We start from the raw sequence: 41,209 nt of genomic DNA on the forward strand, positions 1-41,209 counted from the left end.
TGCGCTGCGCGGACAGGCCGAAGTGGCATTCCCTTATCGCACCGAGGCCTATTCGACGACTGCCTTGGCTTGAGTCGTGCCGTGGCGCGGGGTGATCGGCTAGACTGCGCGCCCTCACTTCGCGTCATGGGCGCCACATGCAGCCGCTCCGTTATCTTCAGGCTTACCCACAGCAGCTTCAGGACCAGGTCCGCCAGTTGATCGCCGAGAATCGCCTGGGGGAGTACCTGCAACGCCGCTATCCGGGGCGCCATGAGGTGCAGAGCGACAAGGCCCTGTACGCCTACGCCATGCAGTTGAAGCAGGAGCATATGCGCAATGCGCCGGCCGTCGACAAGGTGCTCTACGACAGCAAGCTGGATGTAGTGCAGCGTGCCTTGGGGCTGAACACCGCGATCTCGCGGGTGCAGGGCGGCAAGCTCAAGGCGAAGAAGGAAATCCGCGTCGCCGCCTTGTTCAAGGACGCCGCGCCGGAGTTCCTCAAGATGATTCTGGTGCACGAACTGGCCCACCTGCGCGAGCGCGACCACAGCAAAGCCTTCTACCAGCTCTGCGAGTACATGTTGCCGGCGTATCACCAGCTCGAGTTCGACCTGCGCGTCTATCTGACTTGGCGTGAGCTGGATTGACCCGACGGTGCCTTGCGCACCTGAATGAAGGGTTGCCGCGGGAAGCTCCTGTCGATCGGATGGGGTCGATCGTGCAGGAACCACTTTCCCCGCCGCAAATCGCAGAGTAATCAATGGATTGGCATATTGCCATCGCTTATTTGCGCGGTATTCCTGCGGGCAGAAAAAACCCCTCTTGCGAGGGGTTTTTCAGATCAGAAGAGATCCATGGGCGCGCTTTCGTCCGAGGGCAGCGGCGTACCCGGCGAACTGCCCGGGGCCAGCTCGCTCATGGGCGGCGGCGTATCTTCGCTCTTGAACAGTTCGAAGTAGGCGCCCGGCGTGCCCGGTGCGGCGGCGCGCCCGGTGACCGGGTCGATGCGCAGGCTGACCAGCCCCGGTGGCTCCGGCAGCATGTGCGACGGCTTGTCCTTCAGCGCCGTGCCCATGTAGCGCATCCAGATCGGCAGGGCGACGTTGCCGCCGAACTCCATGCGGCCGAGGCTTTCCGGTTGGTCGAAGCCGACCCAGACGGTGGTCATGTAGTCGGCGTTGAAGCCGGAGAACCAGGTGTCCTTCGAGTCGTTGGTGGTACCGGTCTTGCCGGCCAGGTCGTCACGCTTGAGCGCCATGGCGCGGCGGCCGGTGCCTCGCTTGATCACGTCCTGCAGCATGCTGGTCATGATGTAGGCGGTGCGCGCATCGATGATGCGCTCGGCCGGCGTCGGCTCGATGGTGGTCTTGGCGTGGGCCGGATCGTTGTCTTCCTGCGCCGCCGGGGTCGCTTGCGCGGCATCCTTGCTGGCGACCGGTGCGGCATCTTCTACGGGCACGCGCGGCGGGTTGGCCTGGTACAGCACCTGACCTTCGCGGCTCTCGATGCGTTGCACCACGTAGGGGCTGATCTTGTAGCCACCGTTGGCGAAGGTGCTCCAGGCGCCGGCGATTTCCAGCGGGGTCAGGGTTGCGGTGCCCAGGGCCATGGACAGGTTCGGCGGCAGCTCCTGGACATCGAAACCGAAGCGGCTGATGTAGTTGCGCGCACGTTCGACGCCCAATCCCTGCAGGACGCGGATCGATACCATGTTGCGCGACTTGTAAAGGGCTTCGCGCAGCGGAATCGGACCAAGGAAGGTGTTGGTGTCGTTCTTCGGTCGCCAGACCTTGTCCAGGTACTCGTCGACGAACACGATGGGCGCGTCGTTGACCAGGCTGGCGGCGGTGTAGCCATTGTCCAGCGCGCAGCTGTAGATGAACGGCTTGAAGCTGGAGCCCGGCTGGCGCTTGGCCTGCACCGCGCGGTTGTAGCTGCTCTGCTCGAAGGAGAAACCACCGGTCAGCGCCATGATCGCGCCATCCTGCGGGTTCAGCGAAACCAGCGCGCTTTGGGCCGCCGGCACCTGGCTCAGGCGCAGCGCACCATCGTCACGGCGCTGTACGCGGATCACATCGCCAGCCTGCACCACATCGCTGGGCTGGCGCGGCGCCGGTCCCATGCTGTTGCTGCTCAGGTAGGGACGTGCCCACTTCATATTGTCCCAACTGATGGTCTCTTCCTTACCGTCACGACCCATGACCATGATCCCGCTCTTGGTCACCTGGGTAACGATGGCCGGTTCCAGGCCGCCAAGGGGACGTTGCTGGGCGATGGCCTGGCGCCAGGCGTCCAGGGTCTTGCCCGGCAGGCGGGTTTCCGGGCCGCGGTAGCCGTGGCGCTGGTCGTATTCCTGGAGGCCTTCGCGCAAGGCATTGTTGGCGGCTTCCTGAAGGTCGCTGCGCACGGTGGTATAGACCCGATAGCCTTCGGTGTAGGCATTGCCGCCGTAGCGGCCGACCAGTTCTGCGCGGGCCATCTCGGCAATGTAGGGAGCCACCAGCTCGGGGCTCGGCACGTGGTAAGAGGCACCCACCGGCTCATTGACGGCGGCCTGGAAGCGCGCCTGGTCGATGAAGCCCAGCTTGTTCATCCGCTCGAGGATCCAGTTGCGCCGCTCCATGCTGCGCGCCGCGTTGGCCAGCGGGTTGTAGCGCGAAGGCGCCTTGGGCAGGCCGGCGATCATGGCCATCTGCGCCAGGCTCAGCTCTTTGATCGACTTGCCGTAGTAGACCTGCGCGGCGGCTTCGATACCGTAGGCGCGGTTGCCCAGGTAGATCTTGTTGACGTAGAGCTCAAGGATCTCGTCCTTGGTCAGTTCGCGTTCGATCTGCAGCGCGAGGAGAATTTCGGTGATTTTCCGCGAAAAGCTCCGTTCGTTGGTGAGGAAATAGTTCTTCGCGACTTGCATGGTGATGGTGCTGCCGCCGGTCTGGATATGTCCGGTCGACAATAATTGCGCGGCAGCACGCATCAGGCTTTTTACGTCCACGCCATAATGATTGGCGAAGTTATCGTCTTCGGCGGACAGCAGGGCGTGGATGAAATCTGGGGGAATGTCCGCGAAGCGAATCGGTGCGCGGCGCATCTCACCAAACTCTGCTATCAATTTGTTATCACTGCTGTACACCCGCAGCGGAATCTGCAGCTGCACGTTCCGCAGGGCGTCGACCGAAGGCAGGCTAGGGCTGAGATACAGGTAAGCGCCACTTAAACTGAGCAGCACTCCACAAAAAATGGCGACGCAGGTCCACCACAGAAACTTCAGCAGGCGCATTGGAAGGTCTTGGATTTCCAGAGAAAAGAAAGAGTTAAGCGAAAGACGCGGCGAAAAGGGAAAAGCTGATCACATTATAAGCAGTTTTTTTGCTGGCGAGCTATTTGCGCAGGTGTCAAGTCTGGTATCTAATGTCAAAAAACATAAATCGTCCGTAAGTCTCGGATGCTGATAGGAAATCAGTCGTGCTAGGGCTCTTCACTAAGAAAGCGAACACACTGTTGGGGATCGACATCAGTTCGACTTCGGTCAAACTTTTGGAGTTGAGCCGTTCAGGGGGCCGCTACAAGGTAGAGGCCTACGCTGTTGAGCCGCTTCCGCCCAACGCCGTGGTTGAAAAGAACATCGCCGAACTGGAGGGGGTAGGCCAGGCGTTGTCACGAGTGGTCGCCAAGGCGCGCACCGGCGTGAAAACGGCTGCGGTCGCCGTCGCCGGATCGGCGGTCATCACTAAAACAGTCGAGATGGACGGTGGGCTTTCCGACGATGAGCTGGAAAACCAGCTGAAGATCGAAGCCGATCAGTACATTCCCTATCCCCTGGAGGAGGTCGCCATCGACTTCGAAGTCCAGGGTGTGTCCGCGCGCAATTCCGAGCGTGTCGATGTGCTCCTGGCGGCATGCCGCAAGGAAAACGTCGAGGTGCGTGAGGCGGCGCTGGCACTGGCGGGACTGACTGCCAAAGTGGTGGATGTCGAGGCTTACGCCTTGGAGCGTGCCTTCGGCCTGCTTGGTGACCAGCTCGGCGGCAACGCCGATGAGCTGACCGTTGCAGTGGTCGATATCGGTGCGACCATGACCACCCTCAGCGTCCTGCACCATGGCCGCACCATCTATACCCGCGAGCAGCTCTTCGGTGGGCGCCAGCTCACCGAAGAGATCCAGCGTCGCTACGGGCTGTCGGTGGAAGAAGCTGGCCTGGCCAAGAAGCAGGGTGGTCTTCCGGATGACTACGACAGCGAGGTATTGCAACCGTTCAAGGATGCAGTGGTGCAGCAGGTTTCCCGCTCGCTGCAATTCTTCTTCGCTGCCGGACAGTTCAACGATGTCGACTACATTCTGCTGGCCGGGGGCACTGCATCCCTTCCCGATCTGGATCGGCTGATCCAGCAGAAGATCGGCACTCCGACTCTCGTGGCCAATCCCTTCGCTGATATGGCGCTTAGCAGCAAGGTAAACGCGGGTGCGCTGGCCAGTGATGCGCCGGCGTTGATGATTGCCTGCGGTCTGGCGATGAGGAGTTTCGACTGATGGCACGCATCAACCTTCTGCCATGGCGCGAGCAACTGCGTGAAGAACGCAAGCAGCGCTTCCTCGTGGCCCTCGGTGGTGTTCTGTTGGTTTCCGCGGGCCTGGTGTTCCTTGGCGATCAGTACTACAGCTCTGCGATCGAGAATCAGGGGGCGCGCAATGATTTCCTGCGCAAGGAAATCGCGGTGCTGGACGCGCGGATCAAGGAGATCAGCGAGCTCAAGACCCGTCGTCAGCAACTCCTGGAGCGTATGAAGATCATTCAGGATCTGCAGGGCAACCGGCCGATCATCGGGCGTATTTTCGATCAGTTGGTGCGTACCTTGCCGGACGGCGTCTACTTCACCGGCCTGAAAATGTCCGGCAAGAGCATTGCCATTGCCGGTGCCGCCGAGTCGAACAACCGGGTTTCCAACCTGATGCGCAATCTGGATGCGTCCGAGTGGCTGACGTCGCCCAACCTCACCGAGGTCAAGGCTGTGACCCAGGGGGCGGTGGATCAGGCGAATACCTTCCAGCTCACCGTCCAGCAGACCCAGCCCGGTGAGAAAGGCAAGGAGCAGGACAAGAAAGCCGTCGCGCAAGGAGCCAAGAAATGAGTCTGGCCGATTCCCTGGAAAGCTTGCGCAAGATCGATATCAACGACCTCGACATCAACAACCTCGGATCCTGGCCGGCAGCGGTCAAGGTGATCGCCGGTGTCCTGCTGATGGCCGTGGTGTTGGCGCTTGGTTACAACTTCCACCTCAAGGACATGCAGGGGCAGCTCGACCAGCGTCGTGCGGAGGAGGACACGCTCAAGCAGCAGTTCGCCACCAAGGCGTTCCAGGCCGCCAACCTGGAGGCCTACAAGACGCAAATGAAGGAAATGGAAGAGTCCTTCGGTGCACTGTTGCGGCAACTGCCGAGTGACACCGAGGTACCGGGGCTGCTCGAGGACATCACTCGGACCGGCCTGGGCAGTGGCCTGGAGTTCGAGGAAATCAAACTCCTGCCGGAGGTCACCCAGCAGTTCTACATCGAGTTGCCGATACAGATCAGCGTGGTGGGTGGCTATCACGATCTGGCCACCTTCGTCAGTGGCGTTTCGAGTCTGCCGCGCATCGTTACCCTGCATGATTTCGAGATCAAGCCCGTGAGTGCGGACAGTACCTCCAAGCTGCGCATGAGCATCCTGGCGAAGACCTACCGTTATAACGACAAGGGCTTGCAGGCCAAGCCGGCAGCTACCGCGGGGGCGCAGAAGAAATGAAGAGCCGCCTGATGCTTTGTGGTCTGCTGTTGCTGAGTTTGAATGGTTGCGGCTCCGGGAGCGATTTCGCCGATCTTCAAGCCTACATGGATGAAGTGCGCGCGCGCCCGAAAGGCTCCATCGAGCCGATGCCGAAGTTCCAGCAGTACGAGGCCTTTACCTATAACGCCTCGGCCATGCGTAGTCCCTTCCAGCCGCCAGTGAAGATCGACCTGGCGGTCAAACAGAAGGGCTCCAAGGTGATCAAGCCCGACGAAACCCGGGTCAAGCAATTCCTTGAAGGCTTCAATATCGAGACCTTCGAAATGGTGGGGACCTTGTCCAACGACCAGGGCATGTTCGCGCTGGTGCGCGGTGCGGGAGGGGTGCACCGCGTGAGAGTCGGAGATTACCTGGGACGCAATGATGGAAAGATCGTTTCCATCAGCGAAGGCAAGATCGACGTGATCGAGATCGTTCCTGATGGTGAGGGGGGCTGGCTGGAACGGCCGCGCAGCCTAACTCTCAAGGAGCGCTCCTAAGGGCGGGGATGAGCATGGATAACAAACAGCTGTCTGCACGACGGATTCAGACGACGATGAACAGAACTATTACCCGCTTGGGCTTCGCCCTGTTGGCCGGAATCTTCGCGCCCAGCTTGCTCGCGGCCAACCTGCAGAGTGTCGATGTCGCCGCGCTGCCGGGTGACCGTGTCGAACTCAAGCTGGGCTTCGACGAGCCCGTGGCGACCCCGCGTGGCTACACCATCGAGCAGCCGGCGCGTATTGCCCTGGATCTGCCCGGCGTGCAGAACAAGCTGGGTAGCAAGAACCGCGAGCTGGGCGTCGGCAATGCGCGCAGCCTGACGGTGGTTGAGGCGAAAGACCGCACCCGCCTGATCATCAGTCTGTCTAGCCTGGTGCCTTATTCCACTCGCGTGCAGGGCAACAATCTGTTCATCGTGGTGGGGCAGGGTGGTGGTGCTCCGGCGGCGGCTCCGGTGGCCGTGGCCAGTGCCGCACCCAGCTACGCCGCTGCGCCGCGGCCGGCCCAGTCCAAGCCTTACGCCCCGGTCGGCAAGGCCATTCGCAACATCGACTTCCAGCGTGGCGAACAGGGCGAAGGCAATGTCGTCATCGATCTCTCCGATCCGAGCGTCAACCCTGATATCCAGGAGCAGGGTGGGAAGATTCGCCTCGAGTTCCCCAAGACTCAGTTGCCTGACAGTCTGCGTGTGCGTCTGGACGTGAAGGATTTCGCCACGCCGGTGCAGTTCGTCAATGCGTCGGCTGCCGGCGACAAGGCCAGCATTACCATCGAGCCGAGCGGCCTGTTCGATTACCTGGTCTATCAGACCGACAATCGCATGACCGTCAGCATCAAGCCGCTGTCCGCGGGCGATGCCGAGAAGCGTAAGAAGGACACCTTCGCTTATACCGGCGAGAAGCTGTCGTTGAACTTCCAGGACATCGATGTGCGCTCGGTGCTGCAGTTGATCGCCGATTTCACCGATCTCAACCTGGTCGCCTCGGATACCGTGCAGGGCAATATCACCCTGCGCCTGCAGAACGTGCCGTGGGATCAGGCGCTGGACCTGGTGCTGAAAACCAAGGGCCTGGACAAGCGCAAGGTCGGCAACGTGCTGCTGGTGGCGCCGGCTGAAGAGATCGCTGCCCGCGAGCGCCAGGAGCTGGAATCGCAGAAGCAGATCGCCGAACTGGCTCCCCTGCGTCGCGAACTGATCCAGGTGAACTACGCCAAGGCTTCCGACATCGCCAAGCTGTTCCAGTCGGTCACCGGCACCGCCAGCGGTCCTGGTGCGGCAGCGGCGGCAGCGGCGAATACGGATAATCGCGGCTCCATCACAGTCGACGATCGCACCAACTCGATCATCGCCTACCAGACCCAGGAGCGCCTGGACGAACTGCGTCGCATCGTTTCGCAGCTGGATATCCCGGTGCGCCAGGTGATGATCGAGGCGCGCATCGTCGAAGCCAGCGTCGATTACACCAAGGAACTCGGGGTGAACTGGAGCGGTTCCCTGTCCAACCGTGGCAACTTCACGGTGTCGGGAGCCACCAGCGGCACCGGGACGACCTTCGTCGATCTGGGTGTGAGCACGGCGACCCCGACCTCCGGTATCGGCATTGGCTTCGTCACCAACAACACGGTGCTCGATCTGCAGCTCAACGCGATGGAGAAGACCGGTAACGGTGAGGTGGTCTCCCAGCCGAAGGTGGTTACCTCGGACAAGGAAACCGCGAAGATCCTCAAAGGTACCGAGGTGCCGTACCAGGAAGCGAGTTCCAGCGGCGCTACCTCGGTTTCCTTCAAAGAGGCCGCGCTGTCCCTGGAAGTGACTCCGCAGATTACCCCGGACAACCGCATCATCATGCAGGTCAAGGTGAACAAGGATGAGCCTGACTATGCGAATGCCCTGAATGGCGTACCGCCGATCAAGAAGAACGAGGTGAATGCCAAGGTTCTGGTCAACGACGGTGAAACCATCGTCATCGGTGGGGTGTTCTCCAATACCCAGACCAAGACCACTGCCAAGGTGCCGTTCCTCGGGGATGTTCCGGTGGTCGGACGCTTGTTCAAGAATGACTATGTGACCGACACGAAGAACGAGTTGCTGGTTTTCCTCACCCCCCGGATCATGAATAATCAGGCCATTGCTATCGATCGTTGATCAATGCCGTGTCCAATTTGATTCTGGTAGGCCCGATGGGGGCTGGTAAAAGCACCATCGGGCGTCTTCTTGCTAAAGAGCTTCATCTCGATTTCAAGGATTCCGACAAGGAAATCGAGCAGCGCTGCGGCGCCAACATCCCCTGGATCTTCGATGTCGAAGGCGAGGTGGGTTTCCGTGAGCGTGAGCAGGCGATGATCGCCGAGCTCTGCGCCACCGATGGGGCGGTGATCGCTACCGGAGGGGGTGTGGTGATGCGCGAGGCGAATCGCGCGGCGCTCAAGGCTGGCGGCAAGGTGGTCTATCTGCACGCTTCGGTCGACCAGCAGATCGCCCGCACCGCCCGCGACAAAGGTCGGCCGTTGCTGCAGAAGCCCAACCCGGGGCAGATCCTGCGCGACCTCATGACCCTGCGCGATCCGCTCTACCGGGAAGTCGCCGATGTGGTGGTGGAGACCGACGAGCGGCCGCCGCGCCTGGTGGTGATGGAGATACTGGACCGCCTGCGCAGACTGGAGCGGCATTAAAGGCCGCTACTTTCTGCGTTATCCTAGTGCCCTTTCTTGCCTGGGGGCTTCATGCGCACACTCAATGTCGATCTCGGCGACCGCAGTTATCCGATCCACATCGGTGAGGGACTGCTCGACGACCCGCGCTTTTTCGCGCCGCACATCCGTGGCCGGCAGGTGGCGATCGTCACCAATGAGACTATCGCGCCGCTGTACCTTGAGCGTCTGCAGAAGACGCTGGCCGACTATGCGCAGATCGCCGTGGTCTTGCCTGATGGGGAAGCCTTCAAACAGTGGGAAACCCTGCAATTGATCTTCGATGCCCTGCTGCAGGCGCGGCATGACCGCAAGACCACGCTGATTGCGTTGGGGGGCGGGGTGGTCGGCGACATGACCGGCTTCGCGGCTGCTTGCTATCAGCGCGGTGTCGACTTCATTCAGGTGCCGACCACGCTGCTCTCCCAGGTGGACTCCTCGGTCGGTGGCAAGACCGGCATCAACCACCCGCTGGGCAAGAATATGGTCGGCGCCTTCTACCAGCCTCAGGCCGTCGTGATCGATGCTGCCTCGTTGCGCACGCTGCCGGCGCGCGAGCTGTCCGCCGGGCTGGCCGAGGTGATCAAGTACGGCCTGATCTGCGACGAGCCTTTCCTGGCCTGGCTGGAAGCGCATGTCGAACAATTGCTGGCGTTGGATTCCGCGGCCCTGGCCGAAGCCATCGAGCGCTCCTGCGCGGCCAAGGCTCGGGTGGTCGGTGCCGACGAGCGCGAGTCGGGGGTGCGTGCGACCCTTAACCTGGGGCATACCTTCGGCCATGCCATCGAAACCCACATGGGTTATGGCGTCTGGCTGCATGGCGAGGCCGTGGCGGCAGGAACCGTGATGGCCCTGCAGATGTCGCATCTTCTGGGCTGGCTGACGGCCGCCGAGCGTGATCGGGGTATGCGTCTGTTGCGCCGGGCGGGATTGCCGATAGTGCCGCCGAAGGAAATGACCGCCGAGCATTTCCTCGAGCACATGGCTGTAGACAAGAAGGTACTCGACGGTCGCTTGCGTCTGGTATTGCTCCAAGGGCTGGGGGCGGCGGTGGTCACGGCCGATTTCCCCCGTGAGATTCTGGAAGAAACTCTGCGTACTGATTTTCAGGCCCTGGCCGATCAGTTAGGAGAACATTGAGGTCCCATGTCCAGCTTGCATGCCGATGAGGCCTTCCTGGCCCACTATCAGTTCAGTCACGACCCCTTCGCCCCGCGCGTGCCCGGCTTCAAGTTCTTCCCGGCGCAGCGCAAGCCGGTACTGGGTCAATTGCATCACCTCGCGCGTTATAGCCACCTGTTGCTTGCGGTTACCGGTCCGCTGGGTAGCGGCAAGACCCTGTTGCGTCAGGCGCTGGTCGCCAGCACCAACAAGGATGCCGTTTCCAGTGTGGTGATCTCCGGTCGCTCGGCCGCGGACGAGGCCACGCTGATGCGCCAGTTGGCTCAGGGGGTGGGGATCACCCAGGTGAGCATCGAGGCGATCCTGGCCAAGGTCGCCCAGTTGGCGATCACCGGGCAGGATGTCTACCTGCTGGTGGACGACGCTGAGCAACTCCGCGACGGCGCGCTGGAGGTGCTCCTGCTGCTGGCGGCGGGCAACAGCGAGGCGCGCCTGCATGTTTTCCTGTTCGGTGAGCCCTCTCTGCTGCCGCGCCTGGAACTGCTCTCCGAGGGTGAGGAGCGATTCCATGCCATCGAGTTGCAGCCCTACAGCGAGGAAGAGACGCGCGAATACTTGGCGCAGCGCCTGGAAGGGGCTGGCCAGGGCAGTGAGCTGATCTCCGACGATTTGCTCGCCGATATTCACGAGCAGTCCGGTGGTTGGCCGGGATCGATCAATCAGGTTGCTCGCGATGCACTGATCGAGGCGATGCTGGCGGATCGGGGTGGTGCGCGAAAGGCTGCCGCCAGTCCCGGCGTGCGTTTGCCGAAGAAGCACCTGTTGGTGCTGGGCGTGGTTGCCATCGGCGTGATTGCTGCCTGGTTCATGCAGGGCCGTACGAGCAAGCCGGAGAACGCTGCCGCTCCCGTATCCGCTCAATTGCCGCTGGGTGGTGCCGGAGCTCCGGCGCAGCCGGCTGCGGCGCCGGCTGCCGCGAGCAATGGCGCCGGGCCGGCGGTGGAGTTCGCCGGCTCCAGCCAGCCGGTTCCGCTGCCGCTGGTAGGGCAGTCGCAGCCGGTCATCCGTGAACCGATGGCCCAGGCTGGTGGGCAGGAAGACGCCGACGAAGGCGCCATCCCTTCGGCGGCCGTGCCGCCTACCGTTTCCACCTCCGCGCCGCCCGTCACGCCCCTGGCTGGCAAGACTGCTCCGCAGCCGCTGAATCCGGTGCCTGCGGCTCCGGCCACGGCAGTGGCGCCTGTCCAGCCGGCCGTGCCGACTCCCGCTCCGGCGCCCAAGCCGGCTCCGGTCGTCAAGCCAGCCCCCGTGGCCAAGGCTGAGCCAGTCAAGCCTGCCGCCACCAAGCCCACGGCCAAGCCGGTCGAGCACAAAGCGGTCGAGCACAAGCCTGTCGAGCCCAAAACTGTCGCTAAAGCGACGCCTCCGGCTCCGGCCAAGGCGGCAGCGCCCGCCGCCGGTGGCGCGGGCAGCCAGTGGTATCGCTCGCAGCCGGCGGCGCATTATGCTGTCCAGGTTCTCGGTACTGGCTCCGAGGCCAGCGCCCAGGCCTTCATTCACCAGCAGGGAGGCGGTGAGTACCGTTATTTCCGCAAGACCTTGCAGGGCAAGCCGTTCTACGTCGTTACTTACGGCAGCTTCCCCAGCCGCGCCGCCGCTGAGGCTGCCGTGAAGGGGTTGTCGGCCAAGGTTCAGGCTTCCAAGCCCTGGCCGCGCACCTTCTCCAGCATCCAGCAGGACATCGCTGGCGCTCACTGAAGCGTGTCGCATCGATGAAAACCCGCCATCCGCTACCACGGATGGCGGGTTTTTTCTTTCAGAATTGCGACATCACCTTTCAGTCGCTCGCCGCAAAATTTGTGGGTGGCCACGTACCTATGTACAATGGCCTCCCTTTGCCTGTAGGAAACTCGCCGCTTGAGCGGGTAAGCAGGTGAAGTCGCTGAATTAAAAAAGTTTTGCCGGTGAGAGTTCCCTATGAAAGCAGGTCTGTACCATCCTGAGACGTTCAAGGATAACTGCGGATTCGGCTTGATCGCCCATATGCAGGGCGAGGCAAGTCACGAACTTCTGCAAACCGCCATCGAAGCACTGACCTGCATGACCCACCGAGGTGGGATCAACGCGGACGGGAAGACGGGTGACGGCTGCGGGCTGCTGATCCAGAAGCCCGACCAGTTCCTGCGCGCTGTGGCCAAGGACGAATTCGCGACCGAATTGCCTGACCAGTACGCGGTCGGCATGGTCTTCTTCAATCAGGACCCGGTGAAGGCCGAGGCCGCTCGCGAGAACATGAATCGCGAGATCATCGACGCCGGCCTGACGCTGATCGGTTGGCGCAAGGTGCCGATCGACACCAGCGTCCTCGGTCGCCTGGCCCTGGAGCGCCTGCCGCAGATCGAGCAGGTGTTCGTTGGTGGCGAAGGCCTCTCCGACCAGGAGTTCGCGGTCAAGCTGTTCACCTCGCGGCGGCGTTCCTCGGTGGCCAATGCCGCCGATGCGGACCATTACGTCTGCAGCTTCTCGCACAAGACCATCATCTATAAGGGTCTGATGATGCCGGCCGACCTGGCCGCCTTCTACCCGGACCTGGGTGATCCGCGCCTGAAGACCGCGATCTGCGTCTTCCACCAGCGCTTCTCCACCAACACCCTGCCGAAGTGGCCGCTGGCCCAGCCGTTCCGCCTGCTGGCGCACAACGGTGAGATCAACACCATCACCGGTAACCGCAACTGGGCCCAGGCACGTCGCAGCAAGTTCACCAATGAGTGGATGCCGGACCTCGACGAGCTCGGCCCGCTGGTGAACCGCGTCGGTTCCGACTCCTCGAGCATGGACAACATGCTCGAACTGATGGTCACCGGCGGCATGGACATGTTCCGTGGCCTGCGCATGATCATTCCGCCGGCCTGGCAGAACGTCGAGACCATGGACGCCGATCTGCGCGCGTTCTACGAGTTCAACTCGCTGCACATGGAGCCGTGGGACGGCCCCGCCGGCGTGGTGCTGACCGACGGCCGCTACGCCGTCTGCCTGCTCGACCGCAACGGCCTGCGCCCGGCGCGCTGGGTCACCACCAAGAACGGCTATATCACCCTGGCCTCGGAAATCGGCGTGTGGGACTACAAGCCGGAAGACGTGCTGGCCAAGGGGCGCGTCGGCCCGGGGCAGATCCTCGCGGTGGACACCGAGACCGGTCAGCTGTTGCAGACCGAGGACATCGACAACCGTCTGAAGTCGCGCCACCCGTACAAGCAGTGGCTGCGCCAGAGCGCGCTGCGCATCCAGGCGACCCTGGAAGACGACCAGGGCGTGGCCAGCTACGACAGCGACCAGCTCAAGCAATACATGAAGATGTTCCAGGTCACCTTCGAGGAACGTGACCAGGTGCTGCGCCCGCTGGCCGAACAGGGCCAGGAAGCGGTCGGTTCGATGGGCGACGATACCCCGATGGCGGTGCTGTCCAAGCGTATCCGCTCGCCCTACGACTACTTCCGCCAGCAGTTCGCTCAGGTGACCAACCCGCCGATCGACCCGCTGCGCGAGGCGATCGTGATGTCCCTGGAAACCTGCCTGGGCGTCGAGCAGAACATCTTCGAAGAGTCGGCGCATCACGCCAACCAGGCGATCCTCACCACCCCGGTGATTTCGCCGGCGAAGTGGCGCACGCTGATGAACCTAGAGCGTCCGGGCTTCGACCTTCAGCACATCGATCTCAACTACGACGAGTCGATCGGCCTGGAAGCGGCGGTGCGTAACATCGCCGATCAGGCCGAGGAAGCGGTGCGCGCCGGTAAGGTGCTGCTGGTTCTCTCCGACCGCCATATCGCCCAGGGCAAGCTGCCGGTGCATGCGGCCCTGGCCGTGGGCGCCGTGCACCACCGCCTGGTGCAGACCGGCCTGCGTTGCGACAGCAACATCCTGGTCGAGACCGCCACTGCCCGTGATCCGCACCACTTCGCGGTGCTGGTCGGCTTCGGCGCCTCGGCGGTCTACCCGTACCTCGCCTATGAGGTGCTGGCCGACCTGATCCGTACCGGCGAAGTGCTGGGCGACCTCTATGAGGTGTTCAAGTACTACCGCAAGGGCATCTCCAAGGGTCTGATGAAGATCCTCTCGAAGATGGGGATTTCCACGGTCGCGTCCTACCGCGGCGCCCAGCTGTTCGAAGCCATCGGCCTGTCCGACGAGGTCACCGGCCTGTGCTTCCCGGGCGTGCCCAGCCGCATCCAGGGTGCGCGCTTCGCCGATATCGAGAACGAGCAGAAGCTGCTGGCCTTCGAGGCCTGGAACAACCGTAAGGCGATCCAGCCGGGTGGCCTGCTGAAGTTCGTCTACGGCGGCGAATACCACGCCTACAACCCGGACGTGGTGAACACCCTGCAGGCTGCCGTGCAGCAGGGCAACTACGAGAAGTTCAAGGAATACACCGCGCTGGTGGACAGCCGTCCGGTGTCGATGATCCGCGACCTGCTCAAGGTGAAGACCGTTGCTCAGCCGCTGAGCCTGGACGAAGTCGAGCCGCTGGAGTCCATCTTCAAGCGCTTCGATGCCGCCGGCATTTCCTTGGGCGCGCTGTCGCCCGAGGCCCACGAAGCCCTGGCCGAAGCCATGAACCGCCTCGGTGGTCGCTCCAACTCCGGTGAGGGCGGTGAGGACCCGGCGCGCTACGGCACGCTGAAGAGCTCGAAGATCAAGCAGGTGGCCACCGGCCGCTTCGGCGTGACCCCGGAATACCTGGTCAACGCTGAAGTCCTGCAGATCAAGGTGGCCCAGGGCGCCAAGCCCGGCGAGGGCGGCCAGCTGCCGGGTGGCAAGGTCAACGGCCTGATCGCTCGGCTGCGCTACGCGGTGCCCGGCGTGACCCTGATCTCGCCGCCGCCGCACCACGACATCTACTCCATCGAAGACCTCGCCCAGCTGATCTTCGACCTCAAACAGGTCAACCCGCAGGCGCTGGTGTCGGTGAAGCTGGTTTCCGAACCGGGTGTCGGCACCATCGCCGCCGGCGTGGCCAAGGCCTATGCCGACCTGATCACCATCTCCGGTTACGACGGTGGTACCGGCGCTTCGCCGATCACCTCCATCAAGTACGCCGGCTCGCCCTGGGAGCTCGGTCTCGCCGAAGCCCACCAGACCCTGCGCGGCAATGACCTGCGCGGCAAGGTACGGGTGCAGACCGACGGTGGCCTGAAGACCGGCCTGGACGTGATCAAGGCGGCCATTCTCGGCGCCGAGAGCTTCGGTTTCGGCACCGCGCCGATGATCGCCCTGGGTTGCAAATACCTGCGTATCTGCCACCTGAACAACTGCGCCACCGGCGTCGCCACCCAGAACGACAAGCTGCGCAAGGACCACTTCATCGGTACCGTGGACATGGTGGTGAACTTCTTCACCTTCATCGCCAGCGAGACCCGCGAGTGGCTGGCCAAGCTCGGCGTGCGCAGCCTCGGCGAGCTGATCGGTCGCACCGACCTGCTCGAAGTGCTGCCGGGCGAGACCGCCAAGCAGCAGAACCTCGACCTCACCCCGCTGCTCGGCAGCGACCTGATCCCGGCCGAGAAGCCGCAGTTCTGTGAAGTCGAGAAGAACCCGCCGTTCGACGAAGGCAAGCTGGCCGAGACGATGGTCGAGTTGGCCTTCCCGGCCATCGAAGGCCTGAAAGGCGGCGAGTTCGAGCTGGATATCTGCAACTGCGATCGCTCCATTGGCGCGCGGGTTTCCGGCGAGATCGCCAAGCTGCACGGCAACCAGGGCATGGCCAAGGCACCGGTCACCTTCCGCTTCAAGGGCACCGCGGGGCAGAGCTTCGGTGTGTGGAACGCCGGCGGCCTGCACCTGTACCTGGAAGGCGATGCCAACGACTACGTGGGCAAGGGTATGACCGGCGGCAAGCTGGTCGTCACGCCGCCCAAGGGCAGTCCGTTCAAGACCCAGGAGTCGGCCATCATCGGCAACACCTGCCTGTACGGCGCCACTGGTGGCAAGCTGTTCGCCGCGGGTACTGCCGGCGAGCGTTTCGCGGTACGTAACTCCGGTGCCCACGCCGTGGTGGAAGGCACTGGCGATCACTGCTGCGAGTACATGACCGGCGGTTTCGTCTGCGTACTGGGCAAGACCGGCTACAACTTCGGCTCCGGCATGACCGGCGGCTTCGCCTATGTCCTCGACCTGGACAACACCTTCGTCGATCGCGTGAACCATGAACTGGTGGAAATCCAGCGGATCAGCGGCGAGGCGATGGAGGCCCAGCGCAGCCACCTGCGCAAGGTCCTGGTCGAGTACGTGGCGGAAACCGCGAGCGAGTGGGGCACGAACCTGCTGGAGAACCTCGACGACTACCTGCGTCGGTTCTGGCTGGTGAAACCGAAGGCCGCCAGCCTCGGTTCGCTGCTGACCAGCACCCGTGCCAACCCGCAATAAGCGCCTGAAGTTGTTGATGAGGTCTCGAAATGTCTGATCGTCTGAGCTCTGACCGCCTGAACAATGACTTCCAGTTCATCGAAGTCGGGCGCAAGGAACCCAAGAAAAAACTGCTGCGCCAGCGCAAGCGCGAGTTCGTGGAAATCTACGACCTGTTCAAGCCGCAACAAGCGGCTGACCAGGCCCATCGCTGCCTGGGCTGCGGCAACCCGTACTGCGAGTGGAAGTGCCCGGTGCACAACTTCATCCCCAACTGGTTGAAGCTGGTCTCCGAAGGCAACATCCTCGCCGCCGCCGAGCTGTCGCACCAGACCAACACCCTGCCGGAAGTCTGCGGCCGGGTGTGCCCGCAGGACCGTCTGTGCGAGGGTGCCTGCACCCTCAACGACGGCTTCGGCGCGGTGACCATCGGTTCGGTGGAGAAGTACATCACCGACACCGCCTTCGCCATGGGCTGGCGCCCCGACATGTCCAAGGTCAAGCCAACCGGCAAGCGTGTCGCGGTGATCGGTGCCGGTCCGGCGGGCCTGGGCTGCGCCGACGTGCTGGTGCGCAACGGGGTGACCCCGGTGGTGTTCGACAAGAACCCGGAAATCGGCGGCCTGCTGACCTTCGGCATCCCCGAGTTCAAGCTGGAAAAGACCGTGATGAGCCGTCGTCGCGAAGTCTTCAGCGGCATGGGCATCGAATTCCGCCTGAACACCGAAATCGGCAAGGACGTGACCATGGAGCAATTGCTCGATGAGTACGATGCCGTGTTCATGGGCATGGGCACCTACACCTACATGAAAGGCGGCTTCCCTGGCGAAGACCTGCCCGGTGTGCACGATGCGCTGGACTTCCTGATCGCCAACGTGAACCGCAACCTGGGCTTCGAGAAGTCTCCCGAGGACTTCATCGACATGAAGGGCAAGCGCGTGGTGGTCCTGGGTGGTGGCGACACCGCGATGGACTGCAACCGCACTTCGATCCGCCAGGGTGCCAAGGCCGTGACCTGCGCCTATCGCCGTGACGAAGAGAACATGCCCGGCTCGCGCAAAGAGGTGAAGAACGCCAAGGAAGAGGGCGTGAAGTTCCTCTTCAACCGCCAGCCCATCGCCATCGTCGGCGAGGACAAGGTGGAAGGCGTGAAGGTGGTCGAGACCCGTCTCGGCGAACCGGATGCCCGTGGTCGTCGCAGTCCCGAGCCGATCCCGGGCTCCGAGGAAATCATCCCGGCCGAGGCCGTGCTGATCGCCTTCGGTTTCCGTCCGAGCCCGGCGCCCTGGTTCGAGCAGCACCAGGTGCAGATCGACAGCCAGGGCCGCGTCATCGCTCCGGCCGCCGCTCAGTTCAAGCACCAGACCAGCAACCCGAAGATCTTCGCCGGTGGCGACATGGTCCGTGGTTCCGACCTGGTGGTGACGGCGATCTTCGAAGGCCGTACGGCTGCCGAAGGCATCCTCGACTACCTCGGCGTCTGACCCTGGAGTGACGCTCCACTGCGGCATTCTGCCGCGCAGGACAAAAGGCACGGCACCCGCCGTGCCTTTTGCTTTGCGCTTTGCGAAAATGCCCACACTTTTTTGCCGGATGCCGCCATGACTGCCCTGAAGAACGATCGTTTCCTCCGTGCCCTGCTCAAGCAGCCCGTCGATGTCACTCCCGTGTGGATGATGCGCCAGGCCGGTCGCTACCTCCCGGAATACCGCGCCACGCGTGCCAAGGCCGGCGACTTCATGAGCCTGTGCATGAATCCGCAACTGGCCTGCGAAGTCACCCTGCAGCCGCTGGACCGCTACCCGCAGCTGGACGCGGCGATCCTCTTCTCCGACATCCTCACCGTGCCCGACGCCATGGGTCAGGGCCTGTATTTCGAAAGTGGCGAAGGCCCGCGCTTCAAGAAGGTCGTGTCGAGCATGGCCGACATCCAGGCGCTGCCGATCCCCGATCCGGATAAGGACCTCGGCTATGTCATGGACGCGGTGCGCACTATCCGTCGCGAGCTGAATGGCCGGGTGCCGCTGATCGGCTTCTCCGGCAGCCCCTGGACCCTGGCCACCTACATGGTCGAAGGCGGCTCCAGCAAGGACTTCCGCAAGTCAAAGGCGATGCTCTACGACAACCCGCAGGCCATGCATGCGCTGCTCGACAAGCTGGCGCAATCGGTGACCAGCTACCTCAACGGGCAGATCCGCGCTGGCGCCCAGGCGGTGCAGATCTTCGACTCCTGGGGCGGCAGCCTGTCGGCGGCGGCTTATCAGGAGTTCTCCCTGGCCTACATGAAGAAGATCGTCGCCGGACTGATCCGCGAGCAGGACGGCCGCCGTGTGCCGGTGATCCTCTTCACCAAGGGCGGCGGCCTGTGGCTGGAGTCCATGGCTGACAGCGGCGCCGAGGCGCTGGGGCTGGACTGGACCTGCGATATCGGCAGTGCGCGCGCCCGCGTCGGTGACAAGGTCGCTCTGCAGGGCAACATGGACCCCTCGGTGCTCTACGCCAACCCGGCCGCCATCCGCGCCGAGGTCGGGCGCATCCTCGCCGCCTACGGCAGCGGCACCGGCCATGTGTTCAACCTGGGGCACGGCATCACCCCGGAGGTCGATCCGGCCCATGCCGGCGCCTTCTTCGAGGCCGTGCACGAGCTGTCCGCTCAGTACCACTGACGCGCACCTCGCCGGAGCGCGGGTCTGCCGCGCCGCCCGCAATGAAAAAGCCCCGCCATTGGCGGGGCTTTTTCATGTCCGTACAGACTCAGGCGGCGTCGGCGGCGTAGCCCGCGGCACCTTGGGTCTTGCGGCGCTGCGAGACGAGCAGGCCGGAGCAGACCACGACAATGGTCAGCAGCGCGGTGGCGACCACTTCCATGCGATGGTCCGGGCGGATCAGCATGATCACCAGGGTGGCGGAGATGAACAGGATCACCGCCCAGGTCAGCCAGGGGAAGAACCACATCTTCAGGGTCAGCTGGTGGCCTTGCTTGAGCAGCTTGCCGCGCATGCGCAGTTGCGAGACGGCGATCACCAGGTACACCAGCAGGGCGATGGCGCCGGAGCTGGCCAGCAGGAAGTCGAACACCGCGGCCGGGGCCAGGTAGTTGGCGAAGGTGCAGAGGAAGGCCATGGCGGTGGACAGCAGCACGGCGTACACCGGGGTGCGGCTGGCGCTGGTCACGCGGGCGATGCGCGGCGCGTCACCGCGCTTGCTCAGCGAGTACATCATGCGCGAGGCGGTGTAGAGCGCCGAGTTCAGGCAACTGGTCACCGAAACCAGAACGATGATGTCGACGATCAGCTTGGCATAGGGTACGTGCAGTTGGTTCAGCACGGTCTGGTAGGACCCCATGCTGACCAGGCGTGCGTCGTTCCACGGCACCAGGCAGACCACGATGAGGATCGACAGCAGGTAGAACAGCGCGATACGCCAGATCACCGAGTTGGTGGCGCGGGTGATCTGTTGCGCCGGGTCCTTGGACTCGGTGGCGGCGATGGTGACGATCTCCGAGCCCATGAAGGAGAACATGGTGGTCAGCACGGCGGCCAGCACCGCGCCGATGCCCTTGGGCATGAAGCCGCCTTCGTTGTACAGGTGGCTGACGCCGCTGACTTCCGGGTTCAGCGAGATGCCGAAGATGGCCGCGCAGCCGAGTACCAGGAAGGCGATGATCGAACCGACCTTGATCAGTGCCAGCCAGAACTCGAACTCACCGTAGTTCTTCACACTGAACAGGTTGGTCACGGTCAGTGCCGAGGTGATCACCAGGGCCAGCAGCCAGATCGGCGCGCCGGGAATCCAGGCATGGATGATGGCGGCGGCGGCGTTGGCCTCCAGTGGGATGACCAGCACCCAGAACCACCAGTACAGCCAGCCGATGGTGAAGCCGGCCCAGTGACCGATGGAGCGGTCGGCATAGGTCGAAAACGAACCGCTATCCGGTTGCGCCACGGCCATCTCGGCGAGCATGCGCATCACCAGTACCACCAGGGCGCCCGCGGCCAGGTAGGAGATCAGCACGGCTGGGCCGGCTTCGGCGATGGCGTGGCCGGAGCCGACGAACAGACCGGCGCCGATGGCTCCGGCGATGGACAGCATGGTGACGTGACGATTTTTCAGGCCTTGGGAAAGCCCGGAAGAAGGGGTACTGCTCATGCGTTACCTACAGCGAAAAGGGAGGGAATTGCGTCCTGCGGAGCCGAAGCTGTTTCGAGAATCCAACGTCTCGTTCTTTATATTCAACGCAATTACCGCGCCACATTCTGTTACGACTAAGGTTGTAGGCGCTGCAGGTGGTGGGTAGAAGTTCCACAACGCCCCGGGTATGGGGCCTTGTCGTCATTCCGATGACATATTCGTCGGCGACATTGGCATATCTGTCGCCGCCATATTGGCTGTGTCGTGTGTAGAAACTACTCATGTGTGGGCGCTATTCAGTGCGGGAATGCTGCGGGGTAACACTGCCAGTCGTGCCAGGTGCAGCGAAACCAGCAGGGCGCCGACCAGCAAGGCGGCGATGAACAGGCCCACGCCTTGCCAGCCGAAGTGATGCCAGAACACCCCACCGGTCGTACCAGCCACGCTGGAGCCCAGGTAGTAGCTGAACAGGTAGAGCGAAGACGCCTGGCCCTTGGCTTTCAGGGCGCGACGGCCGATCCAGCTGCTGGCAACCGAGTGCGCGGCGAAGAAGCCGAAGGTGAACAGCAGCATGCCGGCGACGATCAGCGGTAGCGGTGCCAGCAGGGTCAACAGTAGCCCGCCGAGCATCAGCAGGATCACCGCCCAGAGCACCTTGCGCCGGCCCAGACGGTCGGCCAGCGAGCCGACCCAGGCGGAGCTGTAGATGCCCACCAGGTACACCAGCGAAAGCACGCCAACCAGCGCCTGGCTCAGGTGATAGGGATCGGCCAGCAGGCGATAACCGATGTAGTTGAACAGGGTGACGAACGCGCCCATCAGCAGGAAGCCTTCGAGGAACAGCCAGGGCAGGCCGGCATCGCGCAGGTGCGAGCCGAAGCCGTCGGCCAGTTGCTTGAGGTTCAGCGGCGTCGGGCGGAAGTTGCGCGATTCCGGCAGGATGCGCCAGAACACCAGGGCGGCGACCAGCGCCAGCCCGCCGAGCACGGCGATCGCCGCGTGCCAGGAGATGAAGTCCACCAGTACGCCGCTGATCAGCCGGCCGCTCATGCCACCGATGGCATTGCCGCTGATGTACAGCCCCATGGACAGGCCGATGTGCTGGGGATGCACCTCCTCGCTTAGGTAGGTCATGCCCACCGCCGCCAGGCCGCTGAGCGACAGGCCGACCAGCGCGCGCATCAGCAGCACGCCGTGCCAGGTCGGCATGACCGCGCTGGCGAGGGTGAAGAGGGCGGCGCAGAACAGCGAGGCGACCATGATCGATTTACGCCCGATGGCATCTGAGATCGGGCCGGTGACCAGCAGTCCAAGGGCCATCATGATGGTCGCGATGGACAGCACCAGACTGCTCTGCGCCGCACTCAGCGCGAAGTGCTTGGACAGCACGGGCATCATCGGCTGTACGCAGTAGAGCAGGGCGAAGGTGGCGAAGCCGCCGGCGAAGAGTGCCAGCGAGGTACGCATGAAGGCCGGGGTGCCTTTCTCGATATAGCTTTCGACGCTGGCCAGGGCTTCGCCCAGCGCCTGGTTGGCCTCATGTGCGGCCTGCTGTATGGCAGGCTCGGGTTCCGACGAAGCCCGCAAGGCAGATTGACTCACAACTCACCTCGAATTCTGTGGCGGAGGGTGGCCTCGCCGCGAGCGCATGGGGCCCGCACAGCCAGGCTGGCAGAAAGTGGAAAGTCGTTATTGGGCTTGTGTGGCAAGGATAAGGAAGGGCCTTTATTATTTCCAATATATTGATCGACATGTTTGATATGTAATTCGACTTATTCGAGGCCGACATGGAGCTCAGGCACCTGCGCTACTTCATCGCTGTCGCCGAAGAGCTGCACTTTGGCCGCGCGGCACAGCTGTTGGGGATTTCCCAGCCGCCGCTGAGCCAGCAGATCCAGGCCCTGGAAGAGGAAGTGGGCGCGCTGCTACTGGAGCGCACCAACCGACGGGTGGCGCTGACCGAGGCCGGCCGACTGTTTCTCGACGAGTCCCGCCAGGTGCTGGCCCAGGTGGATCGCGCGGTGCTGCTGGCTCGGCGCGCGCACCAGGGCGAGCTGGGTGAGTTGCGTATCGGCTTCACCGCCTCGGCGCCCTTTACCTCGACCATTCCGCGCAGCATCCATGCCTTTCGCCAGGCCTACCCGGAGGTGCACCTCGATCTGCAGGAAATGAGCAGCCGCCAGGTGGTCGAGGCGTTGCAGGAGGAGCGCCTGCAGGTCGGCGTGATTCGCTCGTTCGCCTTGCCCGAATCGCTGGTGGCGGTGGAACTGTTCAGCGAGCCGCTGGTGGCGGTACTGCGCGACGACCACCCGCTGGCGCGCGATTCGATCGATGGTCTGGAAATCGCAGCGTTGGCCGGAGAGCCCTTCGTGTTCTTTCCGCGCAGCTATGGCACCGGTCTGTACGACCAGTTGCTGGCCCTGGCCCGCCAGGCCGGCTTCAGCCCGCGCATCGCCCAGGAGGCCGGCGAGGCCATGACCATCATCGGCCTGGTCGCCGCCGGCCTTGGTGTGTCCATGTTGCCGGCGTCGTTCCGCCGGACGCGGGTCGATGGGGTGGTTTATCGAACATTGCTCGACCCCGGTGCGAGCAGTTCGGTATGGCTGGTGCGGCGGCGCAGCGAGCGTTCGCCAGCGGCGCTGGCCTTCATCGACCTGGTCACCCGCGGCATCGCTCCGACGGCGAGTCCCTGATGACGAGATACCGAGGCGCGCAAGTGCTCGCCCTCGTCATGCCCATTGCATAGAATCCGGGGTCTCTCGAACAGCTAGGAGGGTTGCCCATGCGTCGCGTGGTATTCAATCAGAAGGGCGGGGTCGGCAAGTCCAGCATCGCCTGCAACCTGGCGGCGGTCAGTGCGGCGGAAGGGTATCGGACCCTCCTGGTGGACCTCGACGCCCAGGGCAACTCCACGCACTACCTGACCGGCCTGACCGGCGAGGATGTGCCCATGGGGATCGCCGATTTCTTCAAGCAGACCCTCTCCACAGGCCCCTTCGCGCGCAAAGGCAAGGTGGATATCTACGAGACGCCCTTCGAGAACCTGCATGTGGTGACCGCCACCGCCGAACTGGCCGACCTGCAGCCGAAGCTGGAGGCCAAGCACAAGATCAACAAGCTGCGGAAGCTGCTGGATGAGCTGGCCGAGGATTACGACCGCATCTACCTGGATACGCCGCCGTCCTTGAATTTCTACACGGTTTCCGCGCTGATAGCTGCCGATCGTTGCCTGATTCCCTTCGATTGCGACAGTTTCTCTCGCCAGGCGCTGTATGGCCTGCTGCGTGAGATCGAGGAGTTGAAGGAAGACCACAACGAGGGCCTCGAAGTCGAGGGCATCGTGGTCAACCAGTTCCAGCCGCGCGCCAGCCTGCCGCAGCAGCTACTCGATGAGTTGGTCGAAGAAGAGTTGCCGGTGCTGCCGGTGTACCTGATGAGCTCGGTGAAGATGCGCGAGTCGCACCAAGCCTGCACGCCGCTGATTTACCTCGACCCACGGCACAAGCTGACCCAGCAGTTCGTCGAGTTGCACAACCTGCTGGAAAGCTGAGAGCGGCGTCGCGCCTGGTTCAGGCGCTGATCAGCAGATCGCAGGGCGGCCTGCGCAGGTAGTAGCGCGCTGTGCTGCCCAGCAGCGCTTGCTGCAGGGCGCCGCGGCTGCGACTGCCGAGCACCAGCAGGTCCGGTTGCCAATCGTCGATGACCTCGTCCAGCGCCGTCTGGATGGCCGCGGGGCTGACGCGGCATTGCAGGCGCGGCAGGCTGCCGCCGACGCGGGCGCTTTCGTCACGGATCAATTGTTCGAGCAGGGCGCGTTGCTCGTCGAGGCGGGCCTGGGTCTTGTCCGCATCGCGCCCGGCATCGTAGGCGTGCAGTGCCAGCAGTTCGGCGTGCGGGGCGAGCCAGGCGCAGGCGGCGCACCAGGCATTGCAGGCGCCCACCGAGAAGTCCAAGGCGCAGAGCGCGCGGTCGTAGGGTTGCGGTTCGCTGGCGATGGCCAGCAGCGCCGGAACCTGGCAGGTACGGATGATCTGCTCCAGGGTGGTGCCGTCGAAGCTCTCCAGGAATTGCCGGTGGTGCGCGCCGATGACCAGCAGGTCGGCCCGCAAGGTTTCGGCGCTGGCGCCTATCACGGCAGTGGCGCGGCCCTGGCGGATCAGGCGTTGGCACTGTTCGAGGCGATTGTTGCGCGCGCTCTCCTGCAGGGCGACGTCGGCGGCTTCCTTGACCCTGGCCAGCACCGGCGCCGGGAAGGTTTCCTCGATCACGTGCAGCAGGCTGACGCTGGCGTCGTGCTCGCGCGCCAGTTGCGCGGCGCGGCGCACGGCGATATCGGCTTCGAGGCTGAGGTCATGGGCGACCAGGATGTGCTTGGGCATGATCGGCTCCTCCGGCTGGCGCACTACTCTGCGGTCTGCTCCATGACACCCATGTTGATCCAGGGCAAATGCCCGGGGTCAGCGGCTGCGTAGCTGATAGACGGCGTTGCTCTGCGCCACCAGCAGCCCGGCTTCATCCGTGAGCGCCAGTTCCAGGCGGTATTCCGCCTTGCCCTTGACCATAGCTTCTTCCGCGATGCGCGCCAGCTCCTCCGCGCTCAGGCGCGCCTCCACTCGCACATCGCTGCCGGCCGGGCGCAGAAAGCGCAGGCTGGCCTCCTTGACGATCGGGTAGAATCGCTGGCTGTCGAAGCTGGTCAGCGCCAGCACCCCGCCTGGCAGTTCGGCGAGGGTGAAGAGCGCGCCGGCGTACATGCTGCCGACGTGGTTTTCGTTGCCGGCCAGGGGCATGCGCAGGCGGACGTGGCCGGGCTCCAGCACCTCGGCCTTGAGGCCGCTGCGGCGGACGAAGGCGATGTGCTCCTCGGTCAGTAGGCGGATCAGTTCGCTGGGCAAGGGCATGTCGGGGGCTCCGCTTCTTGTGATGGCAGCAAGCCTAGCCGCGCCGCCGATGGCGGCAATGACCGTGCCGCTCAAGCGGACTGACCGAAGCACTCAGCCGTTCAGATGCCGTGCTGCGCCAGCCACGCCAGGAGCTGCGGCAGCGGCATGGCGCCACTCTGCCGGGCGATTTCGCGGCCGTCCTTGAACAGAATCAGGCTGGGGATGGAGCGGATGCCCAACTGCCCGGCCAGCCGCTGGTTGGCTTCGCTGTCCAGCTTGGCCAGCCGGCAGCGTCCGACGAGGCGGCTGGCGGCCTGCTCGAAGATCGGCGCGAAGGCTTTGCAGGGGCCGCACCAGTCGGCCCAGACATCCAGCAGCAAGGGTAGGTCGCCCTTGATCTGGGCGGCGAAGCCGGCGTCGTCGAGCGCGAAGGGCTTGTCTGGCAGCACGGCGGATTTGCAGCGGCCGCAGCGTGGCTGGTCGGCCAGGCGGTTGTGCGGCAGGCGGTTGAGCCCCCCGCAGTGCGGGCAGGGGACGAGCAGGGTAGCGGTCATGGCGCGGCTCCCGCCCGAGAGCGGGCTGGCCGGCTCTCGGGCGTAAGGGGGTGGATGATGCTCCCTATCTGGAGCCGCGTCGGGCCGATATCAAGCCGCGGCGGCGCGCAGGGCCTGTTCCAGGTCGGCGAGGATGTCGTCGCTGTGCTCGATGCCGATGGACAGCCGGACCATGTCCTGGCTGACCCCGGCGCGCGCCAGTTCCTCCGCGTTGAGCTGGCGGTGGGTGGTGGTGGCCGGGTGGCAGGCCAGCGACTTGGCATCGCCGATGTTGACCAGGCGCACCACCAGCTTGAGCGCGTCGATGAAGCGCGCGCCGGCCTCGGCGCCCCCCTTGATGCCGAAGGAGAGGATCGCTGCCGGTTTGCCGCCCATGTAGCGCTGCGCCAGCGCGTGTTCGGGGTGCTCGGGCAGCCCGGCGTACTTGACCCAGGCCACCTGCGGGTGCTGCTCCAGGTAGTGCGCCACCTTGAGCGCGTTCTCGCAATGGCGCTCCATGCGCAGCGCCAGGGTTTCCAGGCCCTGGAGGATGAGGAAGGCGTTGAACGGCGACAGCGCCGCGCCGGTGTTGCGCAGCGGCACCACGCGGCAGCGGCCGATGAACGCGGCGGGGCCGAAGGCCTCGGTGTAGGTCACGCCGTGGTAGGACGGATCGGGGGTGTTGAGCAGCGGGAAGCGCGCCTTGTGCTGTGCCCAGGGGAAGCGGCCGGAGTCGACGACTATGCCGCCGATGCTGGTGCCGTGACCGCCGATGTACTTGGTCAGCGAGTGCACGACGATGTCCGCGCCGTGCTCGAAGGGACGGCAGAGCACCGGGGTGGCCACGGTATTGTCGACGATCAGTGGCACGCCGTGGCGGTGCGCGGCATCGGCCAGGGCCTGGAGGTCGACGATGTTGCCCGCCGGATTGCCGATGGATTCGCAGAACACCGCCTTGGTGCGCTCGTCGATCAGCGCTTCGAGAGCGGCGATGTCGTCATGGGCGGCGAAGCGCGTCTGGATGCCGAAGCGCGGCAGGGTGTGCGCCAGCAGGTTGTAGGTGCCGCCGTAGAGCTTGGCCACCGAAACGATGTTGTCGCCGGCTTCGGCGACGGTCTGGATGGCGTAGGTGATGGCCGCCATGCCCGAGGCCACGGCCAGCGCGCCAACGCCACCTTCCAGCGCCGCGACACGCGCTTCGAGCACGGCGTTGGTCGGGTTCATGATCCGCGAATAGATGTTGCCCGGCACCTTGAGGTCGAACAGGTCGGCGCCGTGCTGAGTGTCGTCGAAGGCGTAGGAGGTGGTCTGGTAGATAGGTACCGCCACGGCCTTGGTGGTTGGGTCGGGGCTGTAACCGGCGTGGATGGCCAGGGTTTCCAGTTTCATTGCTTGAACATCCTTGGTGGGCAGAAAGGCCCGAGGATGCGAGCGCCGCCGGCTCCGGTCAATGACCGGGAGCAATGCCTGGCGGCTGGCCCTAGACCACTTTCTCCTGAGCTTATAACCGCCTCAGGAGGAGCAACTGATTTCCAGATGCCGGCCCCAGTCCGGCGGGCGCTGGGTATAGCGCTGCTTGCCCGGCTGTTCTTCGAAGGGGCGGCTGAGCACGTCGTGCAGGTCGCGCACCACTTGGTAGTCGCCCTGCTCGGCGGCCTGGATCGCCTCCTGGGCCAGGTAGTTGCGCAGCACGTAGAGCGGATTCACCGCCTGCATGCGCGCGCGCCGTTGTTCCTGGCTGCCGCCCTCGCGGGCGACGCGGGCGCGGTAGTCCGCCGCCCAGGCATCGAACGCGGCGAGGTCGACGAAGTCCGCGCGGACCTCGGCCAGCGCCTGCTCCACCGGGTGTTCGCCGAGGCGCCGGAAGAACAGGCTGTAATCCACCGCACCCGGCTGCATGGCTTGCAACAGGCGCTGCACCAGGCCCTCGTCGCCGTCTTCCGCCGTGGTCAGGCCCAGGCGGCGGCGCATCAGGTCCAGGTAATGGGCCTGGTACAGCGGCAGGAACAGGTTCAGGGTCTCGCGCAGCCTGTCCACCTCGACCATGGGCGTCAGCGCCTGGGCCAGCGCGGCCAGGTTCCAGTGGGCGATGGGCACCTGGTTGCTGAAGGCATAGCGGCCGGTATCGTCGGAGTGGTTGCAGATGTGCCGGGCATCGAAGTCGTCGAGGAAGGCGTAGGGGCCGTAGTCGAAGGTGATACCGAGGATCGACATGTTGTCGGTGTTCATCACCCCGTGGCAGAAGCCATAGGCCTGCCAGCGAGCGATCAGCTCGGCATTGCGCTCGACCACTTCGCGGAAGAACGCGGCGTAGGGCTGTTCCTGTTCCAGGCACTCGGCGAAGTGGTTGCGCAGGACGTAGTCGCCAAGTGCTTTCAGGTGTTCGGGCTGCTGGGTGTAATAGAAGTATTCAAAGTGGCCGAAGCGCACGTGGCTGGGCGCCAGGCGCAGCAGCATGGCGGCGCGCTCCTGCCGCTCGCGCCAGACCGGGGTGTCCGAGGTGGTGACGCAGAGCGCGCGGCTGCTGGGAATGCCCAGGGCATGCAGGTATTCGCTGGCGAGGAATTCACGGATCGACGAGCGCAGCACCGCGCGGCCATCGCCCATGCGCGAGTAGGGCGTTTGCCCGGCTCCCTTGAGGTGCAGGTCCCAGTGCTCGCCGGCGGCGTTGACGACCTCGCCCAGCAGCAGGCCGCGGCCGTCGCCCAGGCGTGGGTTGTAGGCGCCGAACTGGTGCCCGGAGTAGACCATCGCCCGTGGCTCGGCGTCCGACCACAGCTTGTGCCCGGCAAAGAGTTCAGCGAACTCCGCTTGCTCGCTCACCGCCGGATCCAGGTCGAGCAGGGCCATGGCGCTGCGGCTGGCCAGCACCAGGCGCGGATTGGCGATGGGATCGGGCAGGACTTCGGTGGAGAAGGCATCGCCGAGGCGGGCGAAGCGGTTATCGAAGGTGAGTTGGTCGAGGGTCTTCACTGCGGCACTCCGGGAAAGTCCGAGCATTGTGCTCAGACTTTCCCGGGGCCGTCCAGATTCAGGGCTTGTCGTCGTGCTCCGCGGCATCATCCCGGGGCGCGGCCGGCGGCAGTTGCTGACCCTGGACCAGGTGGATTTCCTGGCCCTTGCCGTTCTTGACGAAGACGTCGAGCTGGTTGAAGGCCATCTCTACGCCATGCTCGCGGAAGCTCAGGGCGATGGCGGTGAGCAACTCGTCGACCGCCGGGTTGCGGTCGCCCAGCTCGCGCACGTGGAAGCGCAATTCGTAGTCGAAGGTGCTGGCGCTGATGCTGAGGAAGTACAGCATCGGTTCCGGATCGCGGAGCACCCTCGGGTTGTTGCGCGCGGCGTCGAGCATCAGTTTGCGCGCCAGGGCCAGGTCGGTCTCGTAGGCCAGGCCGATCTTGATGGTCACCCGGGTCACGGTGTCGCTCAGCGACCAGTTCACCAGTTGCCCGGTGATGAAGGTCTGGTTCGGGACGATGATTTCCTTGCGGTCGAAATCGGTGATGGTGGTGGCGCGGATGCGGATGCGGCTGACCGTGCCGGAGAGGTTGCCGATGGTCACGGTGTCGCCGATTCGCACCGGGCGCTCGAAGAGGATGATCAGGCCGGAGACGAAGTTGGAGAAGATCGCCTGCAGGCCGAAACCGAGACCGACCGATAGCGCCGCCACCAGCCATTGCAGCTTGTCCCAGCTGACCCCGAGGGTGGACAGCGCGCTGACGAAGCCGACGCCGCTGATGGCGTAGGAGAGCAGGGTGGTGATGGCGTAGGCGCTGCCCTGGGCCAGGGTCAGGCGCTGTAGCACCAGCACTTCCAGCAGGCCTGGCAGGTTGCGCGCCAGCGCCATGGTGATGGCGGCGATGACCAGCGCCATGATCATGTCGCCGAGGCTGATCGGCACGGTGCTGGCGTTGTCGCCGGTGCCGCTGGTGTACTGGTAGAGGGTCACGTTGTCGAGGTAGGCGGCGACGCTGATCAGGTCGGCCCAGACCCAGTACAGCGCCACGGCGAAGGCGATCAGCAGGCCCAGGCGGATCAGCCGCAGGGACTGCTCGTTGATTTCCTCGATGCCCAGGGTCTGCTCCTCCGGTACGTCGCCACCGTCGGCGTTCTCCTTCGGCGGCGACTGCCGCTTGGTCAGCGCGCGCTGGTAGGCCAGGCGCCGCGCCGCCACGCCCAGGCCGCGGACGAAGGTGGCTTCGATGACCACCCAGAGCATGAGCAGGAACAGCGTGTCGATCAGCCGGTCGCTCAGGCGCAGGGCGGTGTAGAAGTAGCCGAAGCACACGGCGACGAAGAGCAGCACCGGCAGCGCGGTGAAGAGCACCCCGACGATCATTTTCACTGCCGAGGGCCGCTCGCTGCTGGGGCGGGCGAAGAGCAGGCGGGCGACCAGCCAGGTCATCACCGCGTAGCCGAAGAGGACCACGGCGATGCCGATGACGTCCCCGGCGAGGGCGCCGGGCTGGTGCTCGGCCACGGTGACCACCGCGACCAGTGCCATCACCACCACGCCCAGGCGGCGGATCAGCTTGCCGACGAAGCGCACCTGCACCGGACTCCAGTGGAAATGCCGCTCGGCGATGGAGCCGGGGCTGAGGATGCGGTGTGCGGTGTAGAACACCAGCCAGACTTCGGCCATGCCCAGCAGCGCGCTGCCGAGGGTGGCGTTCTGGCCGCGGGCGTCCAGTACCAGGGCCAGGCCGGCGATGGCCAGGGCCAGGGTGCCGGGCAGGGCGAGCAGGATCGCCAGCAGGATCGCCAGCGGCGTGTGCATCTGGCTGTCGCGCTTGAAGTGGCCGATATCGTCGTTCAGCGAGGTCAGCTTGTCGTAGAGGAAGCGGCGTTTCCACAGCAGCCCGGCGACCAGCATCAGCAGCGGCAGGAACAGCAGCGGGCGGTCGATCAGGCCGGCGCCGAGTTCCGTCACGCCCGAGCCCCAGGGCACCGAGGCCAACTGCTCCTTCAGCAGCGAGGGGGTCATCTTGAACCAGGACAGGTCCAGCGGGCGGTTGCTGGGAATCCAGAACATCTGCTCGTCGAGGGTGGCGCGCAGGTTGTCGCTGGTGTCCTTGAGCTGCTTCTGGTTCAGCTGCAGGGTGATGGCCTCGCTGAGCACGGCGTTGAGCTCGTGGTTGAGGCGCGTGACCAGTTCGCTGCGGGTGTCCACGAGGTTGCTGATGTCCTGGCGCAGCTTGGGCGTGACGTTTTCCTGCGGCTGCTGGGCCAGCAGGTTGTCGATGTAGGCCTGCGGATTGGCCAGTTCGTCGCGCTTCTGGTTCAGCTCGAACTGGTACAGGCGCAGGTCGGCGATCTCGTCGGCCAGCTCCTGGTCGGTCTTGATCTTCGGCAGCGCCTGCTTCTGCTGGTAGAGCACCTTGGAGAGCAGCAGGCTGCCGCGCAAGACGTTGATCTGCTGGTCGAGGTTCTGGTCGATCTGGCTCAGGTTGTCCAGGTGCTGCTTGACCTCGAGATTGCGCCGGGTCAGCTCGTTGAGGCGATCGGTGGTGCGCAGCAGGTAGTCGGACAGGCGCAGGTTGGCGGCGTTCAGGTCGTTCAGTGCGCTGTCGCTGCTGGTGCCGTTGCCCTGGCTGCTGTCCTTGGACAGTTCGGCGACGGTTTTCTCCGACTGCGCGCGGCGCTTGTCGCTGATCATGGCCTGCAGTTCGAGGGTTTCGCGCTCGATGAGCGCGACCTGCTCGACGAGCAGGTCGCGCTGGCTGTTGGCCAGGTCCTGCAGCAGGTTGTTGCCGACCAGTTGCTGGCGCAGCAACAGGCCCTGCGCGTAGAGCGCGGCTTGTTCGGCGAGCAGTTCGTTGCGCCGCTCGGGGCTCAGCAGCTTGCCGGCGTCCTTGCCGGACTTCAGCGTGCTGTTGATTTCCAGCAGGCGGCTCTGTCCGCTGCTGATATCGGCCTGGGCGCGTTCCGGGCGGGTCTGCGCGGTGATGATCTGGCTCTTGGCGTCGGCCAATTGCCGTTGCCAGTCGGCGAGCTGACTGGAGCGCTCGTTGAGCAGCATCTCCAGACGGGTGACGGTCTCGCCGGCGAAGCGCTGCGTCGCCGGTTTCTCCGGATTGCTCTTCAGGCGCGCCAGTTGGCGCTGGTTTTCGCTGATCAGCCGGGGCGCGTCGGCCAGCTTGGCTTTCAGCTCGGCGAGCTGCTTGTTGGCGTCATCGCGGGTCGCGAGCAGCTTCAGGGTGTGTTCGAGGCTGGTCTTGACCAGCTTCTGCTCGGCATCGGGCAGCTTCCTGTCGGCGAGGCCGTCCAGGCTCTGCTGAACGGCCTCGGCGGAAGGCGGCTGGTTACTGTCGTCCGCCTGTACCGGCAGGGTCGCGAGGGCGCCGCCGAGGAGAAGGGCGGCAATGAGGTTACGCAGCAAAAGTGGCATGGTCGCGTTCAGCGGCTCTCGATGGAATGCAGTGAGGGTAGTGCCCGGGCAATGACGGCGGCAAGGCGTCGGCGACGGCCGCCGACGCTTTCAGGAATATCCGCTGTGGACGCGGGCTATTACAGGAAGAGTCCGGGGCCGGGGCGGCCTTCGGGGAATTTGACGCCCACTTTGCGGATCTTGTTCCCGTCGAGTGCGGCGACTGTCCAGGTCAGGCCGTTCCATTCCACCTGGTCGCCGATGATCGCCTGGCCGCCGATCTCGTGGGCGATGAAGCGGCCCAGCGTCTGTTCGCCGTCGACGCCATCGAGCTTGAGGCCATACAGCGAGGCCACTGCCGAGAGCTGGGCGTCGCCTTCGAGCACGAAGTCACCGAAGAAGCGCGCGCCGAGGCCGCGGTCCGGGGCCTGGCTGAACAGCTTGCCGAGGGCCGGCAGGTCGTGTTCGTGGCCGATCACGCAGAGGATGTCGTCGGATTCGAGGATGCTGCTGCCGGACGGGTGCAGCAGTTGGCTGCCACGGAACAGCGCGGCGATGCGCGTGCCCTCGGGCATTTTCAGCTCGCGCAGGGCGGCGCCGATGCACCACTTTTCCTTGCTCAGGTGGTAGACGAACAGCTCCCACTCGCTGGTCGGGTGGATTTCCAGGCCGGCGCGGGAGATTGGCGCCGGGTCCGGCGGCACTATCACCCGCAGCAGGCGCGCCGCCCAAGGCAGGCTGGTGCCTTGCACCAGCAGCGAGACCAGGACGATGAAGAAGGCCACGTTGAAGAACAGTTGCGCGTTGGGCAGCCCGGCCATCAACGGGAACACCGCGAGGATGATCGGCACCGCGCCGCGCAGTCCGACCCAGGCGATGAAGGCTTTTTCGCGGTCATGGAAGGCGCGGAACGGGAACAGCCCGAGCAGCACCGACAGCGGCCGCGCCACCAGGATCATCCACAGGGCCAGGCCGAGCGCCGGCAGGGCGATGGGCAGCAGGTCGTGGGGGGTGATCAACAGGCCGAGGACCAGGAACATGCCGATCTGCGCCAGCCAGGCCATGCCATCGAGCATGTGCAGGATGCCATGGCGCGAGCGGATCGGCCGGTTGCCCAGGACCAGTCCGCAGAGGTAGATGGCGAGGATGCCGCTGCCGTGCACGGCGTTGGCCAGGGCGAAGATCAGCAGGCCGCCACTGGTCACCAGCAATGGGTAGAGGCCACTGGCCAGGTGCATGCGGTTGATCACCTGCAGCAGCAGCCAGCCGCCGCCGAGGCCGAGCAGGGCGCCGATGCCGAACTCGCGCAGCAGATGGACGAGGAAGCTCCAGCTCAGGGCGGTATCGCCATGGGCGAGCATGTCGATCAGGGTGACGGTGAGGAACACCGCCATGGGGTCGTTGCTGCCGGATTCGATTTCCAGGGTGGCGGTGACCCGTTCGTTGAGGCCCTTGCCGCCGAGCAGCGAGAACACTGCCGCGGCGTCGGTGGAGCCGACGATGGCGCCGATCAGCAGGCCTTCCATCCAGCTCAGCTTGAACAGCCAGGCGGCGGCCAGGCCGGTCAGCCCGGCAGTGACCAGCACGCCCACGGTGGCCAGCGACAGCGCCGGCCAGAGCGCCACGCGGAAGCTGGCGACGCGCGTGCGCAGACCGCCGTCGAGGAGGATCACCGCCAGCGCCAGGTTGCCCACCAGGTAGGCCATCGGGTAGTTGCTGAAGCCGATACCGCCGGGGCCGTCGGTGCCGGCGAACATGCCGACGCCGAGGAAGATCACCAGGATCGGGATGCCCAGTCGCGAGGACAGCGAGCTGACCAGGATGCTCATGCCGACCAGCACCGCACCAACGAGGAAATAGGTGTTGATCGAGACAGCATCCAAGGTGTCGGGCCTCCTGGCGAAAAGGGCGATGGGCGACGCTAGCGTAAGGATGCAGGCCGCATGCCAAAGGATTCTAACCTGCGGATTTACAAGGCTGTCAAAGGTTAGTTGCAGGGATGTGGCGGGCGCTCCGAAGGCTGGGGCGAGCGCTGCGCGGGGCATTCGGCGGACATAAAAAAGCCCCGGACGTGACCGGGGCTGAAAGGCGCATGCGGAACTAGAACCAAGCGTCCTGCATGCTCGAACAGGTGTCGTCGCGGCGCTCGAGCAGCGCCAGGTCGTGGTGGCAGGACGGCACTTCCCAGGTCAGGAAGTAGCGCGCGGCCTGCAGTTTGCCGCGATAGAAAGCATCGTCGGCAGCGTTGCCCTGGCCTTTGTCGAGCAGCGCCAGGCCTTCCTCGGCGCGGATCGCCTGCTCCAGCCAGCGCCAGCCGATCACCGCGTGGCCGAAGGCTTTCAGGTACAGGGCCGAGTTGGCCAGGCCCTGGGCGACCTTGCCTTGCATCAGGTCGCCGAGCAGGGCGAGGGTCACCTCGCCAAGGCGTGCCTGGAGCTGTTCCAGCGGCTGGCGCAGCGCGTCCAGCGACGGGTACGCCTGGGCGCGCTCGCAGGTGCCGTGGATCAGCCGGGTCAACCGCTTGAGGCCGGCGCCGCCGTTCTGGCTGAGCTTGCGCCCCAGCAGGTCGAGCGACTGGATGCCGTGGGTGCCTTCGTGGATCGGGTTGAGGCGGTTGTCGCGGTAGTACTGCTCCACCGGGTATTCACGGGTGTAGCCGTGGCCGCCGAGGATCTGGATGGCCAGTTCGTTGGCCTTCAGGCAGAACTCCGAGGGCCAGGACTTGACGATCGGCGTGAGCAGGTCGAGCAACTCCTGGGCCTGCTGGCGTTCCTCCGCGGAGGCCAGCGTCTCGCTGTCATCGACCAGGCGCGCGGCGTACAGACCGAGGTCGAAGGCGCCTTCGACATAGGCCTTCTGGGTCAGCAGCATGCGCCGCACGTCGGCGTGCTCGATGATCGGCACCTGCGCGGAGGTCGGGTCCTTGGCGTCCACCGGGCGGCCCTGCGGGCGCTCGCGGGCGTATTCCAGGGAATACAGGTAGCCGGCGTAGCCAAGCATGATCGCGCCCATGCCGACGCCGATGCGCGCCTCGTTCATCATCTGGAACATGTAGGCCAGGCCGTGGTGCGGCTTGCCCACCAGGTAGCCGACGCACTCGCCCTTGTCGCCGAAATTCAGCGCCGTGGAGGTGGTACCGCGCCAGCCCATCTTGTGGAACAGGCCGGCCAGGGTCACGTCGTTGCGCGCGCCCAGGCTGCCGTCGGGGTTGACCAGGAACTTCGGCACGATGAACAGCGAGATGCCCTTCACCCCGGCCGGTGCGTCGGGCAGCTTGGCCAGGACCATGTGCACGATGTTTTCCGACAGCGGGTGATCGCCGCCGGAGATGAAGATCTTGTTGCCCTTGATCCGGTAGCTGCCATCGCCGGCCGGTTCGGCGCGGGTGCGGATATCCGCCAGGGACGAGCCGGCGTGCGGCTCGGTGAGCGCCATGGTGCCGAAGAAGCGGCCTTCGATCATCGGCTGCAGGAACAGGCGTTTCTGCTCCTCGTCGCCGAAGGACTCGATCAGGTGGCTGGAGCCCATGCTCAGCATCGGGTAGGACGAGGTGGCGATGTTGGCCGACTGGAAGTGCGCGAAGCAGGCCCGCGCCAGCAAATGCGGCAGCTGCATGCCGCCCTGTTCGAAGCTGCGCGAGGCGTTCTGGAAACCGGCCTCGTTGAAGGCGTCCACCGCCGGCTTCACGTCCGCGATCAGCACCGCCGCGCCGTCGACATACTGCGGCTCGTGTTCGTCGTTCTTGCGGTTGTGTGGGGCGAACAGCTCTTCGGCGATGCCGCGCGCGGTGGTCAGCGCCGCGTCGAAGGTTTCGCGGTTGTGATCGGCGAAGCGCTCGCGCTGGGTAAGGGCTTCGGCATCGAGCACTTCGTAGAGTTCGAAAGCGAGGTTGCGGGAGCTGAGCAGAGTCTCGGACATGGTCGGCCTCCATAGGGACCGGCGCAGTCTAGTCTGGTGAATGAAGGGTTCACAGCAACATCCATGAGCGTGATAAAGGGCTAAAACAACGCCACAGCGGATACACTGCGCGTCTTGAGGAGCCTGTTTGTCCATGAACTATCGCCACGCCTATCACGCCGGCAACCATGCCGACGTCTTCAAACACATCACCCTGTCGCGCATCTTCGCCCTGATGGCGCGCAAGGACACGCCTTTCGCCTATCTCGACAGCCATTCCGGGGTCGGCCTGTACGACCTGCTCGGTGACGAAGCCAGCCGCACCGGTGAATGGGAAAGCGGCATCGGCCGCCTCTGGCAGCGCGACGACCTGCCGGCGCTGGCGGCGGATTACCTGGAGGTGGTGCGCGCGCTCAATCCCGATGGCGGCCTGGAGTACTACCCCGGCTCGCCGGAGCTGGCGCGGCGCCTGACCCGATCGCAGGACCGCGTATTGCTCAACGAACTGCACCCGGAGGACGGCCGCCTGCTCAAGGCCAACATGGGCGGCGAACGGCGCATCGCCGTGCACCAGGGCGACGGCTGGCTATTGCCGCGGGCCTTCCTGCCGGTGGCGGAGAAGCGCGCGGTGTTGCTGATCGACCCGCCATTCGAGCGTGTCGACGAACTGGAGCGCTGCGTCGCCGCCCTTGGCGAGGCCATCGGGCGCATGCGCCAGACGGTGGTGGTGATCTGGTACCCGATCAAGGATGAACGCCAGCTCAAGCGCTTCTATCAGGGGCTGGAACGCAGCGGTGCGCCCAAGTTGCTGCGCGCGGAGTTGCTGGTACACCCGGCCGACAGCGCCGATCGCCTCAATGGCTCGGGCCTGGCCATCGCCAACCCGCCGTGGCCGCTGGAGGATGAGTTGCGCAGCCTGTTGCCCTGGCTGGCCGAGACACTGGCGCAGAGCCAGGGTGGCTGGCGCCTGGATTGGCTGATCGCCGAAGGTTCCTGAATGGCATTCGCCCCGTAGGCACGCGGATCGTCGGCACGGCCCACTCCTACGGGGCAGGCATGGGCTATGCCGGCAGGCAGACCCCGGTGCCGCGCAGGCCGCAATAGCCGCTGGGGTTCTTCGCCAGGTACTGCTGGTGGTAGGCCTCGGCGTAGTAGAACGGCGGCACTTCGCGAATCTCGGTGGTGATCTCGCCGTAACCGCTGGCGCTGAGCCCCTTCTGGAAGGCCGCGCGGCTGGCGTCGATCGCGGCCTTCTGCGCCTGGTCGAACCAGTAGATGGCCGAGCGGTACTGAGTGCCGGTGTCGTTGCCCTGGCGCATGCCCTGGGTCGGGTCATGGGACTCCCAGAACACCTTGAGCAGTTGTTCGATGCTGGTCTGCTGCGGGTCGTAGACCACCAGCACCACTTCGCTGTGGCCGGTCAGGCCGGAGCAGACTTCGTCGTAGGTCGGGTTGGGTGTCAGGCCGCCGGCGTAGCCGACCGCGGTGACCCAGACCCCAGGTTGCTGCCAGAAGCGCCGCTCGGCGCCCCAGAAACAGCCCAGGCCGAGGACGATCTGTTGCAGCCCGGCAGGGAAGGGTGGGCACAGCGGGTGGCCATTGACGTAATGCGTTTCCGGCACCGGCATCGGGCTTTCACGGCCCGGCAGGGCCTGGGCGGCGCTGGGCAGTTCCAGCTTGTGGGCGAGTATTTGCGAGCGCAGGACCATGGCATTCGTCTCCTCTGTCTGGGCTGGCGATAGACGCGCGAAGGTCTCAGAGATTACAGCGTTTTCGTCGTTGCGCGGTGGCCGCGTTCAATCGCTGCGGCAGGGGTAGCGCTGCAGGCTGTTGGACAGCTCGGTGCCGGGGATCGGCTTGTCGAACAGGTAACCCTGGCCGATGTCGCAGCGGTTGCGCCGCAGGAAGGCCAGTTGCGCGGCGGTCTCGACGCCTTCGGCGACCACCTGCAGCTTGAGGTTGTGGGCCATGGCGATCACCGCCGAAGTGATTTCCATGTCGTCCTGGTTGTCCGGGATGTCCTTGATGAAGCTGCGATCGATCTTGATCACGTCGATGGGGAATTTCTTCAGGTAGCTCAGCGATGAGTAACCGGTGCCGAAGTCGTCCATGGCCAGGGTCAGGCCCAGTTGCTTGAGGCGTTCCAGTTGCTGCTTGGTGTCGTCGGTGGCGTCGAGCAGCAGGCTTTCGGTCAGTTCCAGCTCCAGGCGTCCGGCGGGCACCTGTTCTTCCTGCAGGATGGCGGCGATCGAGCCGACCAGGTCCGGGTCGCTGAACTGCTTGGGCGATAGGTTGATGGCGATGTTCAGCTTGCCCAGGCCGCTTTCCTGGAGCAGGCGCCCCTGGCGGCAGGCTTCGCGGATCACCCATTTGCCGATGGGGATGATCAGTCCGGTTTCCTCGGCCACGCTGATGAACTGGTCCGGGCGGATCATGCCCTTCTCCGGGTGCTGCCAGCGCAGCAGCGCCTCCAGGCCGAGCAACTGGCCGCTGCGCAGGCACAGTTTCGGCTGGTAGTGCACGGCCAGTTCGTTCTGCACCAGGGCGCGGCGCAGGTTGCTCTCGACGAACAGCTTGTGGCTGGCCTCGGCGGTCATCGCCTCGGTGAAGGTCTGCAACTGGTGTTTGCCGTTGGCCTTGGCCTTGTGCAGGGCCAGGCCGGCGTTCTTCATCAGGGTCTGGGGATCGTCGCCATGCTGGGGGGCGTAGGCCAGGCCGATGGAGCCGGTGACGTTGATCAACTGGTTGTCGACGAACAGCGGCTTGTCGAGCACGTCGAGGATCTGTTCGGCGACCTGCTCTCCGCGACCGGCGCTGGACTCTTCCAGCAGCACGGCGAATTCGTTGCTGGCGAAGCGCGCCAGGGTGGTGCCGTCGTTGAGGCTGCTGCGCAGGCGCCGGGCCAGGCTGGCGAGCAGCTTGTCGCCGGTCTGGTGGCCGAGGCTGTCGTTGATGCGCTTGAAGTTGTCGATGTCCACCAGCAACAGGCTCAGTGGCGGCCGGCCGGAGGTGCGCAGGCGTTCTTCCAGGGCGTTGATGAAATAGTGCCGGTTGGCCAGGCCGGTGAGGTTGTCGCGGTAGGCGAGCTTCTCGATGTGTTGCTGGGCCAGCTTGCTTTGGGTGATGTCTTCGTAGATGCCAATGTAGTGGGTCAGGTCGCCGTTGTCGGCGTAGACCTTCGACATCGAAAGCTGGCCCCAATAGGGTTCGAGGTTCTTGCGCCGGCTGCGGAACTCGCCCTGCCAGCTGTTCTGCGTGGCCAGGGTGGAGCGCGCGTCGAAGAGCAATTCGCTGAGGTTGGCCAGCGCCGGCACTTCGGCCAGGTTGCGCCCGCGCACCTCGTCGGCGCCGTACTGGGTGATGGCGGTGAAGCTCGGGTTGACGTACTCGATCATGCCTTCGTGATCGATCAGCAGGAAGGCGTTGGCGCTCTGCTCGACGGCGCGCTGGAACAGGTGCAGGGCACTGGAGGCGCTGCGCCGCTCGTGGTTCATCACGACCTGGGCGTACTGGTCGGCCAGCTCGCCGGCGAAGGCGACCTCGTCGCTCTGCCACAGGCGCACTTCGCCGATGTGCTCCAGGCAGAGCACGCCGACCACCTCGCCGCCGACGCGGATGGTGGCGTCGAGCATGGCGCTGATGCCCTGTGGGCGCAGGTACTGGTCGGCCAGTTCGCGGGTGCGCGGGTCCTGCAAGACGTTGTGCGCGTCAATGGCGCGGCCGCTGTTGATGGCTTCCAGGTAGTTCGGGTAGCGGCTGGCGTCGAAGCCACGAGGCACTTCGTACTGGTCGCTGTCGCGGCGGTACACCGCGACCGGCTCCATGTAATGCTCCGGGGTCAGCCGCCAGATGCCGGCGCGGGCCACCTCGTAGGCTTCGCTGGCGGCCTGAGCGATCAGCTTGGCCGCCTCCAGCAGCGGGTCGCTGGACAGATAGCGATGCCGCGCCAGGCGCACGATGAGGTTCTGCTGGGCGCGGGAGCGCACCAGGTGCTGCAGGTGCTCGTCCTGGGAGCGTTGATACATCTCCAGGGACATCTGCAGGCGAATGTTCTGTTCTTCCAGCTCGCTCAGTTCGCCCTGCGTGACGGCGCCGGTTTCATCCTGCAGCAGGTAGCCGCGGAGCAACTGGCGGTCGTGCAACTGGAAGGCCTCGCCGATCTCAAGCAGGCTCAGCTCGCCATTGGGCGTGTGCAGGCAGTAGCGCGCCTGGTAGTGCGTGTGATGCAGCAGTTGTTGCTGGATCTGCTCATGCAGGCGATGACGGGCTTCCGGCTCCATCAGGCTGGCGTAGGGCGAGTCGAGCAGGCCGCAGAGATCGGCGGCCGCCACGCCGAAGGCGCGTTCGCAGGTGGGGTCGAGGTACAGCAGGGTCCAGCTTGGTTCGTTCAACCGCTCGAAGCGCAGCAATCCCAGCCGTGAGGGGGCGGGGAGCTGCGTGACAGCCTCGACCGCCGTTCTGGCGGTATCGGGATGAGTCTTCATGCGCGGCGGTTTTCCAGTACTGGACGAGGTGCTTAGCCCCGGCCTACTTCTGATGGGCTCGGGCAAGGTTGCATGATGCGGAATGGTCTGACAAGCAAAGCCTATATCGGCTTTGCAATGTCGCAATTGAGGGCCTTGTCGTGTCCTGACGATACCGTTGATCGGTGACGCGCGGGGCATCTTGGCGAGGGCCGTCCGAGCCGCGCTGGGCGGGCTTTTCGGCAAAAAAAAGCCCCGCCATCCGGCGGGGCTGGAGAGAACGAGCGTGGCGTGCTCGTTACTAGAGAGTGGGTGGCCCCGCGAGGGGCAGCCCATTACAGCAACAGCGTGCGGATATCGCCGAGCAGTTCGCCGAGGCGCTTGGTGAAGCGCGCGGCGGCGGCGCCGTTGATCACCCGGTGGTCGTAGGACAG

At 64.7% G+C, this 41,209-nt stretch carries 30 protein-coding genes (1 of these 30 only partly in view); 16 read left to right on the plus strand and 14 right to left on the minus strand.

Features of this window, described 5'->3' with window-relative positions; genetic code table 11:
* A protein-coding gene (locus BLQ74_RS19875; protein WP_090265441.1) for a class I SAM-dependent methyltransferase crosses the window boundary here: on the plus strand, nucleotides 1–73 show its final stretch. It extends 698 nt beyond the left edge of the window; the window shows 73 of its 771 coding nt (coding positions 699–771); its start codon lies off the left edge, out of view; it ends in the stop codon at nucleotides 71–73.
* 64 nt (nucleotides 74–137) lie between these two features.
* The gene (locus tag BLQ74_RS19880; RefSeq protein WP_090265443.1) at nucleotides 138–629 is read left to right on the plus strand and encodes a M48 metallopeptidase family protein; all 492 of its coding nucleotides are present in this window, start codon (nucleotides 138–140) and stop codon (nucleotides 627–629) included.
* A gap of 194 nt (nucleotides 630–823) precedes the next feature.
* Here BLQ74_RS19880 and BLQ74_RS19885 read toward each other — a convergent pair whose 3' ends face one another.
* A complete protein-coding gene (locus tag BLQ74_RS19885; RefSeq protein ID WP_090265445.1) occupies nucleotides 824–3,259 on the minus strand; it encodes a penicillin-binding protein 1A in 2,436 nt (811 codons plus the stop codon).
* A 185-nt stretch (nucleotides 3,260–3,444) separates the two neighbouring features.
* Here BLQ74_RS19885 and BLQ74_RS19890 point away from each other — a divergent pair, with 185 nt between their 5' ends.
* The 11 genes from BLQ74_RS19890 to hemE all read left to right on the plus strand — a co-directional run bounded on the left by BLQ74_RS19890 (nucleotide 3,445) and on the right by hemE (nucleotide 19,167).
* Nucleotides 3,445–4,509, plus strand: coding sequence for a pilus assembly protein PilM (locus tag BLQ74_RS19890; protein ID WP_090265447.1), 1,065 nt, complete (start codon nucleotides 3,445–3,447; stop codon nucleotides 4,507–4,509).
* Entirely contained in the window at nucleotides 4,509–5,108 is a 600-nt protein-coding gene (pilN, locus tag BLQ74_RS19895; protein ID WP_090265449.1) for a type 4a pilus biogenesis protein PilN, read from the plus strand. The genes BLQ74_RS19890 and pilN overlap by 1 nt, the downstream gene beginning before the upstream one ends.
* Nucleotides 5,105–5,761, plus strand: a complete 657-nt coding sequence (gene pilO / locus BLQ74_RS19900; protein ID WP_090265451.1) for a type 4a pilus biogenesis protein PilO — start codon at nucleotides 5,105–5,107, stop codon at nucleotides 5,759–5,761. Before pilN ends, pilO begins: the two co-directional genes overlap by 4 nt.
* Nucleotides 5,758–6,282, plus strand: coding sequence for a type 4a pilus biogenesis lipoprotein PilP (gene pilP, locus BLQ74_RS19905; RefSeq protein WP_090265453.1), 525 nt, complete (start codon nucleotides 5,758–5,760; stop codon nucleotides 6,280–6,282). Before pilO ends, pilP begins: the two co-directional genes overlap by 4 nt.
* A gap of 56 nt (nucleotides 6,283–6,338) precedes the next feature.
* Nucleotides 6,339–8,432 (plus strand): type IV pilus secretin PilQ, encoded by a 2,094-nt coding sequence (locus BLQ74_RS19910; RefSeq protein ID WP_090265455.1) that lies wholly within the window; start codon nucleotides 6,339–6,341, stop codon nucleotides 8,430–8,432.
* Nucleotides 8,433–8,440: 8 nt separating this feature from the next.
* Entirely contained in the window at nucleotides 8,441–8,959 is a 519-nt protein-coding gene (gene aroK, locus BLQ74_RS19915) for a shikimate kinase AroK (RefSeq protein WP_090265520.1), read from the plus strand.
* Between the two features lie 51 nt (nucleotides 8,960–9,010).
* The gene (aroB, locus tag BLQ74_RS19920) at nucleotides 9,011–10,117 is read left to right on the plus strand and encodes a 3-dehydroquinate synthase (protein ID WP_090265457.1); all 1,107 of its coding nucleotides are present in this window, start codon (nucleotides 9,011–9,013) and stop codon (nucleotides 10,115–10,117) included.
* Between the two features lie 6 nt (nucleotides 10,118–10,123).
* Nucleotides 10,124–11,857, plus strand: a complete 1,734-nt coding sequence (locus BLQ74_RS19925; RefSeq protein ID WP_090265459.1) for an AAA family ATPase — start codon at nucleotides 10,124–10,126, stop codon at nucleotides 11,855–11,857.
* Between the two features lie 219 nt (nucleotides 11,858–12,076).
* Nucleotides 12,077–16,522 (plus strand): glutamate synthase large subunit, encoded by a 4,446-nt coding sequence (gltB, locus tag BLQ74_RS19930; RefSeq protein ID WP_090265461.1) that lies wholly within the window; start codon nucleotides 12,077–12,079, stop codon nucleotides 16,520–16,522.
* A 29-nt stretch (nucleotides 16,523–16,551) separates the two neighbouring features.
* The gene (locus BLQ74_RS19935) at nucleotides 16,552–17,985 is read left to right on the plus strand and encodes an FAD-dependent oxidoreductase (protein WP_090265463.1); all 1,434 of its coding nucleotides are present in this window, start codon (nucleotides 16,552–16,554) and stop codon (nucleotides 17,983–17,985) included.
* A 117-nt stretch (nucleotides 17,986–18,102) separates the two neighbouring features.
* On the plus strand, nucleotides 18,103–19,167 hold the full coding sequence (gene hemE / locus BLQ74_RS19940) for a uroporphyrinogen decarboxylase (protein ID WP_090265465.1): 1,065 nt from the start codon (nucleotides 18,103–18,105) through the stop codon (nucleotides 19,165–19,167).
* A gap of 88 nt (nucleotides 19,168–19,255) precedes the next feature.
* Here the strand turns inward: hemE and gabP are convergent, their stop codons facing one another.
* Both gabP and BLQ74_RS19950 read right to left on the minus strand, forming a co-directional pair.
* Nucleotides 19,256–20,650, minus strand: coding sequence for a GABA permease (gene gabP, locus BLQ74_RS19945; RefSeq protein ID WP_090265466.1), 1,395 nt, complete (start codon nucleotides 20,648–20,650; stop codon nucleotides 19,256–19,258).
* Nucleotides 20,651–20,911: 261 nt separating this feature from the next.
* Complete coding sequence (locus BLQ74_RS19950) at nucleotides 20,912–22,234, minus strand: MFS transporter (RefSeq protein WP_090265469.1); 1,323 nt, start codon at nucleotides 22,232–22,234, stop codon at nucleotides 20,912–20,914.
* 185 nt (nucleotides 22,235–22,419) lie between these two features.
* Here BLQ74_RS19950 and BLQ74_RS19955 point away from each other — a divergent pair, with 185 nt between their 5' ends.
* Entirely contained in the window at nucleotides 22,420–23,325 is a 906-nt protein-coding gene (locus tag BLQ74_RS19955) for a LysR family transcriptional regulator (protein WP_090265471.1), read from the plus strand.
* Between the two features lie 89 nt (nucleotides 23,326–23,414).
* Entirely contained in the window at nucleotides 23,415–24,182 is a 768-nt protein-coding gene (locus BLQ74_RS19960) for a ParA family protein (protein ID WP_090265473.1), read from the plus strand.
* A gap of 19 nt (nucleotides 24,183–24,201) precedes the next feature.
* Here the strand turns inward: BLQ74_RS19960 and BLQ74_RS19965 are convergent, their stop codons facing one another.
* The 8 genes from BLQ74_RS19965 to BLQ74_RS20000 form a co-directional block, all read right to left on the minus strand.
* Nucleotides 24,202–25,011 (minus strand): universal stress protein, encoded by an 810-nt coding sequence (locus BLQ74_RS19965; RefSeq protein WP_090265475.1) that lies wholly within the window; start codon nucleotides 25,009–25,011, stop codon nucleotides 24,202–24,204.
* Between the two features lie 78 nt (nucleotides 25,012–25,089).
* Nucleotides 25,090–25,533, minus strand: coding sequence for a YiiD C-terminal domain-containing protein (locus BLQ74_RS19970; RefSeq protein WP_090265476.1), 444 nt, complete (start codon nucleotides 25,531–25,533; stop codon nucleotides 25,090–25,092).
* Nucleotides 25,534–25,634: 101 nt separating this feature from the next.
* The gene (gene trxC, locus BLQ74_RS19975) at nucleotides 25,635–26,069 is read right to left on the minus strand and encodes a thioredoxin TrxC (protein WP_090265478.1); all 435 of its coding nucleotides are present in this window, start codon (nucleotides 26,067–26,069) and stop codon (nucleotides 25,635–25,637) included.
* Between the two features lie 90 nt (nucleotides 26,070–26,159).
* Nucleotides 26,160–27,437 carry a bifunctional O-acetylhomoserine aminocarboxypropyltransferase/cysteine synthase gene (locus tag BLQ74_RS19980; protein WP_090265480.1) on the minus strand — a complete coding sequence of 426 codons (1,278 nt, stop codon included), beginning with the start codon at nucleotides 27,435–27,437 and terminating at the stop codon, nucleotides 26,160–26,162.
* Nucleotides 27,438–27,560: 123 nt separating this feature from the next.
* Nucleotides 27,561–29,021, minus strand: coding sequence for a protein adenylyltransferase SelO (gene selO / locus BLQ74_RS19985; protein WP_090265482.1), 1,461 nt, complete (start codon nucleotides 29,019–29,021; stop codon nucleotides 27,561–27,563).
* A gap of 58 nt (nucleotides 29,022–29,079) precedes the next feature.
* Nucleotides 29,080–32,436, minus strand: a complete 3,357-nt coding sequence (gene mscK, locus BLQ74_RS19990) for a mechanosensitive channel MscK (protein WP_090265484.1) — start codon at nucleotides 32,434–32,436, stop codon at nucleotides 29,080–29,082.
* A 119-nt stretch (nucleotides 32,437–32,555) separates the two neighbouring features.
* Entirely contained in the window at nucleotides 32,556–34,298 is a 1,743-nt protein-coding gene (locus BLQ74_RS19995) for a potassium/proton antiporter (RefSeq protein ID WP_090265486.1), read from the minus strand.
* A 217-nt stretch (nucleotides 34,299–34,515) separates the two neighbouring features.
* Nucleotides 34,516–36,333 carry an acyl-CoA dehydrogenase gene (locus BLQ74_RS20000; protein ID WP_090265488.1) on the minus strand — a complete coding sequence of 606 codons (1,818 nt, stop codon included), beginning with the start codon at nucleotides 36,331–36,333 and terminating at the stop codon, nucleotides 34,516–34,518.
* 133 nt (nucleotides 36,334–36,466) lie between these two features.
* Between BLQ74_RS20000 and BLQ74_RS20005 the strand changes: the two genes are divergently transcribed.
* Nucleotides 36,467–37,309, plus strand: a complete 843-nt coding sequence (locus BLQ74_RS20005) for a 23S rRNA (adenine(2030)-N(6))-methyltransferase RlmJ (RefSeq protein ID WP_090265489.1) — start codon at nucleotides 36,467–36,469, stop codon at nucleotides 37,307–37,309.
* A gap of 64 nt (nucleotides 37,310–37,373) precedes the next feature.
* Here the strand turns inward: BLQ74_RS20005 and msrA are convergent, their stop codons facing one another.
* From msrA to BLQ74_RS20020, 3 genes are all read right to left on the minus strand, one after another.
* The gene (msrA, locus tag BLQ74_RS20010) at nucleotides 37,374–38,021 is read right to left on the minus strand and encodes a peptide-methionine (S)-S-oxide reductase MsrA (protein WP_090265491.1); all 648 of its coding nucleotides are present in this window, start codon (nucleotides 38,019–38,021) and stop codon (nucleotides 37,374–37,376) included.
* An 87-nt stretch (nucleotides 38,022–38,108) separates the two neighbouring features.
* The gene (locus BLQ74_RS20015) at nucleotides 38,109–40,796 is read right to left on the minus strand and encodes a sensor domain-containing protein (RefSeq protein WP_090265493.1); all 2,688 of its coding nucleotides are present in this window, start codon (nucleotides 40,794–40,796) and stop codon (nucleotides 38,109–38,111) included.
* 314 nt (nucleotides 40,797–41,110) lie between these two features.
* The coding region (locus BLQ74_RS20020) for a 2-oxo acid dehydrogenase subunit E2 (protein ID WP_170842824.1) at nucleotides 41,111–41,209 on the minus strand (99 nt) is incomplete at its 5' end.

It is taken from the genome of Pseudomonas panipatensis (genome assembly GCF_900099785.1).
In the GTDB taxonomy this organism is placed as follows: domain Bacteria; phylum Pseudomonadota; class Gammaproteobacteria; order Pseudomonadales; family Pseudomonadaceae; genus Pseudomonas; species Pseudomonas panipatensis.

Bases quoted from the DNA above. Each gene is read 5' to 3' on its own strand.
- BLQ74_RS19910 (WP_090265455.1), top strand. From the start codon at position 6,339: ATGAACAGAACTATTACCCGCTTGGGCTTCGCCCTGTTGGCCGGAATC.
- BLQ74_RS20015 (WP_090265493.1), bottom strand. From the start codon at position 40,796: ATGAAGACTCATCCCGATACCGCCAGAACGGCGGTCGAGGCTGTCACG.
- msrA (WP_090265491.1), bottom strand. From the start codon at position 38,021: ATGGTCCTGCGCTCGCAAATACTCGCCCACAAGCTGGAACTGCCCAGC.
- BLQ74_RS19885 (WP_090265445.1), bottom strand. From the start codon at position 3,259: ATGCGCCTGCTGAAGTTTCTGTGGTGGACCTGCGTCGCCATTTTTTGT.
- BLQ74_RS19965 (WP_090265475.1), bottom strand. From the start codon at position 25,011: ATGCCCAAGCACATCCTGGTCGCCCATGACCTCAGCCTCGAAGCCGAT.
- pilP (WP_090265453.1), top strand. From the start codon at position 5,758: ATGAAGAGCCGCCTGATGCTTTGTGGTCTGCTGTTGCTGAGTTTGAAT.
- BLQ74_RS19970 (WP_090265476.1), bottom strand. From the start codon at position 25,533: ATGCCCTTGCCCAGCGAACTGATCCGCCTACTGACCGAGGAGCACATC.
- BLQ74_RS19925 (WP_090265459.1), top strand. From the start codon at position 10,124: ATGTCCAGCTTGCATGCCGATGAGGCCTTCCTGGCCCACTATCAGTTC.
- gltB (WP_090265461.1), top strand. From the start codon at position 12,077: ATGAAAGCAGGTCTGTACCATCCTGAGACGTTCAAGGATAACTGCGGA.
- BLQ74_RS19960 (WP_090265473.1), top strand. From the start codon at position 23,415: ATGCGTCGCGTGGTATTCAATCAGAAGGGCGGGGTCGGCAAGTCCAGC.
- BLQ74_RS20005 (WP_090265489.1), top strand. From the start codon at position 36,467: ATGAACTATCGCCACGCCTATCACGCCGGCAACCATGCCGACGTCTTC.
- BLQ74_RS19880 (WP_090265443.1), top strand. From the start codon at position 138: ATGCAGCCGCTCCGTTATCTTCAGGCTTACCCACAGCAGCTTCAGGAC.
- aroB (WP_090265457.1), top strand. From the start codon at position 9,011: ATGCGCACACTCAATGTCGATCTCGGCGACCGCAGTTATCCGATCCAC.
- pilO (WP_090265451.1), top strand. From the start codon at position 5,105: ATGAGTCTGGCCGATTCCCTGGAAAGCTTGCGCAAGATCGATATCAAC.
- BLQ74_RS20000 (WP_090265488.1), bottom strand. From the start codon at position 36,333: ATGTCCGAGACTCTGCTCAGCTCCCGCAACCTCGCTTTCGAACTCTAC.
- BLQ74_RS19955 (WP_090265471.1), top strand. From the start codon at position 22,420: ATGGAGCTCAGGCACCTGCGCTACTTCATCGCTGTCGCCGAAGAGCTG.
- BLQ74_RS19980 (WP_090265480.1), bottom strand. From the start codon at position 27,437: ATGAAACTGGAAACCCTGGCCATCCACGCCGGTTACAGCCCCGACCCA.
- pilN (WP_090265449.1), top strand. From the start codon at position 4,509: ATGGCACGCATCAACCTTCTGCCATGGCGCGAGCAACTGCGTGAAGAA.
- gabP (WP_090265466.1), bottom strand. From the start codon at position 20,650: ATGAGCAGTACCCCTTCTTCCGGGCTTTCCCAAGGCCTGAAAAATCGT.
- trxC (WP_090265478.1), bottom strand. From the start codon at position 26,069: ATGACCGCTACCCTGCTCGTCCCCTGCCCGCACTGCGGGGGGCTCAAC.
- hemE (WP_090265465.1), top strand. From the start codon at position 18,103: ATGACTGCCCTGAAGAACGATCGTTTCCTCCGTGCCCTGCTCAAGCAG.
- BLQ74_RS19935 (WP_090265463.1), top strand. From the start codon at position 16,552: ATGTCTGATCGTCTGAGCTCTGACCGCCTGAACAATGACTTCCAGTTC.
- mscK (WP_090265484.1), bottom strand. From the start codon at position 32,436: ATGCCACTTTTGCTGCGTAACCTCATTGCCGCCCTTCTCCTCGGCGGC.